50 protein-coding genes are annotated in these 50,930 nt (G+C 62.3%); 19 read left to right on the top strand and 31 right to left on the bottom strand.

Features of this window, described 5'->3' with window-relative positions; genetic code table 11:
• Positions 1–20 precede the first annotated feature (20 nt).
• On the bottom strand, positions 21–503 hold the full coding sequence (locus tag N5D53_RS22340; RefSeq protein WP_064492967.1) for a hypothetical protein: 483 nt from the start codon (positions 501–503) through the stop codon (positions 21–23).
• A 366-nt stretch (positions 504–869) separates the two neighbouring features.
• Between N5D53_RS22340 and N5D53_RS22335 the strand changes: the two genes are divergently transcribed.
• On the top strand, positions 870–1,493 hold the full coding sequence (locus N5D53_RS22335) for a response regulator transcription factor (RefSeq protein WP_003254939.1): 624 nt from the start codon (positions 870–872) through the stop codon (positions 1,491–1,493).
• Between the two features lie 70 nt (positions 1,494–1,563).
• Here the strand turns inward: N5D53_RS22335 and N5D53_RS22330 are convergent, their stop codons facing one another.
• The 7 genes from N5D53_RS22330 to metG form a co-directional block, all read right to left on the bottom strand.
• Positions 1,564–1,740, bottom strand: coding sequence for a hypothetical protein (locus tag N5D53_RS22330; protein ID WP_010952256.1), 177 nt, complete (start codon positions 1,738–1,740; stop codon positions 1,564–1,566).
• A 104-nt stretch (positions 1,741–1,844) separates the two neighbouring features.
• Positions 1,845–2,483, bottom strand: coding sequence for an endonuclease III (gene nth / locus N5D53_RS22325; RefSeq protein ID WP_020193232.1), 639 nt, complete (start codon positions 2,481–2,483; stop codon positions 1,845–1,847).
• A gap of 4 nt (positions 2,484–2,487) precedes the next feature.
• Positions 2,488–3,012: an NADH:quinone oxidoreductase gene (locus N5D53_RS22320; protein ID WP_104960920.1), complete on the bottom strand. Its 525-nt coding sequence runs from the start codon at positions 3,010–3,012 to the stop codon at positions 2,488–2,490.
• Entirely contained in the window at positions 3,005–3,607 is a 603-nt protein-coding gene (locus tag N5D53_RS22315) for an RnfABCDGE type electron transport complex subunit G (RefSeq protein ID WP_104960921.1), read from the bottom strand. The genes N5D53_RS22320 and N5D53_RS22315 overlap by 8 nt, the downstream gene beginning before the upstream one ends.
• The gene (locus tag N5D53_RS22310; protein ID WP_266024995.1) at positions 3,604–4,575 is read right to left on the bottom strand and encodes an RnfABCDGE type electron transport complex subunit D; all 972 of its coding nucleotides are present in this window, start codon (positions 4,573–4,575) and stop codon (positions 3,604–3,606) included. Before N5D53_RS22310 ends, N5D53_RS22315 begins: the two co-directional genes overlap by 4 nt.
• Positions 4,572–5,120, bottom strand: coding sequence for an Rnf-Nqr domain containing protein (locus N5D53_RS22305; RefSeq protein ID WP_064492962.1), 549 nt, complete (start codon positions 5,118–5,120; stop codon positions 4,572–4,574). The genes N5D53_RS22310 and N5D53_RS22305 overlap by 4 nt, the downstream gene beginning before the upstream one ends.
• 106 nt (positions 5,121–5,226) lie before the next feature.
• The gene (gene metG, locus N5D53_RS22300; RefSeq protein WP_003254925.1) at positions 5,227–7,266 is read right to left on the bottom strand and encodes a methionine--tRNA ligase; all 2,040 of its coding nucleotides are present in this window, start codon (positions 7,264–7,266) and stop codon (positions 5,227–5,229) included.
• A gap of 158 nt (positions 7,267–7,424) precedes the next feature.
• Between metG and apbC the strand changes: the two genes are divergently transcribed.
• Positions 7,425–8,519 carry an iron-sulfur cluster carrier protein ApbC gene (gene apbC / locus N5D53_RS22295; RefSeq protein ID WP_003254924.1) on the top strand — a complete coding sequence of 365 codons (1,095 nt, stop codon included), beginning with the start codon at positions 7,425–7,427 and terminating at the stop codon, positions 8,517–8,519.
• 167 nt (positions 8,520–8,686) lie between these two features.
• Here the strand turns inward: apbC and N5D53_RS22290 are convergent, their stop codons facing one another.
• Positions 8,687–8,896 carry a cold-shock protein gene (locus N5D53_RS22290; RefSeq protein WP_003254922.1) on the bottom strand — a complete coding sequence of 70 codons (210 nt, stop codon included), beginning with the start codon at positions 8,894–8,896 and terminating at the stop codon, positions 8,687–8,689.
• 327 nt (positions 8,897–9,223) lie between these two features.
• On the opposite strand from N5D53_RS22290, the gene dcd reads away from it, so the two are divergent.
• Both dcd and N5D53_RS22280 read left to right on the top strand, forming a co-directional pair.
• Complete coding sequence (dcd, locus tag N5D53_RS22285) at positions 9,224–9,790, top strand: dCTP deaminase (protein WP_003254920.1); 567 nt, start codon at positions 9,224–9,226, stop codon at positions 9,788–9,790.
• Positions 9,791–9,884: 94 nt separating this feature from the next.
• Positions 9,885–10,112: a hypothetical protein gene (locus tag N5D53_RS22280; RefSeq protein ID WP_003254918.1), complete on the top strand. Its 228-nt coding sequence runs from the start codon at positions 9,885–9,887 to the stop codon at positions 10,110–10,112.
• A 6-nt stretch (positions 10,113–10,118) separates the two neighbouring features.
• Here the strand turns inward: N5D53_RS22280 and pdeM are convergent, their stop codons facing one another.
• The 7 genes from pdeM to N5D53_RS22245 form a co-directional block, all read right to left on the bottom strand.
• A complete protein-coding gene (gene pdeM, locus N5D53_RS22275; RefSeq protein ID WP_104886604.1) occupies positions 10,119–10,769 on the bottom strand; it encodes a ligase-associated DNA damage response endonuclease PdeM in 651 nt (216 codons plus the stop codon).
• The gene (locus tag N5D53_RS22270) at positions 10,766–13,216 is read right to left on the bottom strand and encodes a ligase-associated DNA damage response DEXH box helicase (RefSeq protein WP_279840835.1); all 2,451 of its coding nucleotides are present in this window, start codon (positions 13,214–13,216) and stop codon (positions 10,766–10,768) included. The genes pdeM and N5D53_RS22270 overlap by 4 nt, the downstream gene beginning before the upstream one ends.
• Positions 13,217–13,283: 67 nt before the next feature.
• Entirely contained in the window at positions 13,284–14,399 is a 1,116-nt protein-coding gene (locus tag N5D53_RS22265; RefSeq protein WP_020191303.1) for a succinylglutamate desuccinylase/aspartoacylase family protein, read from the bottom strand.
• Between the two features lie 113 nt (positions 14,400–14,512).
• Complete coding sequence (locus N5D53_RS22260) at positions 14,513–16,171, bottom strand: ATP-dependent DNA ligase (RefSeq protein ID WP_064492958.1); 1,659 nt, start codon at positions 16,169–16,171, stop codon at positions 14,513–14,515.
• Positions 16,168–17,184: a ligase-associated DNA damage response exonuclease gene (locus N5D53_RS22255; protein WP_020191305.1), complete on the bottom strand. Its 1,017-nt coding sequence runs from the start codon at positions 17,182–17,184 to the stop codon at positions 16,168–16,170. The genes N5D53_RS22260 and N5D53_RS22255 overlap by 4 nt, the downstream gene beginning before the upstream one ends.
• A gap of 126 nt (positions 17,185–17,310) precedes the next feature.
• A complete protein-coding gene (locus N5D53_RS22250; RefSeq protein ID WP_279840833.1) occupies positions 17,311–19,761 on the bottom strand; it encodes a penicillin acylase family protein in 2,451 nt (816 codons plus the stop codon).
• Positions 19,762–19,846: 85 nt separating this feature from the next.
• Positions 19,847–21,205: a PLP-dependent aminotransferase family protein gene (locus N5D53_RS22245; RefSeq protein ID WP_064492956.1), complete on the bottom strand. Its 1,359-nt coding sequence runs from the start codon at positions 21,203–21,205 to the stop codon at positions 19,847–19,849.
• Positions 21,206–21,377: 172 nt separating this feature from the next.
• On the opposite strand from N5D53_RS22245, the gene N5D53_RS22240 reads away from it, so the two are divergent.
• The 4 genes from N5D53_RS22240 to N5D53_RS22225 are packed head-to-tail and all read left to right on the top strand — an operon-like array spanning position 21,378 to position 24,983.
• Complete coding sequence (locus tag N5D53_RS22240; RefSeq protein ID WP_177409993.1) at positions 21,378–22,091, top strand: serine O-acetyltransferase; 714 nt, start codon at positions 21,378–21,380, stop codon at positions 22,089–22,091.
• The gene (locus tag N5D53_RS22235) at positions 22,088–22,876 is read left to right on the top strand and encodes an alanyl-tRNA editing protein (protein ID WP_010952274.1); all 789 of its coding nucleotides are present in this window, start codon (positions 22,088–22,090) and stop codon (positions 22,874–22,876) included. Before N5D53_RS22240 ends, N5D53_RS22235 begins: the two co-directional genes overlap by 4 nt.
• Positions 22,873–24,084, top strand: a complete 1,212-nt coding sequence (locus N5D53_RS22230) for an MFS transporter (protein ID WP_014589932.1) — start codon at positions 22,873–22,875, stop codon at positions 24,082–24,084. Before N5D53_RS22235 ends, N5D53_RS22230 begins: the two co-directional genes overlap by 4 nt.
• The gene (locus N5D53_RS22225) at positions 24,081–24,983 is read left to right on the top strand and encodes a pyridoxal-phosphate dependent enzyme (protein WP_014589933.1); all 903 of its coding nucleotides are present in this window, start codon (positions 24,081–24,083) and stop codon (positions 24,981–24,983) included. Before N5D53_RS22230 ends, N5D53_RS22225 begins: the two co-directional genes overlap by 4 nt.
• A gap of 167 nt (positions 24,984–25,150) precedes the next feature.
• Here N5D53_RS22225 and N5D53_RS22220 read toward each other — a convergent pair whose 3' ends face one another.
• Genes N5D53_RS22220 through N5D53_RS22205 form a run of 4 tightly spaced genes read right to left on the bottom strand, consistent with a single transcriptional unit; the run spans position 25,151 to position 26,805 of the window.
• A complete protein-coding gene (locus tag N5D53_RS22220; RefSeq protein WP_003254900.1) occupies positions 25,151–25,348 on the bottom strand; it encodes an SEC-C metal-binding domain-containing protein in 198 nt (65 codons plus the stop codon).
• A gap of 7 nt (positions 25,349–25,355) precedes the next feature.
• Entirely contained in the window at positions 25,356–25,829 is a 474-nt protein-coding gene (locus N5D53_RS22215) for an LEA type 2 family protein (protein ID WP_104960928.1), read from the bottom strand.
• 2 nt (positions 25,830–25,831) lie between these two features.
• Entirely contained in the window at positions 25,832–26,308 is a 477-nt protein-coding gene (locus tag N5D53_RS22210; RefSeq protein ID WP_029615445.1) for a YchJ family protein, read from the bottom strand.
• Positions 26,309–26,310: 2 nt separating this feature from the next.
• Complete coding sequence (locus N5D53_RS22205; protein ID WP_020191311.1) at positions 26,311–26,805, bottom strand: DUF6231 family protein; 495 nt, start codon at positions 26,803–26,805, stop codon at positions 26,311–26,313.
• A gap of 159 nt (positions 26,806–26,964) precedes the next feature.
• Here N5D53_RS22205 and N5D53_RS22200 point away from each other — a divergent pair, with 159 nt between their 5' ends.
• The 3 genes from N5D53_RS22200 (at position 26,965) to N5D53_RS22190 (ending at position 28,840) form a co-directional block, all read left to right on the top strand.
• Positions 26,965–27,657, top strand: coding sequence for an OmpA family protein (locus N5D53_RS22200; RefSeq protein WP_010952284.1), 693 nt, complete (start codon positions 26,965–26,967; stop codon positions 27,655–27,657).
• An 89-nt stretch (positions 27,658–27,746) separates the two neighbouring features.
• Complete coding sequence (locus tag N5D53_RS22195; protein ID WP_104960929.1) at positions 27,747–28,466, top strand: OmpA family protein; 720 nt, start codon at positions 27,747–27,749, stop codon at positions 28,464–28,466.
• Between the two features lie 98 nt (positions 28,467–28,564).
• On the top strand, positions 28,565–28,840 hold the full coding sequence (locus tag N5D53_RS22190; RefSeq protein WP_003254892.1) for a DUF1145 domain-containing protein: 276 nt from the start codon (positions 28,565–28,567) through the stop codon (positions 28,838–28,840).
• A gap of 119 nt (positions 28,841–28,959) precedes the next feature.
• On the opposite strand, the gene N5D53_RS22185 is transcribed toward N5D53_RS22190, so the two are convergent.
• The gene (locus N5D53_RS22185; protein ID WP_021785832.1) at positions 28,960–29,424 is read right to left on the bottom strand and encodes a CopD family protein; all 465 of its coding nucleotides are present in this window, start codon (positions 29,422–29,424) and stop codon (positions 28,960–28,962) included.
• 98 nt (positions 29,425–29,522) lie between these two features.
• Here N5D53_RS22185 and dinG point away from each other — a divergent pair, with 98 nt between their 5' ends.
• The 5 genes from dinG (at position 29,523) to pdxH (ending at position 37,004) form a co-directional block, all read left to right on the top strand.
• Positions 29,523–31,667, top strand: coding sequence for an ATP-dependent DNA helicase DinG (dinG, locus tag N5D53_RS22180; protein ID WP_003254889.1), 2,145 nt, complete (start codon positions 29,523–29,525; stop codon positions 31,665–31,667).
• A gap of 79 nt (positions 31,668–31,746) precedes the next feature.
• Positions 31,747–33,981: a beta-galactosidase gene (locus tag N5D53_RS22175; protein WP_190869649.1), complete on the top strand. Its 2,235-nt coding sequence runs from the start codon at positions 31,747–31,749 to the stop codon at positions 33,979–33,981.
• Positions 33,982–34,114: 133 nt separating this feature from the next.
• Positions 34,115–35,260 (top strand): EstA family serine hydrolase, encoded by a 1,146-nt coding sequence (locus tag N5D53_RS22170; protein WP_004576208.1) that lies wholly within the window; start codon positions 34,115–34,117, stop codon positions 35,258–35,260.
• Positions 35,261–35,359: 99 nt separating this feature from the next.
• Complete coding sequence (locus N5D53_RS22165) at positions 35,360–36,337, top strand: OmpA family protein (protein WP_190869648.1); 978 nt, start codon at positions 35,360–35,362, stop codon at positions 36,335–36,337.
• A 19-nt stretch (positions 36,338–36,356) separates the two neighbouring features.
• Positions 36,357–37,004, top strand: coding sequence for a pyridoxamine 5'-phosphate oxidase (gene pdxH, locus N5D53_RS22160; protein ID WP_064492950.1), 648 nt, complete (start codon positions 36,357–36,359; stop codon positions 37,002–37,004).
• A gap of 39 nt (positions 37,005–37,043) precedes the next feature.
• Here pdxH and N5D53_RS22155 read toward each other — a convergent pair whose 3' ends face one another.
• A complete protein-coding gene (locus tag N5D53_RS22155; RefSeq protein ID WP_020193747.1) occupies positions 37,044–37,277 on the bottom strand; it encodes a hypothetical protein in 234 nt (77 codons plus the stop codon).
• Between the two features lie 147 nt (positions 37,278–37,424).
• Here N5D53_RS22155 and N5D53_RS22150 point away from each other — a divergent pair, with 147 nt between their 5' ends.
• On the top strand, positions 37,425–37,889 hold the full coding sequence (locus N5D53_RS22150) for a glycine zipper 2TM domain-containing protein (RefSeq protein WP_009684613.1): 465 nt from the start codon (positions 37,425–37,427) through the stop codon (positions 37,887–37,889).
• Between the two features lie 69 nt (positions 37,890–37,958).
• On the opposite strand, the gene nhaA is transcribed toward N5D53_RS22150, so the two are convergent.
• The 8 genes from nhaA to N5D53_RS22110 form a co-directional block, all read right to left on the bottom strand.
• The gene (gene nhaA / locus N5D53_RS22145; protein WP_177413599.1) at positions 37,959–39,152 is read right to left on the bottom strand and encodes a Na+/H+ antiporter NhaA; all 1,194 of its coding nucleotides are present in this window, start codon (positions 39,150–39,152) and stop codon (positions 37,959–37,961) included.
• A gap of 276 nt (positions 39,153–39,428) precedes the next feature.
• Positions 39,429–41,036: an NAD(P)/FAD-dependent oxidoreductase gene (locus N5D53_RS22140; RefSeq protein ID WP_019750617.1), complete on the bottom strand. Its 1,608-nt coding sequence runs from the start codon at positions 41,034–41,036 to the stop codon at positions 39,429–39,431.
• 103 nt (positions 41,037–41,139) lie between these two features.
• A complete protein-coding gene (locus tag N5D53_RS22135) occupies positions 41,140–41,814 on the bottom strand; it encodes a membrane protein (RefSeq protein WP_014589946.1) in 675 nt (224 codons plus the stop codon).
• Positions 41,815–41,902: 88 nt separating this feature from the next.
• Positions 41,903–42,604, bottom strand: coding sequence for an ABC transporter ATP-binding protein (locus N5D53_RS22130; RefSeq protein ID WP_003254879.1), 702 nt, complete (start codon positions 42,602–42,604; stop codon positions 41,903–41,905).
• Positions 42,605–43,372: a high-affinity branched-chain amino acid ABC transporter ATP-binding protein LivG gene (livG, locus tag N5D53_RS22125; RefSeq protein ID WP_020192376.1), complete on the bottom strand. Its 768-nt coding sequence runs from the start codon at positions 43,370–43,372 to the stop codon at positions 42,605–42,607.
• Entirely contained in the window at positions 43,369–44,625 is a 1,257-nt protein-coding gene (locus tag N5D53_RS22120) for a high-affinity branched-chain amino acid ABC transporter permease LivM (protein WP_104960934.1), read from the bottom strand. Before N5D53_RS22120 ends, livG begins: the two co-directional genes overlap by 4 nt.
• Complete coding sequence (gene livH, locus N5D53_RS22115) at positions 44,622–45,545, bottom strand: high-affinity branched-chain amino acid ABC transporter permease LivH (RefSeq protein WP_008097482.1); 924 nt, start codon at positions 45,543–45,545, stop codon at positions 44,622–44,624. Before livH ends, N5D53_RS22120 begins: the two co-directional genes overlap by 4 nt.
• A gap of 185 nt (positions 45,546–45,730) precedes the next feature.
• Complete coding sequence (locus tag N5D53_RS22110) at positions 45,731–46,846, bottom strand: branched-chain amino acid ABC transporter substrate-binding protein (RefSeq protein ID WP_104960935.1); 1,116 nt, start codon at positions 46,844–46,846, stop codon at positions 45,731–45,733.
• A gap of 359 nt (positions 46,847–47,205) precedes the next feature.
• Here N5D53_RS22110 and N5D53_RS22105 point away from each other — a divergent pair, with 359 nt between their 5' ends.
• Together N5D53_RS22105 and N5D53_RS22100 are read left to right on the top strand one after the other, a co-directional pair.
• Positions 47,206–47,517, top strand: coding sequence for a DUF2288 domain-containing protein (locus tag N5D53_RS22105; RefSeq protein ID WP_012051427.1), 312 nt, complete (start codon positions 47,206–47,208; stop codon positions 47,515–47,517).
• A 192-nt stretch (positions 47,518–47,709) separates the two neighbouring features.
• Entirely contained in the window at positions 47,710–48,597 is an 888-nt protein-coding gene (locus N5D53_RS22100; protein ID WP_190869647.1) for an NAD(P)-dependent oxidoreductase, read from the top strand.
• Here N5D53_RS22100 and N5D53_RS22095 read toward each other — a convergent pair.
• On the bottom strand, positions 48,497–50,761 hold the full coding sequence (locus N5D53_RS22095) for an EAL domain-containing protein (RefSeq protein WP_190869646.1): 2,265 nt from the start codon (positions 50,759–50,761) through the stop codon (positions 48,497–48,499). The genes N5D53_RS22100 and N5D53_RS22095 overlap by 101 nt on opposite strands.
• Positions 50,762–50,930: the final 169 nt, after the last annotated feature.

Genomic DNA, 50,930 nt, shown 5'->3' with positions numbered 1-50,930 from the left:
CCCGCGCAAAGGCGGGTCGTTCAACTTCGATGGCTCACATCATCGCCCTCGAGTGCGCTGATCGAAAGCTGCGCACATTGACGTCTGTCCAGATTACAAAAGCGCCAGACGCGCGCTGGCTCGGGCGGTTGGGCAAGTGCGTGCAAGAGTTGTTGTTCCATCATGCGACAGGCGTCGGGGCCGGAGAACATGAAAGTGACAGGTTCGCCCTGTACCGCCTCGGGGGCATCATTGGCAATTGCGGGTGTGGCCACACTGCTCAGTGCTGGCGTGTTGTCGTGTGCTGTGTTGTTGGGAAGCGGGCTATAGAACGACTTGTAATTGAAGTTGAGTGTCAGAAAAAACAGTGCCGTCAGAAAGAATGGAAAGCCTACCAGGAACCAGGTGTAGAGCTTTTGGCTGGACTCGCCGAGAAATGGCAGTGTGGCAAGGGCGGAGGCTTCGATGATCCCCGCGAAGATGGCAATGATCGTCAGCGGGGCGACAGGTTGTGCTTGGGTCATATGGGCCGTCTCCAGCGGTTTTGTCCATCTTTACCTTACTGCTGTACTCAACTAAAGGCTGGATTGTTTCCCGGGGGAGGAATGATCGTCAGAGAACCTCGTTGTGTTGCTTTTTCGACGTGTTTGAGTCGGAAGTTTTCCTTTGCTGAAGATCAGTATTCAACTGGTACGTTTATGTCAGTGGGTGGTACCTTTTTTCGGTAATAAGTAATTTATTTGTTACAACCATAGTCATTGTGTGTAGGAAGTTTCTGTAAGTTCTGTAGGCTTTGTCTGTCCATGGCTTTCGCTGGTAAATCGCCGCGCCAGCAAGCGTCCTGTCGGTTATCGTGGCGTGCCAAAGCAACAACAATGTATGGATATCGCATGAATAAAGTGCTTATCGTGGATGATCATCCGGTCATACGCCTGGCCGTACGCATGCTGATGGAGCGGCATGGGTATGACGTTGTGGCGGAGACTGACAATGGGGTAGCTGCGTTGCAGCTGACACGGCAACACCTGCCGGATATTGTGGTGCTGGATATCGGTATCCCGAAACTGGATGGCCTGGAGGTGATCGCCCGCATGGCGACATTCAGCCCGGGTAGCAAGGTACTGGTGCTGACGTCACAGGCCCCCGGCAACTTTTCGATGCGCTGCATGCAGGCAGGGGCGGCGGGTTACGTGTGCAAGCAGCAGGAGCTTACCGAACTGCTCAGCGCTATCAAGGCTGTGTTGTCGGGTTACAGCTACTTCCCCAACCAGGCCTTGCATGCGTCACGTGGCAGGGGGGCGGGCAGCGAGACGGATATGGTGAATCGCCTTTCTGCGCGAGAAATGACGGTGCTGCAACAACTGGCGCGAGGGCGTTCGAACAAGGAGATTGCCGACAGCATGTACCTCAGTAACAAGACGGTCAGTACCTACAAGTCGCGGCTGTTGCTAAAGCTCAATGCACGGTCACTGGTTGACCTGATCGAGCTGGCGCAACGGCAAGGTCTGAACTGATCGCCAAGCCTTGAAGCCTCCAGCCAGGAGGCTTTGCCAAGGCTATCGGTCCCTGACTACGGGACCCGCACTACAGGTCGTAATCGAAATCGGCCAACTGCTTTTGCAGGCGCCGTTCTTCCAGCATGTTGTCGATGGTGCGACGTTTGCTCAGGTTGGTCTTTGCGATTTCAACCTGTGGCTCCGCGTCATCGTCTGCGGCAACAAAATCATCATCGATCGACAGGTCGTCTTTATCGGTACTCATGAGTCGCTCCAAGCCAAGGGGCCATTGGCCGTCCTTATAACCAGAAAGCAGACGCTGGTAAAAAAGATTTTTTCAATCGATGTGAGTGGTTTTTGGCTATCGGCTCAATCGTCGGAGGTTTTGTGCTTGTACTCGCACAAATCTTCGATCCTGCAGCTGCCGCACCTTGGCTTGCGCGCCTGGCACACGTAGCGCCCGTGCAGGATCAGCCAGTGGTGGGCGTCGAGCAGGTAGTCCTTGGGTACAAACTTGAGCAGTTTCTTTTCCACTTCCAGCACCGTTTTGCCTGGCGCGATGCCTGTGCGGTTACTCACCCGGAAGATATGGGTATCCACGGCCATGGCCGGTTGGCGAAACGCCGTGTTTAGCACCACGTTGGCGGTTTTGCGGCCGACGCCGGGTAGCGCCTCCAGCGCTTCGCGGGTTTGCGGTACCTGGCTGTCGTGGCGCTCGATCAGTAGCCGGCACGTTTCGATGACATTCTTGGCCTTGCTGTTGTAAAGCCCGATGGTCTTGATGTATTCGCTGAGGCCTTCAACGCCCAGGGCATAGATGGCCTCGGGGGTGTTGGCGACGGGGAACAGGCGGGCAGTGGCCTTGTTGACGCCGACGTCGGTGGATTGCGCGGACAGTGTCACGGCGACCAGCAGTTCAAACGGGGTCGTGTAGGCCAGTTCGGTCTTTGGGTCGGGGTTGTCTTCGTGCAGCCTGCGAAAAATCTCCAGGCGTTTGGCGGCATTCATGAAATCAGGGCTTTCCTTGACGAGGTGGGTGGGCAGGGTCCGGAAGCAGGCGATTGTACAAGGCCAACAGCAGACCCAGCAGCAGTAGCGCACCGGGTGCGAGGCTGGCCAGGTGCAGCTCGGCATGGTCAGCCAGCCATTGGCGGCTGGCGCCCAGCAGCAGGCAAATGGCAAAGACAGCGCCGAGGTGCTTTGCGAGCAGGCGCCAGCGGCGTTGGTCAGGTAGCAGGTGGTCACTGGCCAGGCATTGCAGGCACAACAATGCGGGATAGTGGCCCAGGGCAATGGCCAGTGGTAGCAGCCAGGCCCGCAGGGCCAACTGCAGGCAACTGGCCAAGGCTGCCAGCAGCAACAGGCTAGCCAGTACATAGGCCCAGCTGGCCATGTGTTTACGCAGTGGCGCCAGCAACAGTTGGTGCAGGCACCCCATCAGTACTGCGCACAGGCCGATGGCCGCGCCTTCAGCCAGCGTTCGGGTGGCACCCAGCAGTGGCGCCAGGCTCATGGCCAGCAGGCAGAACCTATTCATGGGTGGCGCCCTCCAGCAATACACTACGCTGCTCGTCGAAATAGCTCAGCGCATCCTGCAATGCGGCGATCACCGCGCGCGAGGTCACGGTTGCGCCGGCCAATTGGTCAAAGTCACCCTGGTCCCGCTTCAGCGCCCAGTGATCGCCCTGATCGCGGTTGTTGAACTGACTCAGCCAGTGCAATCGCGGATCCCCCAGGCGATCGCCCAGCCCGGGGCTTTCCTGTTGTTCGACAACCTGGCTGCCGATCAGCTGGCCGTCCGTGGTGATGGCGACGCTCAGCACGATCGGCCCGGCATACCCCTGGGCCTGTGTGATCAGGATAATGGCGCTTGGCTTACCTGCCACAGTGGCACGGTAAGCCGCCAGGATACGGCTGTTGGGCCTCTGTGCGGCGGGCCTTGGCAGCGGGCTTTCCAGGGGCTGGTTGTCATAGCTACCGTCGGGCAGCACGGCCAGCCGCTGGCGGCTTTGCAGCTGCTTTTCAGCGCCGGCGATGGCCGGACCGGTCCACTGCCGCCAGGCCAGGGTGGCTGACACTGCCAATACTCCAGTCAGCAGCAACAGGCCCACATCCCGAACCCCGCGCTTCATCGGGCTGCCTGCTGACGCTGCGCAGCCATGCGCTCGAGTGCCGGTGCGAAAAGGTTCATCAGCAGGACGGCGAACGCGGTGCCATCCGGATAGCTGCCCCAGGTACGAATCAGGTAGATGAGCACTCCTGTTCCCACGCCGAAGCACAGCTTGGCCCAGTCGTCTCTGGGGCCGGACACTGGCTCGGTCGCAATGAAGAAGGCTGCCAGCATGGTCGAGCCGGAAAACAGGTGCAGCAAAGGCGAGCCATTGGAGTCCGACCCCGAACCGTTCCAGCCCAACAAGCTGAATACCAATAGCCCTGCCAGCAAACCTGCCGGTGCATGCCAACTGATCACCTTGCGCTGCAACAAGAACAGGCCACCAAGCAGGAATGCCAGGTTGACCCATTCGCTGCCTGCCCCGCCAATGTTGCCAAAGCCTGGATGGCTGGCAAACAGTTCGTCGATGGTCAGGCTGGGGTTGTGGCGCAAGCCGTCGAGCAATGTCGGACGGGCCCAGGCATCGATCTGTTCGCCCCCAGCGAACACCTGCTGCACGCTGTCGAGCAGGCCTGGGGCCTGCCCAGGCCAATGGTTCATCTGCAACGGGAAGCTGAGCAGCACGAAGGCATAACCCACCATGGCCGGATTGAACAGATTTCGCCCGACCCCACCGTAGGCCTGCTTGCCGATTCCGATCGCGACACTTGCCGCGATGACCGGCAGCCACCATGGCGCCAAGGTGGGCAGGGCGGCCGCCAGCAGTACGGCGGTCACCAGTGCGCTGCCGTCGGTTAGCGCCTGGCTCAGTGATTGGCTGCGCAGTGCCAGCAGCAATGCCTCGCACAGCAGCGCGGCACTGGCGCACAGCAACAGGTTCAGCATCATGCCCCAGCCATGCAGCCACAACAGCGCCAGCAGTCCAGGCGTGCAGGCTAGCAAGACCAGGCCCATGCTGGTGCGTAGGCGCGGATCGGGACTGCTCATTGGCCAAACATTCCGTTGAAACCGGAAAACGCCATAGCCATCACCCCGGCACCGATCAACTCGATGGGCAGGCCGCGCAGTGCGTTGGGGATATCGGCGTGGGCGCTGCGCTGGCGCAGGTCGGCGAACACCATCAGCGCCAGCCAGAAGCCGCCACCCGTCAGCAAGCCTTGGAGCAGCATGGTTGGCCAGGTGCTGCCGTCGCTTGTCTGCTGCAGGGCCAGCCCAAGCGCTGCTGCATTGCTCAACAGCAGCGCTGGCAACCCCACTACAGGCCAGGCCGGGCGCCACTTGGCCAAAAGCCAGGGCAGGCCCCAGGCGAGCAAAGCCAGCCAGGGCAATAGCAGAAACAGGGCAAGATCGTGGATGTGCAACGGGGCAAGTACCGCGTGCACCAGCAGCTGCGCGCCGATTACGCCCAGGGCGATGCACAGGGCGCAGGCCAGGCCGTGCACCTGAAGTTGCAGCCCGGAGAGTGGCTGTCGGAGCAGGCACAGGTGATTGATCAGTGCGGCGCTGATCAGGACCAGGATGTAGTCATTCATGAGATGACGATAGCCGGGAATCGGTGCGATTGTCCGGGTTTGGCATGAAGGGGCCTGCGTAATTGTGGGAGCGGGCAGGCCGCTCCCACAATGGCCCGCAGGGCGGTTACTTGATGCGCTGGCCTGGCTTGGCGCCGCTGTCCGGGCTCAGCAGGTAGATTTCTTCACCGCCAGGGCCGGCAGCCATGACCATGCCTTCGGACACGCCAAAGCGCATCTTCCGGGGTTTGAGGTTGGCTACCATCATGGTCAGGCGGCCTTCCAGCTTGGATGGGTCTGGGTAGGCCGACTTGATGCCGGAGAACACGTTGCGGCGCTCGTCACCAATGTCCAGGGTCAGTTGCAGCAACTTGTCGGCACCCGCCACGGCTTCAGCCTTGACGATCAGCGCCACACGCAGGTCGACGGCAGCGAAGGTATCGAACTCGATCTCTGCCGACAGCGGGTCCTTGGCCAGCTCGCCATTGCCCGCCGGGGCCTTGGCTTCGGCAGCCAGCAGGTCTTCCTTGCTGGCAGCGACCATGGCTTCGACCTTGGCCGGCTCGATACGGCTCATCAAGGCCTTGAACGGGTTAAGCGCGTGGTTTTCCAGGCGTGTCAGGTGGTCGTTCCAGGTCAGCGGGGCCACGTTGAGGAAAGCCTCGGCGTCAGCGGCCAGCACCGGCAGTACCGGTTTGAGGAAGATCACCAGCTGGCGGAACAGGTTGATGCCTTGGGCGCAGATGGCCTGGACTTCATCCTGCTTGCCTTCCTGCTTGGCCAGTGACCACGGCGCCTTGTCGGCGATCCAGGCGTTGGCGCGGTCGGCCAGTGCCATGATTTCGCGCATGGCGCGGCCAAAATCACGGGCCTCATAGGCTTCGGCGATGGAAGGTGCGGCAGCCAGGAAGGCTTCGGTCAGCTCAGGCGCGGCATCACCGCTTACCATCACACCCTCGTTGCCCTTGTGGATGAAACCGGCGCAGCGGCTGGCAATGTTGACGACCTTGCCGACCAGGTCGGAGTTGACCTTCTGCACGAAGTCTTCCAGGTTCAGGTCCAGGTCGTCGACGCCACGGCCCAGCTTGGCCGCATAGTAGTAACGCAGGTATTCCGGCTGCAGGTGGTCCAGGTAGGTGCGGGCCTTGATGAAGGTGCCGCGCGACTTGGACATCTTGGCGCCGTTGACCGTCAGGTAGCCGTGCACGTTGACCGCGGTCGGCTTGCGGAAGCCGGCGCCTTCGAGCATGGCTGGCCAGAACAGGGCGTGGAAGTTGACGATGTCCTTGCCGATGAAGTGGTACAGCTCGGCCTTGGAGCCTTCGTTCCAGAAGGCGTCGAAGTCCAGCTCCGGGCGGCGTGCGCAGAGGTTCTTGAAGCTGGCCATGTAGCCGATTGGTGCATCCAGCCATACGTAGAAGTATTTGCCAGGCTCACCCGGGATCTCGAAGCCGAAGTACGGCGCGTCGCGGGAGATATCCCACTCCTGCAGGCCGGAGTCCAGCCATTCCGCCAGTTTGTTGGCTACCGCATCCTGCAGGGTGCCGCTTCGGGTCCACTGCTGCAGCATGGCCTGGAAGTCTGGCAGCTTGAAGAAGAAATGCTGGGAATCACGCAGTACCGGGGTGGCACCGGAGATCGCTGACTTGGGGTTCTTCAGCTCGGTGGGTGCGTAGGTGGCGCCGCATTTTTCGCAGTTGTCGCCGTACTGGTCTTCGGCCGCGCACTTCGGGCAGGTGCCCTTGATGAAGCGGTCGGCGAGGAACATGCCTTTTTCCGGGTCGAAGTACTGGGTCACCGAACGGGTGGCGATGTGCCCGGCTTCACGCAGGCGCGAGTAGATCAGGCTCGACAGCTCGCGGTTCTCTTCGCTGTGGGTGGAGTGGAAGTTGTCGAAGTCCACCAGGAAGTCGGCGAAATCGCTGCTGTGCTCGGCCTGGACGTTGGCGATCAGCTGTTCCGGGGTGATGCCTTCCTTTTCGGCGCGCAGCATGATGGCCGAACCGTGGGCGTCGTCGGCGCAGACATAGATGCACTGGTTGCCGCGCAGCTTCTGGAAGCGCACCCACATGTCCGTCTGGATGTACTCCAGCATATGGCCGAGATGGATCGATCCATTGGCATAGGGCAGGGCGCTGGTGACGAGAATCTGGCGTGGCTCGGACATGGTGGCTCGGCTACTTATCTGGCTACGGGGTAAAAATGAGGATGATCGGCCACTATAAAGGGCTGGCGAAGATATTTCACCCCGCAAGCGCATCTGCTGACGATTGACGGGTTAGGATAGGCGGCTGTTTTACATTCAGTTTGCCAATGGGAGTCTCCATGAGTGCCGTCACCCGTGCCGCCGTTGAAGGCGTGCTTCGCCAGTACACCGACCCCTACCTGAACCAGGATCCGGTCAGCGCCGGCTGCGTGCGCGCCATCGATATCCAGGGCGGGCAGGTCAGCGTGCAGTTGCAGTTGGGTTATGCCGCAGGGCTGTTCAAGAACGGCTGGGCCCAGGTGCTGCAGACCGCCATTGGCAGCCTTGAGGGGGTCACTGGCGCTCAGGTTTCGATCGATTGCGTGGTGGCCGCGCACAAGGCCCAGGCCCAGGTGCCAGCCATGGCCAACGTCAAGAACATCATCGCCGTGGCCTCGGGCAAGGGCGGTGTGGGCAAGTCGACCACCGCGGCCAACCTGGCCTTGGCCCTCGCACGCGAAGGCGCACGGGTAGGTATTCTCGATGCCGATATCTACGGCCCCAGTCAGGGGGTGATGTTCGGCATCGCCGAGGGCACCCGTCCACAGATTCGCGAGCAGAAGTGGTTCGTGCCGATCAAGGCCCACGGCGTGGAAGTCATGTCCATGGCCTTCCTCACCGACGACAACACGCCGATGGTATGGCGTGGCCCAATGGTGTCTGGCGCGCTGCTGCAACTGGTCACCCAGACCGCCTGGGATGACCTGGATTACCTGGTGATCGATATGCCACCGGGTACCGGTGACATCCAGCTGACCCTGGCACAAAAGGTACCGGTGGTCGGTTCGGTGATCGTCACCACGCCGCAGGACCTGGCGCTGCTGGATGCCAAGAAGGGCGTGGAAATGTTCCGCAAGGTCAACATTCCGGTGCTGGGCGTGGTCGAGAACATGGCCGTGCATATCTGCTCGAATTGCGGCCATGCCGAACACCTGTTCGGTGAAGGTGGCGGCGAGAAGCTGGCCAGCCAGTATGGCGTCGACCTGCTGGCGTCGCTGCCGTTGTCGATGCTGATACGTGAGCAGGCCGACAGCGGCAAGCCCACGGCGATCGCCGAGCCGGAAAGCCAGATTGCCATGGTTTACCAGGAGCTGGCTCGCCAGGTAGGCGCGCGGATCGTGCTGCAGGAAGCTGCGGCGCCGGCAATGCCCAGCATTACCATCAGCGAAGACTGACCTGCCATACCGAGTTTGCCCGCACACAGCGACTGCGCCGTACTTGAAGCCTGTGCAGTCCCTGTGGGAGCGGGCGAGCCCGCGAAGAGGCCAGCGCCTATTTCGAGCAGGCATAAAAAAACCCGCCAGAAGGCGGGTTTTTTTGAAAGCTAGGAAGCTAGATCGACTTAGGCGATCTGAACTTCTTCAGCCTGCATGCCTTTCTGGCCGCGGGTAGCGACGAAAGTAACAGCCTGGCCTTCTTTCAGGGTTTTGAAGCCGTCAGCTTGGATGGCTTTGAAGTGCACGAACAGGTCGTCGCCCGACTGAGGGGTGATGAAGCCGTAGCCTTTCTCATCGTTGAACCACTTAACAACACCGGATTGACGGTTGGACATTTTTCTGTCTCCTTGGACAATTTGATAACGGTCAGGAAAAACCCTGCCCGGGACTGAGCGCAAAGAGAGCAGAAAATTCAGCGATGGGCCGATCAGGATCGTGCATCAAACTAGAGATTCTCGGTGTCACGTGCAGCACAGTGGCAACACCTTACCCCACTTTCCGCAACCTGCCAATGGTCAGAAGACGCTTTAGGCAAATTCGGATCGGCGGCGGCTGCAGCCCCCACCCGGCGCGGGATGAGGGATGGAACTTTAACCTGGGCGCCGGGACCGGTAATATGCGCGTCACGATTTTCACCTCGCAACTCTTCAGGACACCCCGCCATGAGCATCAAATCGGACAAGTGGATTCGCCGCATGGCGCAGGAACACGGCATGATCGAGCCGTTCGTCGAGCGCCAGGTGCGCGGCGAGCAGGACAACCGCGTGATCTCCTTCGGCGTCTCCAGCTATGGGTACGACGTACGCTGCGCCGACGAATTCAAGGTGTTCACCAACATCAACTCGGCCACCGTCGACCCGAAAAATTTCGATGCTGGCAGCTTCGTCGATATCAAGAGCGACGTGTGCATCATCCCGCCAAACTCTTTCGCCCTGGCGCGCACTGTCGAATATTTCCGCATTCCTCGTGACGTGCTGACCATTTGCCTGGGCAAGAGCACCTACGCCCGTTGCGGCATCATCGTCAACGTCACGCCGCTCGAGCCCGAATGGGAAGGCCACGTGACGTTGGAGTTCTCCAACACCACCACGCTGCCGGCGAAGATCTACGCCAACGAAGGCGTGGCGCAGATGCTGTTCTTGCAGTCCGACGAAGAGTGCGAAGTGTCGTACAAGGACCGTGGCGGCAAATACCAGGGCCAACGCGGCGTCACTCTGCCGCGTACCTGAGCCGACAAGCGCGGGGAATTACCCGCGCCTTTGGCACTCCAACGAAGTAACGCCGGTGTGCATGATGTGCATCGGCTTTCGTCAGGAGCAGCCAATGAAACTCCATCCCGCAATCAGTGCCAAGCTGGCAGGCCTGCAGCCCAATCACGTAGGGTTGTTGCCCTGGTCACTGCTGGCGCACCCGCTGCCCATGCAGGCGGGGGGCGTGCCCCATCAGCCTGACCCCGATACCCCGCAACCGCCGGAACCCGGTGAGACGCCTCCCATGGAGCCGGGTGAGCCGACCTTGCCGGACGAGCCGCCTCCCGCCCCTGTGGCCTGAGCGTCGCTAAAGCGGCCAGACGCGTTCAGCGCCAGCCAGGTACAGCCGGCTGGCGCTGGCGGGGGTGATTTCCCACCCCCCGGTGAACTCACCGAATGCAGGTAGCAGGCTGACTTGCTCATCGATCACGAAGCAAGGCAGGCGCAAGCGCTGACGGGCCTTGCCGCGCAGGACGAAGACCGGGTGTACATGGCCCGCCAGTACCGGGTGTGTGCGGTGGGGCTGCGGCTCGTGCTGCAGGGCAAAGGGCTCCAGAACCCAAGGCTCGTCCACGACCTGAATATCGAGCGAGGCAGGTGGATCGCCGGCGTTGCGATCATGATTGCCGCGTATGAGCACCACTTTCAGATTTTTGTGCCGCTTGCGCCAATCCTCCACCTTGGCCAGCGTTGCCGGGGCGCGGGCCGTGCGGGCATGCAGAAAGTCGCCCAGGATGATCAGTTGTTCGCAGTCATGCTCGGCCAGCAGGCGATCGAGCCTGTCGAGTGTCGCCTCAGTCGTTCCACGTGGCACCGGTTGATGCAGGGCGCGGTAGCTGGCGGCCTTTCCGATGTGCACGTCGGCCACCAGCAAGGCGCGGCGGGCGGGCCAGTAGATGGCTTTGTCGGCAAGCAGCCAGAGCGCCTGCCCCCGGTGTTCGATGGGTTGGTAATTCATCCCGCGTCCGCCGCTTGTTCCAGTTCCGCCACCATCCGCGCAATGCGGTCTGCCAGCTTCTCGGTGCTCAATGTCTCGCGCATGCCTTCCACCAACAAGGCAAACGCCAGGGGCCCTGGCCGCTTCAACGCCCGCAGGTCCAGTTGCAACTTACTCATTTTCAGCAGTTGCCGATGCAGCCGTTCGATTTCCAGCTCTTCGCTCAATACTTCATCCCGCGCCTGGCCAAGCAGCAAATTCCCCGCGTCGTGCTTGCGAAACACCTCATAGAACAGCCCGCTGGAGGCCTGGATTTGCCGCGTGCTCTTCTGCGCGGCGGGATAACCGCCAAACACCAGCCCGGCAATCTGGGCAATTTCACGAAAGCGCCGCAGTGCCATTTCCCCGGCATTCAGGCTGGCCAGCACATCTTCCAGCAGGTCCGCGGTGTCGAGTGCTTGCGGCAGGTGACTGGCCCAGTCCACCTGGGCAGGGCTGAGGAGTTCGAATCCGTAATCGTTGACGGCAATCGACACCGACAGCGGCTGTGCGCGGCTGACCCGCCAGGCAATCAGATTGGCCAAGCCCAGGTTGGCCATGCGCCCGGCAAAGGGATACAGGAACAGGTGCCAGCCCTGGCGGGACTTGAAGGTCTCGGCCAGCAGTGTGCCTGTGGTGGGCAAGGCTGACCACTGCGCCTGGAGCGCAAGCAGCGGGCGTACTGCGCGCATTTCCGGCCCGTCAAAGCGTTCATGGGCGGCAGCATCGAGCTGCTCGACCAGCGCCTCGGCCAGTTCGCTCGAGAGCGGCATGCGCCCGCCGTTCCAGCGCGCTACCGCAGCCTTGCGCGCCGTGCTGCGACGCACATAGGCCGTCATGTTTTCCACGCGCACCAGCTCCAGTACCCGCCCGGCAAACACCAGCGTATCGCCGGGGCGCAGGCGGGCGATGAACGCTTCTTCAACACTGCCCAGCGTTTTCCCGCCGCCGCCCTTGCTCCAGTATTTCAGTTGCAGGTTGGCATCGCTGACGATGGTGCCGATGCCCATGCGGTGGCGCCGCGCCAGGCGTTCGCTGGTAACCCGGTAAACACCGTCGGCCTGGCGCTCGACGCGCTGGTAGTCCGGGTAGGCGGTCAGTGAGCTGCCGCCGTGGCAGACGAAGTCCAGCGCCCATTGCCATTGGCTGTCGCGCAACTGGCGAAAAGCCCAGGTGCTGCGCACTTCGGCGAGCAGTTGCTCCGGGCGAAAACCGCTGCCCAAGGCCATGCTGACCAGATGCTGTACCAGCACGTCCATGCACAGGCGCGGTGAAAAGCGGGCTTCCATGTGGCCGGCTATCAGCGCCTGCCGGGCCGCCGCCGCTTCCACCAGTTCCAGGCTATGGGTGGGCACCAGGGTGACCCTGGAGTGCCGCCCGGGCGCGTGTCCTGAGCGACCCGCCCGCTGCATCAGGCGGGCGATGCCCTTGGCCGAGCCGATTTGCAGCACCCGTTCCACGGGCAGAAAGTCCACGCCCAGGTCCAGGCTGGACGTGCAGATCACCGCCTTGAGGCTGCCTTGCTTGAGGCTGCGCTCCACCCAGTCGCGCGTATCACGGGCCAGCGAGGCGTGGTGCAGGGCGATCAGCCCGGCCCAGTCCGGGCGGGCCTCAAGCAGGGCCTGATACCAGATTTCTGCCTGGGCGCGGGTGTTGGTGAACACCAGGCTACTGGCACTGACATCGATCTCGTGACAGACCTGGTCGAGCATCTTCAGGCCCATGTGTCCAGCCCAAGGGAAGCGCTCGATCGCTGTTGGCAGCAGGGTGTCGACTTGCAGTGCCTTGTCTTGCCGGCCTTGCACCAGCAGGCCGCCCTGGGGCAGCAAGACATCCCGTGCGTGTTGCAGGTTGCCGAGGGTTGCCGACAAGCCCCAGGTCGGTAGGCCCGGGTGCCAATGCCGCAGGCGCGCCAAGGCCAGCTGCAGTTGTACCCCGCGCTTGTTGCCAAGCAGCTCGTGCCATTCATCCACCACCACCAGCTGCAGCGTGGCGAAATCCTCACGGGCCTGTGCCCGGGTCAGCAGCAGGGTCAGGCTTTCAGGGGTGGTGATCAACACACTGGGTAGCCGCCGGGCCTGTCGGGCGCGCTCGGCGCTGTTGGTGTCGCCGCTGCGCACCCCTACGCTCCAAGGCAGCTGGAGTTCATCAAGCGGCGCTTGCAACGCACGTGCGGTGTCGGCGGCAAGGGCACGCATGGGCGTCACCCACAGCACCTGTATGGGGGCCAAGTGGCGGCCCTGGGGCCTGGGCTTGAACGCACGCAGCGCCGCGAGCCAGACCGCGTAGGTCTTGCCGGCACCGGTACTGGCATGCAGCAAACCGGACTCGCCCCGTTCGACGGCAGCCCATACGCGCCGCTGGAAGGCGAAGGGCTTCCAGCCGCGCTTGGCAAACCAGGCATTGGCGAGGTCGGTAGCAGCAGGCATGAGGCAGGCGGTCCTTCGAAGGCTGTGCTTCTACAGACCACTTGCCGGCTGCAATGGTTTTACCGGATCAATTGGCCAACAGGTAGCCGCTGCGGCATACCTGTTCGCCGGCCACATGGGCGATGACCATGCCAGCGGTGGCCATGCGCCGGACGCTACGCGCATACAGCAGCCCCGGCTGGCTGTTGCGAAGGGGGGTGACTCGGTCACTGAGTGGGTCGATGACTTCGGCGATCAGTTGGCCGGCCTCCAGGTGCTGGCCCGGTTTGGCGTGGTAAACCAGCAACCCACCCAGTGGCGTTGCCACAGGTTCCACCGCGGCCAACGGCGTGGCGTGGCGTAACAGCGCGGGCAGGGGGGCGCTGGTGCCTTCGATGACACCTGCGTGGGTCAGGAAGTCGAGGATCGCCTGGCAGTCCTTGCTGGCCAGATCATGGCTGACATCCGCCTGGCCACGAAGCTCCACGGTAACCGAGCAGCAGCCCAGCGGAATCGGGAAGCGTTTGCCGAAACGTTGCTGCAATTGCCACCAGACCAGGCTGAAACATTCATCGAACGACTGCCCGCCCGAGTCGGTTGCCAGCAGGCTGGCCTGGGCGCCCAGGTAACGGGCCAAGGGTTCGATCTGGGGCCAGGCATCGGGTGTGGTGTACAGGTGCTCGACTGCTTCGAAGTCGCAGTGCAGGTCCAGCACCATATCGGCATCGCAGGCCAGGCGCTGCAGTATCAGGCGCTGGGCTTGCAGGGGTGTGCGGACCGGGTGTGCGTCCAGGCCACGGCGCAGGTATTCGCGGATCAGTGCAAGGTTGTGCGTCGGGTCCTGGGTAAGGTGTTCTTCGATCTGGTCGCCGATGCTGTCCGACAGGTCGACGAAGTTGCGATTGAAGTTCTCGCCGCTTTGCAGTTCAAAACGCCCCAATGGTGCATCCAGCAGCACTTGCTCCAAACCCACCGGGTTGGCCACCGGCACCAGTATGATCTCGCGCTGCAGTCGGCCTTGCTGTTCCAGCTCGGCCAAGCGGCGCTTGAGGTGCCAGGCTACCAGCATGCCCGGCAGCTCGTCGGCGTGCAGTGAGGCCTGGATATAGACTTTGCCACCACTGCGGGGGCCGAAGTGGAAGCTGTGCAGTTGGCGGGTGATCCCCGGTACGGGGGAGAGCAGGTCGTGGGTTGAATGGTGCATGTTGGTCCTGGCTGCGTGGCGAAAACGGTCTGCGACACGGGTCGGCTCAAAAATAGAAGCATAGTTTCAGCGAATGCGCCTCATCCTGCAGCAGTCGGGCATCGCAAACTTTTTCAGGCCAGTAGTGCCTGCAAGGTGGCCAGGTCATCTGCTTCTTCCACTGGCTTGTCCAGCCGCCAGCGCAGCATGCGCGGAAAGCGCACGGCAATACCGCTTTTGTGGCGCCGGGACAGGGCGATGCCTTCGAAGCCCAGCTCGAACACTAACGTGGGAGTGACACTGCGCACCGGGCCGAACGTTTCCACCGTGGTCTTGCGGATGATGGCGTCGACCTTGCGCATTTCTTCGTCGCTGAGCCCTGAATAGGCCTTGGCAAAGGGCACCAACGCCCGACCAGGGGTACCTGCCGGTGCATCCCATACGGCAAAGGTGTAGTCGCTGTACAGACTGGCCCTGCGACCGTGGCCGCGTTGGGCATAGATCAGCACCGCATCGACGCTGAAAGGGTCGATCTTCCACTTCCACCAGATGCCCATGTCCTTGGTGCGCCCCACGCCGTACAGGGCCTCGCGCTGCTTCAGCATCAGCCCTTCCACGCCCAGGCTGCGTGACTGTTCGCGCTGGCGGGCAAGGTCGGCCCAGTCCGGGCCTTGCAGCAGAGGCGACAACAGCACGGGGGCAAGTGGGTGTTCATCCACCAGGTGTTCCAGCTGGCTTCGGCGTTCGTGTTGCGGTCGGCTGCGCCAGTCCTCGCCCTGCCACTCCAGCAGGTCGTAGGCTTGCAGCACCACCGGCGCATCGTTCAGCAGTTTTTTGCCCAGCGTTTTGCGACCGATACGCTGTTGCAGCAAGGCAAACGGCTGCACGGCCAGTTCAGCCTCGGTTTCACCAGGTTTCCAGACCAGGATCTCGCCGTCGAGCACCACGCCATCGGGCAACGTCTGTGCCAGACCATGCAGTTCGGGGAAACGCTCGGTAACCAGTTCTTCGCCGCGTGACCACACCCACAGCTGGCCATCGCGCTTCACCACTTGCGCCCGAATGCCGTCCCACTTCCATTCGATTTGCCAATCGCTTGGTGGTCCGAGCAGGGTATCGAACTGATCGCTGGACACTTGCAGCGGATGGGCCAGGAAGAATGGGTAGGGCTGGCCGCCACGCTGGTTGTGTTCATCGGCGGACTCTGGGGCGATCAGCCTCTGGTAACTGGCTGCAGTCGGGCGATGGCCTATATCGGTGTAGCCGACCAGGCGCTGGGCCACGCGTTTGGCGTCCAGCCCGGCCAGTTGCGCCAGGGCGCGGGTGACCAACAGCTTTGACACGCCCACGCGAAAGCTGCCAGTGATCAGCTTCAGGCATAGCATCAGGCTGGCACGGTCCAACCGGGCCCAGAGCGGCGGCAGGCGCTGGCGGACTTGCTCAGGCGTCAGCCCGCGCAGGGGCAGCAAGTGCTGTTCCACCCAGGTGGCCAGGCCTTCGTCGTTGCCATCGGCGTGCAGCGGCAGCAGCAGCGAAATGGTCTCGGCCAGGTCGCCCACGGCCTGATAGCTTTCTTCGAAAAGCCAGTCCGGCAGGCCAGCCAGCGTCGTCGCCAGTTCGCGTAGAAGGCGGGTGGGCACCAGCTGGCGTGGGCGCCCGCCGGCCAGGAAATACACCGCCCAGGCAGCATCGTCGGCGGGCGCCATGTCGAAGTAGTCGCGCAGTGCCTCGAGCTTGGCATTGCTGGAGGTGGTCGCGTCCAGACGCAGGAACAGCGTAGCGAAGGCTTTCATGGCGAGGGGGCGGTGTTGGGCACATCGTCTTCGTCGCCATACTCGGTGACGAAGGCGCGGGCATCCAGGCCTTGTTCGGTGAGGTAGCGCACCAGTACCTCGACCGAGCCGTGGGTGACCATCACCCGTTGGGCACCGGTCTGGCCAATGGCCCAGAGCAGGCCAGGCCAGTCGGCGTGGTCGGACAGCACAAAGCCCCGGTCCACGCCGCGCCGCCGGCGGGCGCCGCGTAGCAGCATCCAGCCGCTGGCGAAGGCATCACTGTAATCGCCAAAGCGGCGCATCCAGCTACTGCCGCCGGCTGACGGGGGCGCCAGGACCAGTGCCTGGCGCAGCAGTGGGTCGTTGCGCGGAATATCGCCTGCGTAGCGGGTTTCCGGCAGGCGGATGCCGGCATCCCGGTACACCCGGTTGAGCGGCTCCATGGCGCCATGCACGAGGATCGGGCCGATGCTGGCATCCAGCCCATGCAGAATCCGCTGGGCCTTTCCGAAGGCATAGCAGAACAGCACGCTGGCCTTGCCCTGTTCACTGTTGGCCCGCCACCAGGCATTGATGCTGGCGAAGATCTCGCTTTGGCTTGGCCAGCGGTAGATCGGCAGGCCGAAGGTCGACTCGGTGATGAAGGTGTGGCACGCCACCGGTTCGAAGGGCGTACAGGTGCCATCGGGTTCTACCTTGTAGTCACCGGATGCAACCCAGACTTCACCTCGATACTCCAGGCGCACCTGTGCCGAACCCAGCACGTGCCCGGCCGGGTGCAGGCTCAACGTCACGCCGTGGTGCAGCAGGCGCTCACCGTAGGGCAGGGTCTGCAGATTGATGTCCTGGCCCAGGCGGCTGCGCAGAATGCCGGCACCGGGGCTGGCGGTCAGATAATGGCCATTGCCGGTGCGTGCGTGGTCGCCGTGGCCATGGGTAATGACAGCCCTGTCCACGGGCCGCCAGGGGTCGATGTAGAAATCTCCGGGCGGGCAGTACAGGCCTTCGGGGCGGGCGATGACGAGGTCCATGGCACGGGCACTGGTTCTGGGGTTACCCGTTAAGAGGCATGGTGCTGGACGTTAGTTCGGATGGATTTGGGAGGGAGCTGCTGAAAAACTTCATCAAGCCCCCTCATGCGCCCCTGAAGAACGCCCTTACCGCCCCGGCACCAACGTAAGCCGCTGGTTGCCATACGCCCTGCCGAAGTTCTGCTGTTGCAGTGGCAGGCTCATGAAGCGCCCTTTGAACCAGGCATCCAGCCCATCGCGGTAATGCGCGCTGGCCGGGTTGCCGGACTGGCCGCTGCTGGTCAGTATCTGCAACGGTTCGGCCTGGCCGAAGTCGACGATCATCCGTGCCGAGGCTGGCAGACGCGTGTCGAAGTCGCTGCCCCAGGCGAATGGTGTGAGGGCCAGGGTAGTGAAGTCGCCGCCTGCGGCAAGCGGCGAACGGCTGATCGCATCACCCAGGCCATGGTAGGCCGGTGCCGGCCAGCGGTACTGGTGCAGCTTGCCCCACTGCCAGGTGCGTCGGTCGGCCCCCAGCTGTGCGATACCGGCCTCCATTGCGCCCGCCAGGCTGCGGGCGAGGATGGCGGGCTTGTCTTCTTTTTGCGGCGTGTTGCGGTCATCCCAGAAGGGGCTGTCATCGCGGCCCAGCAGATGATCGGCCTGCGCCGAGAATGACAAACGTGCATTGCCGACGAATGCCTGCCAGGCCGGGCCGGACTCCGGGCCCAGGTCATCAAGGAAGGTCTGTCGAGCGACCTCCTGCAAGAACAACTCGTACAGCGCGGCATCTGCCGACACCGGGCTCAGGCGGCCATCGAAGGCCTTGAGCCGGGCGAGCGTGTCGCGGGCCTTGTCGCGCTGCCCGGCGGGGAGGGCGTCGATTGCCTGCTTCAGTGGCTGGGCCATGCCGGGTGCGTCGAACATCTGCTTGAGCTTGTTGGCCAGCAAGGTCACCTGGTCGTTCTGCAGGGCCATCAGGCTGCGACTGTCGTGGCGACCGTTGCCGGCCAGCTGTGCCAGGCGTTCGGCACGCTCGGGGTAGTACCAGGTGCTGGACAGCTGCATGCCATAGCCGCGCGGCAGGCTGCGCTGGTTGGCATGGCCGATCCAGCCCGCGGGTGGGTCCTGGTCGTACGGGTGCAGCATCGGGTCGGCATAGCCGTCCCAGTCATAACGCCCGTCCCAGCCCGGCGAGGGCAGCAGGCCCTGGCCTTCGCGGCGATTGGGGTAGCGGCCACTGACTTGCCAGCCGATGTGCTCAGGCTCGGCGAAAACGAAGTTGACGGCAGCAGCAGTCACCTCACGTGTGCTGTCGAAGGCCCGCTCCACGTTCTTGGCCCGCGTCAGGTCGAACAGGGCATCCAGGCTGCGATCACCTTTGAACTGTGGCAGGTTCAGCGCCAGGCCCAGGCTGGCATTTTCTGGCTGGGCCAGCAGGGTGCCGTGGCGGGTGTCGTACATCACTTCGCGCACGGGGCGTTGGCCACGTACAAAGTAGGTTTCGCTGCGGGCGCGGGCCGGCAGCCATTTACCATCGGCCAGGTAGCTCAGCTGATTGCCTTGGCGGCGCAGCTGCTCGAGGAACAGGTCCTGATTGTCGGCCATGACCGCGCTGCTGCTCCAGGCCAGCTTGCCATTGTAGCCGGCCAGCACAATTGGCAGGCCCGGCAAGGACAGGCCGGCAACCTGGTACTTGCTGGTATTGATTTGTACCGGGCTCAAGGCCCAGGCGGCGCGGCTGTCGCTGGCCAGCAGGCTCTTGCCGCTGCGGCTGCGCTGCGGGCCCAGGGCCAGGTTGGCCGACCCCGGGCTACCGAGCAGGTCGAGGTCGGCGAGCTTCTGGCTGGCAGCCGCCAGGGCTGCCAGCCCCGGCAATTGGCTGGCCAGGTTCAGGCCCTTGAGCTTGTCCACTTCCATTTCGGCCAACGGCTCGTCCGGGGCCCCGGGCAGCAACCAGGCCAGCTTGTCGCTACCGGCTTTCTGCGCCAGGGTCAGGGCGCTGAGTTCCTCTTGCAGGTTGACCGACTGGCTGAACGCGTACAGGCAGAAGATCAGCGCCGAGTCTTCAGGCTTCCAGTATTCGGGGCGATAGCCACTACTGGCCAGGCCTGCTGGCAGCTTGTCGCGGTAGCGGAACAGGTAGGCGTTGACCCCGCGTGCGTACACTTCGAAGAAGCGCTTGAGCCGTGGCGATGCGTCGGCGTATTGCTGGGCGGCACTCTGCTTGAGGTTGGCGGCGCGCATGAGGCGGTCGATATCCAGCGCCTCGCTGCCGGCCAGTTCGGCCAGGCGGCCCTGGGCGAGCAGGCGCATGGCGACCATCTGTTCGATGCGGTCACCGGCGTGCACATAGCCCAGGCTGAACAGCGCATCATGGAAGTTGCTGCTTTCGATCAGCGGCGCACCCATGGCATTGCGCCGTACCGAAACATTCTGTGCCAGGCCTTTGAGCGGCTGCACGCCGCTGGTCGGTGGCACGCTGTCCTGATAGCCGCCCGTCTGGCAGCCGGCCAGCCCGAGCATGCCGAGCATGCCGAGCAGGGTGGCAGCGGTTGCGAACCGCAGGCGGAAGGGAGGAAAGGCGGGGGCGGCCATGGCAAGGGCTCCTGCAAGGCGAGGCTGGTTTGGAAAGGCGCTAAGGTAGTAAGCGCGCAGGCGCCGTGCAAGGTCCCAGGTCGGTTTATTTGATTGCGCCGGGTCCAACGTCGAAGTGCTCGGCCAAGGCGTCGGAAAAATGCGTGCAATTGATGCGCGTGTAGCGTTGGTAGTCACGGCTCACCGCGAATGCAGAGCCGGGCATCAGCAGGATCTTGTGTTGCTCCAGTTTACGCACGAAAGGTTGCAGGTCGGGCAGGTCCGGGTGGTATACCCAGAGGAACATACCCCCTTGCGGTGCGATGTCGAACTGCCAGCCGCGCTCGAGCAGCAAGCGTTGGGTTTGCACTTGCTGGCGGATCAGGCGCTGCTGCACGTCTTTCATGTGCCGGGCATAAGTGCCATCCGACAATATGGTGTTGACGAAGCGTTCGCAAAACGCGGGGACAGCGACGCAGGTCAGCAGTTTAAGGCGTGTGAGCGGCTCGATCAGGTCTTGCGAGCAGGCAATGAACCCTACGCGCAGCGAGGCCGACAGGCATTTGGAGAAGCTGCCGATGTAGATAACCCGGTCAAGGTTGTCCAGCTCGGCAAAGGTCTGGCGCACAGCAGGGCTGAAGTCCCCGTAAACGTCGTCCTCGACCACGAAGAACTCGTGCTCCACCGCCAGGCGCAGGACGCTGAAGGCGTTGTGCGGGCTGATGTTGCTGCCGGTCGGGTTGTGGAAGGTGCTGTTGCAGAAAAACGCCTTGACCTTGTGCCTGGCCAGGTGGCTTCTCATTTCTTCCACGTCCGGCCCGTCCTGGGTCCGCCGAATGCCGACGACGTGTCCGCCAGCCAGTTGGATCAGCTTGATCAGGTTGCCGTTGCCCGGCTCGTCGACGAACACGTGGTCGCCCGGTTTGATCAGCAACCGTGCAACCAGGTCCAGGCCTTGCGTGGCCCCCAGTGTGGTCAGCAACTGGTTGGGGCGGACTTCGACACGGGTTAGCCGTTTCATGTGCACGCAGAGCTGTTTGCGCATGGGCAGGTACCCCTGGATGTCGCCGTACTCTGCCAGCGAGCTCTGCTCCAGCCGCGCCGTGCGACGAATCGCCTTGGCCAGCAGTTCGGTGTCGCGCCACGCTGGGGGCAGCCAGCCGCTGCCCAGCTTGGTGAAGTGCTGGCCGCCCTGCAGCAGCCGGAACAGCGGGTCGCCGGCCATGCATTCGGGTTCGTGGATCACGCTGGTTTGCCGGGCGCGGTTTGCCACGAAGTAGCCTCGCCCGGGTGATGCCGTCAACACACCTTCGCTGACCAGCTGGGCGTAGGCCGACACGACGTCGTGGTAACTGAAGTCCACTGCAGCGGTCAGCTTGCGGATGGAGGGCATGCGTTGCCCGGGCAACCACTCGCCTGCATCCAGGCGTTGTTTCAAAAGGTGATGAAGGCTGCAGGGGATCATGGCAGGTCCGAAACCGTTAGAAAAAAAAGCCTAACAGTTAACGGAAATGCTTGTCGACTGTTCGTTTGCAAATGGCCAGCACATGCCAATATCCCTGTGTCGGAACTTTCGGCTGCCAACAAAGGCGGCACTTTTAGCGTCTGTGCAGACCAGACAACTGGATATCAAGCCCATGCACCCTATGGACATGCAATCAGCCGTCATTGCCAGGCTTCCTGTCCCTGACGAACTGGAGTCATTCAAAGTTGTAAAGAATCTTGTGACCTCGGCGTTATTGGAGTGTTGTTCAGTCGTCGAGTTCGAAGCACTGAAAGAAACAATGGTCATAGAACATGTGACTGAACAGGCACATGCCGATTTACAGGCATTTGCCATGAAGGATCCGGCTGCCGGCCGCGACCTGGTATTCATTGCAAAAACCTACACCTCTTATTCTGCGGTTTTGCATTATCGGCTTGCCCATTGGATCTACAACAATAGCGCCGCGACCTACGGCGCCGGCGGTCAATGCCTGGCCGCCATGATCTCCAGGCGCGGAAAAATGCTTTCGGGGGCGGAGATCCATTTCCGCAGCCGCATTGGTGCGCGCTTCATCATCGATCACGGCATGGGCACCGTCATTGGTGAAACGTCGACCATTGGTGACGATTGCTACGTGCTTGGCGGCGTAACCCTGGGCGCCCGCGGTATCAGTGACAACCCCTCGAGCCCCAGGCATCCGACGTTGGGCAACCGGGTGCAGATCGGCGCTTTCGCCAGTGTGCTGGGCGCAATTCATGTCGGTGACGGTGCGTTTATCGGGCCGGGCTGCATTGTTACCAAAGACGTCCCGGCCGCTGCCCGGGTACAGGTTAAAACATCATTGCAGGTGGTATTGGAATCATGAACGCTCTGAACTATGAAGTTTTAAGAAATACCGAGAAACTGTATTACAAAGACCAGTATTTGGCGGGCGCGAATACGCAAGTAGCGCGGGTGCACAGTGACGGCATCGAGTTGCTGAGTACGGTGGCCTATCCAGAAGGGGGCGGCCAGGAAGCTGACTTCGGCACCATTGAATTACCGGTGGGTACCGTGCGATTCGTCTGGGTTAAAAAACTCTACGGTAGCCCTATTCGCCTGGAAGGTTTCAAAGGTGGAAAACTGGGCGGCATCATTATTCACAGCCTGCACCCTGATGATTTGCACTTGCTGGATGAAGTCACGGTAGGCATGCCGGCCCGCGTCACTATCGATATCGAACGGCGCGAACGGCTGACGTTGTCTCACAGTGCCAGCCACTTCCTGTATGCCGCCGCCATCGGGCTGCGTGAAGAATTGAAGCAATGGACTATCGGCTGCCATATCAAGGAGGACACGGCACGTTTCGACTTCCTGGTCGAGGACGCGTTCACGGCTGAAGACGTACTTGAAATAGAACGACGGGCGAATGAACTGATCGGCTGCGATGCGCCCATCGAGCACTACGCGGTTCAAGGCCTGGAAGACGCGCGTTTGTGGACCTACAACGGCATCGAAATCCCGTGCGGTGGCACGCACCTCGATTCGCCTCGGCGCATCGGGCGCCTTGGCGTCAAGCGCAAACGCCTGGGTAAAGGCAAGGAACGGCTGATCTGCGTGTTCCCCGAGGCCGAAATCGACCTGTCCACTTATCACGAGCACGCATTATGAACAGCACGTTACCGCGGCGCACGTACCTGTACTTCACGGCACAGTCGATCAACCTGACGACTGCCGTGATGTCGGTGACGATGGCGGCCATTGTCGGGGCTGCGCTGGCGCCTGATGCCGCATGGTCCACGGTGCCGTACGGGTTCCAGTTTCTGTGCCTGATGCTGGCAACTTATCCAGTCTCCAGGCTGATGAGCCGTATCGGCCGTAAAAAGGCGTTCATGCTGGGCGCGATTCCCCTGGCGCTGTCTGGCGTCAGCGGCTTTCTGGCGGTGGAGCACCAGCATTTTCCAACGCTGGTCCTCAGCCACTCTGCATTGGGTGTGTACATCGCGTTCGCCAACTTCAACCGGTTCGCGGCAACCGACAATCTTTCCCAGGCCTTGAAGCCCAAGGCGCTTTCGCTGGTCGTGGCGGGCGGGGTCATCGCGGCTGTCGTCGGGCCGACGCTTACCGAGTGGCTGCGTGACGTGGGTGGCTATCCACTGTTTTCGCTGTGTTATGCCGCGTTTGTCGGCCTGGCGTTGCTTTCATTGTTGATTGCGCTGTGCCTGCCCAACGATGCCGGTATGGCCAGCGCGGTCAACAGCGCAGCAAAGCCGGCCAGTGTCCGTGCCGAGCCGGCAGGCCCGAGCGTGGTTGTGGCAATGGCTGTCGCTGCCCTGGGCTACGGGATCATGAACCTGCTGATGATCCAGGCCTCGATGCATATGAAACACATGCACGAGGACTTCACTGACGTCCGTCTGGCGATCCAGTGGCATGTGATTGCCATGTTTGCCCCGTCGTTCTTCACCGGCGCCATCATCCAGCGGCTGGGTATCAAGACCACCATTTGCGCGGGCCTGGCCCTGTTGATCGGTTGCTCGGCGATGAATATCTGGTCGCACAGCTACGCCATGATGACCCTGGCACTGATTGCCCTCGGGCTGGGCTGGAACCTCACTTACGTAGGCGGAGGCGCCTTGCTGGCCCAGTCACTGCAGAACAGCCCGGCAGCGATGCAGATGCAGGGTAAAAACGACCTGGCCATTGCCATTTTTGCCACCCTCGGCGCATTCAGCCCTTCGCTGTTGCTCAGCTCGGTCGGCTGGGACGGTACCAACGCCATCTGCATGGTCCTCTGCCTGGGGCTGCTGGTTGCCACTGCCGGCCTGCTGCAGAACAAGGTCGGCCTGCAAACTTCAATGGAAGGTAGCCGCAAATGAGCGAGCTCATCAGTGTCAGCGATCGTATCTACACCAAGCTGGAAATGAACAATCCGGGCGGTAGCCACAAATATCGGGCGGCGCGGCGGATCGTCGAACATGCCGTGCGCAAGGGTGAGATCATTCCCGGGGTGACGACCGTCATCGAAAAAACCGGTGGCAGCTTCGGTTTTGGCTTGCTGGCGGCCTGCCACAAGTACCAGGTCGCCGTAGAGCTGGCGGTCGGGCTGAGCTTCAGCCAGACCAAGCGGGATCTGCTGGAGTGTTTCGGTGCCCGACTGATCGGCAAGGAAATGCTGATGGCCGGTGCCACACCCAAGGACGTGGTAATGCATCACCTGGATAACCAGGCCGCGCTGGGCAAGTCATACTTCTACACCGACCAGTTCAACAACCCGGTGGGCATCGAAGCCCATCGTTATCAGACCGCCAGTGAACTGGCCGTGCAACTGACCAACGCCGGGGCAGGGCGGCAGATCCTGTTCGTGGGCTGTGCGGGTACTGGCGCCAGTTTCACGGGTATCACCCTGGGGCTGAAGGACCATGGCTTCGAGGTGTCGACGGTGTTGGTCGACCCCAATGGCTGTGATTCGAGGGCTGGCGTGTTCGCCGATCATCGTTTTGAAGGCATGGCCGTGGGCGTTTGCCCGCCGTTCATGGACTGGTCGCTGGTGGACGAGCGGGCCCAGGTGCAACATGCAGAAATGCTGGCCGCACAGCGCTGGTTCTACATGCAGAGTGGCATTTTCGTCGGTAATACAGCCGCTGCCTGCCTGGCGGTTGCCCAGCGCATGGCCCAGCATCCGCGGTATGTCGAGACCACCCTGGTGACCATCGCCTATGATGCCGGCCTCTGGTACCAGGACCTGTTGGGGGCAAACCGGCGAAAGGCCGCGTAGCCTCCTGTGTCAGGCTCATGATCCAGAGGCTGGCACGCTACCTGTGGAAGCGGGCAAGCCCGCGAAGCAGGCGGCGCAGTGGATGGCACGGGCTTCGCCCGTGTTCGCGGGCGCGCCCGCTCCCACAGTGTTCGAGCCATCTCTCAGATTTTTATCGCGTCAGTCGATCAGGCGCCGTGGCACTTCTTGTACTTCTTCTCGCTACCGCACGGGCACGGGTCGTTACGGCCAACGTCCTTCAGGGCGTTGCGTACCGGCTCCTGGTGGCCGTGGTTGCAGTGCGGGCCGTGTACATGGCCGTGGTCGTGGTGGTGATCATGGTCATGGTTGCAGTCAGGGCCATGAACGTGGGGTTGTTGGGACATTGCAGGGTTACTCCGGTATGTAATCGTCGGGGATTATCTCACCACTGCGCGAGATGTGCAGGTCCCGATGGATGAGCAACCCGGTCGCCAGTTCGCCCTGCAGGGTGTAATGCAGCGGCTGCTTGCTTCTGAGCAGCTTGGCCAGTGGCTTCAGGTGCTGCCACAGGTTGGTTCGTGCGGTGATCTTGAAAGTGCGCCGTGCATGCCCGCCCACGCTGCGCCATACGCTGGCTTCATCCTGCACCAGTAGCAGGTCATTGAGGCGTATTGCATACGACACGTTGCGAATGAACAGGCGGCTGTCATTGGGGTTGTCGACCCGCAGGTGCAACACGAACTCCTGTTCCAGCAACCTGGCCTTGACCGTTTCGACCTCGACCAGATGCACTTCGGGCTCGCGCCAGTCCTCGCCCCAACTGGCACAGCCCGTCAGCCATGCCAGCAGCGCACCGAGCAGTAGCAGACGGGTGCGCTTGATCATGTTCAGCTCCCTACGTAGCTGGCGCAGCATTTCTTGAATTTGTGCCCGCTGGCGCAGGGGCAGGGGTCGTTGCGCCCGGCCTTCAGCCCGACCGTTGGGTCGATGAAGTACCAGCGACCGGCATGCTGGACGAAGGCCGAGCGTTCGCGGTGCTGATGATCGCCGTCTTGGTCGTGCCAGCGCGCGGTGAAGGTGACGAAGCTGTGCTCGGGTTGGCCGCCCAGCACTTCTGCGCTTTCCACCTCCAGGCCCAGCCAGGTGCTCTGTGCACTCCAGTCGGCCATGGCAGCACGGTCCAGGCCGGCTTGCTGGGCCGGTAGGGTGGTGGCTACCAGGTAGTCGACCAGGCCCAGCACGTAGGCACTGTAGCGTGAGCGCATCAGGGCTTGGGCATCCGGTGCCGGGGTACCGGCATGGTAATGCCCGCAGCAGGCGTCAAGCAGGTTGCCACTGCCACAAGGGCAGACCGAGACACTCATCATCACCACCAGTACTTGCCGAAGTTTTCAGGGTTGGCCCAGAACCTGGCATTGAGCCAGTCCGGGACCTGCTTATAGTCATGTAGATCATAGGTGAACAGGCTCAAAACCTGTTGGTCACGGCAGAATTTCTCGCTGGCCGACATGGCCAGGGCGAAAAAGTCGGTGTCCTGCCAGCCGCAGGCAGCCAGGTCGGCCAGCACTGCAACCCGGCTGGCATTGAGGTTGCGAATGCCGCCGAGCAGCTCCAGGCCGGTGCGCTTGGGCAAGTGTTCCAGGCAGTCCACCAGTACCGCCAGGTCAAAGCGCTTGGCGGCCAGTTCGGCTGGCAGCGGGCCTGGGGCGGCGGTGTCGATGGTGACCTGGGGGTGTGCCTGGGCGAAGGCGTCCAGCGCCGGAAAGCGCGTACCTACCAGCAGCAGCCGTTGTGGAGTGAAGCGCTCGAGCAGGGCTGCCAGGGCCTGTTGCGGGGTGCGTTTGGAGAAACCTTCGGTCATTGCCATTCCTCGTTCAAGTCATCCAAGACTAGCGGGCTGCGGCGTGCGGGCAAAGAGGCATGTGACCGTGTCGTAGCTTATTGCTGGCAGGGTTGGAATGCGCGGTCTTTACTCCCAGAGATCGGCCTTATGCCGATTCCCCCTAGGAGAAGCAATGAAATGAGCATAGTACGCACAGCGTTACCCCTGGTACTGCTCACCAGTGTGTTGACTGGTTGTGCAGGTTTGCAAAAAACCGACTGGCCGAAATGTGCCGCCGTCGGGGGTGTAGGCGGCGCCGCCCTGGGCGCCATCGAAAGCTCCAGCTGGGCTGGCTGGGGTGCGTTGCTGGGCGGTGGCCTGGCGGCGGGCTATTGCTGGGCCCATGGCGATGGCGACGAGGATGGCGACGGCGTGCCAGACAGCCGTGACAAGTGCCCTGGCACCCCGCGTGGTGTGCAGGTCGATGCCAACGGATGCCCGCCTGAGCCGGTTGCGGTGGTCGAAGAAGTGGTGGTGCAGAAGGAAGAAGTCATTGTCATCCGCGACGTGCACTTCGAGTTCGATTCTGCGCGCCTGACTGCCAGTGACAAAGAGCGCCTCAATACCATTGCCACGCGCCTGAAGCAGGAAGCGCCCTCTGCCCGCCTTAGCGTCAGCGGCCATACCGACAGCGTCGGTTCCGACAGCTACAACCAGAAACTGTCCGAGCGCCGTGCCCATTCGGTGACCGATTACCTGGTCGAGAGCGGTGTACCGCGCAGCAGCTTCGTTTCGGTGGTCGGCGCGGGTGAAACCCAGCCGGTGGCAGACAACGCCACGGCCGAAGGGCGTGCCATGAACCGTCGTACCGAGATCAAGATCCAGCGGTAAGACGGCAGGCGCCCGTGCCTTGAGCAGTGGCACGGGCGCGTCTTCATGCCGGCCAGCCGTTTGTGGCCAATGACACAGGAGCATTCAGCATGAGTGTGACGTCGAAGGCGGCTTTGCCGCTGTTGGTGGCTGCCAGCCTGCTCACGGGCTGCGCTACGCACAGCGATGGCAGCGCGCCCCTCAATCAAAGGACCTGGCCCATCTGCAGCCTGCTGGGCGGCTTGGTCGGTGGTGGCCTTGGTGCCATCGAGAGTTCTTCCTGGGCTGCCGGTGGTGGCGCCTTGGGCGCCATCGCCGGCGGGCTGATTTGTTACGCCCAGGACGGTGACGAAGATGGTGACGGCATTTTCGACCGGCGCGATCACTGCCCCGAGACCCCGGCCAACACGGCGGTCGACCACATGGGTTGCCCACTGAAACAGTACCCGGCCGCGCCACCTGCCAGTGCACCCGAATCCTCGCCAGAGGTGATCACCCTCGATGACAACGGCGCGGTGATGTTCGCCTTCGACTCCGCCGAACTGACGCCGGCGGCCCAGCAACGCCTGCAAGGCCTCGTGGAGAAGCTCAATTCACCGACGGTGGCCAAGGTTCGTGTGATCGGGCACACCGACAGTGTGGGCTCCGACAGCTACAACCAGGCACTTTCCGAACGCCGCGCCAGCAGCGTTGCCGAGTACCTGATCGGCCAGGGTCTGGAGATGGGCAAGGTCACCAGCCAGGGCCGTGGGGAAAGCGAGCCGGTTACCGACAACGAAACCGAGGAGGGCCGTGCGCGCAACCGACGGGTGGAGCTGCACCTCAACTGAGTGGTGCTGGCGCCTGCCTCGGCATTGCCGTTAATGTTGTTCGCACAGTTTGCTCGATCAGGCCACCTCGACATGACAACCATCTATAGGGGCGTGGTATGAAGTTCATCCTGGGCCTGGGCAAGGTCCTGACGGTCGCTTTCTGGGGGGTGGTGCTGTTCAATCAGCTGATGCCACAACCCTTGCCCTTCAATCTGCTGATCAATGCCGCAGGCATCGTCTTGTTTGGCCTGCACCTACTTGAAGTGCTGTTCTTCAATCGCAGCCTGCGCGGGCGCAGTCACCGTTGGTTTGACCGTTTGCAAATCCTGTTGACGGGAATCTTCCATGTCATGTCCATTCCCCGTCCGCGGGAGGCGCCGCGGGTGAACTGATCTTGCAGCGTACTAATTCTCGCTGCTCCCTTGCAGGAGTGGGCTTGCCCGCGAACACTGGCAACGCCGGTGCCATCCATCGTGGCACCTGCTTCACTGCTGTTTGCACGCAGCGCCTGTCAGATCACCAGCCGCGAACTGGCCACCGCAACCACGGCCAGCCCCAGCAGCAGATTGATACCCACCATCCTCCGAATGCGCCCGAGTACCGCCGCCCCCGTCGGCCAGTCCTCGGCCTGCACCGCTGCCTTCAATTCCGGCAGCAGCAACGCCTGAATGCGCATGAACAAGGCAAGCATGGCGATCCCGCCACCGATCATCACGTGCACGTACCTGGGCGCCGTCTCGAAACCGCTGAAGCGCATGTGCAACATGCCGATACCACTTATCGCCAAAATCGCCACCGCCAGCCAGACCCAGCCGAAGAAGCGTCGGAAAACTTCCACCCACAAGCGCAGGCGGGCAGGCCCTTCAAGGGCTGCAACCGTTGCCGGGCGCAGCACCAGCCAAGCGAAGAACATGCCGCCGACCCATACGAGTGCGGCCAGAACATGCAGTGTGTAGGGCAGGGCAAAGGCGAGCATTCGGATCTCCATGCGGCAGAAAGGGCAATAGCGGGGTATGATAGCCGCCCAATGTGAAACACTGAAAATATATCCAGCCCTTCGGGCGCCTGCAGACCATGATCAGCAACGAACTCAAAGCCACTATCCAGGGCGCCTATTCGCGTTTTCTCGAAGCCAAGAGCCTCAAGCCGCGCTATGGCCAGCGCCTGATGATCGCCGAAGTGGCCAAGGTGCTTGGCGACATTGCCTGCGACGATGAAGGCCGCCGCGCTGGCGAGCCTGCCGTGGTGGCCGTGGAAGCGGGCACCGGTACCGGCAAGACTGTAGCCTACAGCCTGGCTGCCATCCCGGCGGCCAAGGCCGCCGGCAAACGCCTGGTGATCGCCACGGCCACCGTGGCCCTGCAGGAACAGATCGTCTTCAAGGACCTGCCCGACCTGATGCGCAGCAGCGGCCTCAACTTCAGCTTCGCCCTGGCCAAGGGCCGTGGCCGCTATCTGTGCCTGTCCAAGCTCGACATCCTGTTGCAGGAAGGCCACGCCCAGTCAGCCACGGCTCAGTTGTTCGAGGAAGAAGGCTTCCGCATCGAAGTCGACGAGCGCAGCCAGAAGCTGTTCAACAGCATGATCGAGAAGCTTGCCGGCAACCGCTGGGACGGTGACCGTGACAGCTGGCCAGAGGCCCTGGAAGACCAGGACTGGGCACGGCTGACCACCGACCACAGCCAGTGCACCGGCCGCCACTGCCCCAACTTCCAGCAGTGCGTGTTCTACAAGGCCCGCGAAGGCATGGGCAAGGTCGATGTGATCGTCACCAACCACGACATGGTCCTGGCCGACCTGGCCCTGGGTGGCGGTGCGGTGTTACCCGACCCGCGCGATACCATGTACGTGTTCGACGAAGGCCATCATCTGCCAGACAAGGCGATCGGCCATTTCGCCCATTATTCGCGGCTGCGTTCCACCGCCGACTGGCTGGAGCAGACCGCCAAGAACCTGACCAAATTGCTGGCCCAGCATCCGCTGCCCGGCGACCTGGGCAAGTACATCGAGCAGGTGCCGGAGCTGGCGCGAGAAGTACGCACCCAGCAGCAGTTCATGTTCACCCTTTGTGAACAGGTGGCTGACTTCCGTCCCAGCGAGGACACCGAAGGCCGTGAGCGCCCGCGTTACCGTTTCGAGGGTGGGGTGGTGCCGGAGCAGATTCGTGAAGTGGGCATCGAACTGAAAAAGGGCTTTGCCCGCCTCAACGATCTGTTCACCCGCCTGGCTGACCTGCTCAAGGAAGGCATGGACGGCGAGGTCAATATCGGCATCGCCAGCCACCAGGCCGAAGAGTGGTATCCGCTGTTCGGCAGCCTGGTCACCCGTGCCCAGGGCAACTGGGAGCTGTGGACGGCCTTCACCGCCGAAGACCCGGAAGACAGCCCGCCCATGGCGCGCTGGCTGACCTTGGCCGAAAGTGGCGCGCTGTTCGACATCGAAGTCAACGCCAGCCCCATCCTCGCCGCCGATATGCTGCGGCGCAGCCTGTGGAGCGTGGCCCACGGCGCGCTGGTGACCTCGGCGACATTGACCGCGCTAGGCAAGTTCGACCGTTTCCGCATGCGTTCGGGGTTGCCGCGCGACGCAGTCACCTGCGTGGTGCCCAGCCCGTTCGTGCATGGCGATGCCGGCCTGTTGCGGGTCCCCGACCTGCAGGCCGACCCACGCGATGCAGCAGCGCACACCGCGGCGATCATCCGCGAACTGCCGAACATCGTCGAAGATGCCCGTGGTGCGCTGGTGTTGTTCTCGTCACGCAAGCAGATGCAGGATGTGTTTGACGGTCTGGACCGTGACTGGCGCAAGCTGGTGCTCATCCAGGGCAACCTTTCAAAGCAGGAAACACTGAACAAGCACAAGGCGCGGGTCGACGATGGCCAGCACAGCGTGCTGTTCGGCCTGGCCAGCTTTGCCGAGGGTGTCGACCTGCCGGGCGCGTATTGCGAGCACGTGGTCATCGCCAAGATTCCCTTTGCTGTGCCCGACGACCCGGTCGAAGCTGCGCTGGCCGAGTGGATCGAGGCACGTGGCGGCAACCCGTTCATGGAAATTGCCGTGCCTGACGCCTCGTTGAAGCTGATCCAGGCCTGCGGCCGCCTTCTGCGTACCGAGCAGGATCGCGGCGTTATCACCTTGCTTGACCGGCGCTTGGTCACGCAGCGCTACGGCAAGGCTATTCTCAATGCGCTGCCGCCGTTCCGGCGGGAAATTTCCTGACCGCCGGAGCACTTGCGCCGGCGCATTGTCCATTACTCGTCTTGGGCCCATCAGGGTCCTGAAGGAGAGCCTCAGCCTTATGATCCGCCGCACCCTGCCCGCCGTATTCGCCTTGTTGTGCAGTTCGCCCTTGCTGGCCGGGCAGCAAACGCTGTTCAGCTTCGTGCGCCCGGCTTCGGTGGTCAATGTGGCGACGGTGGATGCCGGCATGCCGCAGTACAACGCGGAGCAAACGGCCGAGGGCGAGGTGTTGCGGCGTGTGGTGTTCAACCCGGCCCAGCAGCCGACCCTGCGCCTGAGCCCGCAGAGCGGGGTGTGGGACTGGTCCGCCGGGCAGTTCCTGACCTTGCGCCTGCAAAGTGCCATGGATTGGGCATTGACCGTGGATGTCACAGTGCAAGGCAGCGATGGCCGCGTCTTGACCAGCCGTATCGACCTCCCCGCTGGCCCCGCGCAAACCGTAATGGTGCCCCTGACGGCCAGTTCGCCGCTGGACCAGGGCATGCGCGCCGGCCCGCCGATGCCCTGGAACCATGGTGGTCAGCGCCTCCTTTTGACCAGCAGCGCCGGTGCAGTCGACCTCAAGCAGGTGACCTCGGTCAGCCTGAGCATCCCCAGCCCCAAGGTGGCGCAGAGCCTGCTGATCGAGCGTGTCGGTATCCAGGATGACGACCAGGCGTACAGGGCGGCCTACCACGAGCTGATTGATGCTTATGGCCAGTCGACTCGCGGTAACTGGCCCGAGAAGGTATCCAGTGACGAGCAGCTCAAGGCGGCCGATACCCGTGAACAGCAACAGCTCAAGGGCTGGTTGGCAGAGCGCGGCAAGCAGCAGCTGGACGCTTACGGTGGCCTGGTGGGCGGTCCGGCCTTTGCAGCCAAGGGCTTCTTTCGCACTGAAAAGCGTGATGGCCGCTGGTACCTGGTAACGCCGGATGGGCACCCGTTCTATTCTCTGGGGGTGAACGCCGTGGCGGCAGACGGCGGGCGTACCTATGTCGCCGGGCGCGAAGGCATGTTCAAGGCCTTGCCCGCTGAGGGCGATGCACTGGCCGCGTTCTATGGCGAAAGCAACAACGACGATGGCAATGCCTCGTCGCAAGGGCGCAATTTCAAGCAGGGGCGCTGGTTCGACTTCTACGCCGCCAACCTGCAGCGTACCTATGGCAAACCCTGCCGGCCCGCAGTGGAGGGCCAGCCAGCCGATTGCGTGCCGTCGGTGCTGGATGCCGACCGCTGGCAGGCGCATGCGCTTGATCGCCTTCAGGCCTGGGGGTTCAACACTGTTGGCAACTGGAGCGAGCCGACGCTTGGCCAAGCCAGACGCATGCCGTATACCTTGCCGCTGTCGATCGTAGGCGACTACGCCAGCATCAGCACTGGCATGGACTGGTGGGGCCGCATGCCCGACCCGTTCGACCCGCGTTTTGCCATGGCCACCGAACGTGCCGTGGCCATCGCCGCTCGTGATCACCGTGACGACCCTTGGCTCATCGGCTACTTCGCCGATAACGAACTGGCATGGGCCGCCCCTGGAAGCGACCCCAAGAGCCGTTATGGCCTGGCCTACGGCACCTTGCGCCTGACCACCGATGTGCCAGCCAAACGCGCATTCCTCAAGCAGTTGCGCGACAAGTATCGCAACCAGGAAGGGTTGTCCAAGGCCTGGGGCATCGAACTGACCGCCTGGGAACTCATGGAAGATCCTGGCTTCGAGGCGCCGTTGCCTGACCCGGAGCACCCGGAAATCGAACGTGACTACCAGCACTTCCAGCGGGTATTTGCCGAGACCTACTTCAAGACCATTTCCGATTCGTTGAAATGGCATGCGCCCAATCACATGCTCCTGGGTGGCCGCTATGCAGTTAGTACGCCGGAAGCGGTCAAGGCCTGTGCCGAGTTCTGCGATGTACTGAGCTTCAACTTCTATACCCTCAAGCCACAGGACGGCTACGACTTTGCCCGCCTGGCAGAGCTGGACAAGCCGGTGCTGGTGTCCGAGTTCCAGTTCGGCTCGCGTGATCGCGGGCCGTTCTGGCCGGGGCCATTGGAGCTGGCGCGGGAAGAGGATCGCGGCCCGGCCTATGCAAACTTCCTCAAGGCAGCCATGGCGCAGCCGATGATCGTTGGCGCGCACTGGTTCCAGTACCTCGACCAACCGGCCAGCGGTCGCCTGCTCGATGGTGAGAACGGCCACCTGGGGCTGGTGGCGATTACCGATATGCCCTATCCAGGGTTTGTCGATGCCGTGCGCAAAAGCAATCTGCAAACCATGAACCAACTGCGTGCCGAGCTGGAAAAACCGGCCCCCTGAGATCAGGCAGATGCAGTCAACCCAGGTGAGAGCGGCCTTGTGTCGCGACCACTTGGCCCAAGCCAGTTTGCAAAACACCCAACTACTGAAACAATGCACACCTTTTTGGATATGGTCGTACGGAGAGCAGCGGGTGCAGATCCAGGGTCACTATGAGCTGAAGTTCGAAGCTGTGCGCGAAGCTTTTGCCGCACTGTTCGATGATCCCCAGGAGCGTGGCGCCGCGCTGTGCATCCAGGTGGGTGGCGAAACCGTCGTTGACCTGTGGGCCGGCAGTGCCGACAAGGACGGCCAGCAGGCCTGGCACAGCGATACCATCGCCAACCTGTTCTCCTGCACCAAGACCTTTGCGGCCGTTACCGCCCTGCAGCTGGTCGGCGAGGGCAAGCTGGCCCTCGATGCCCCGGTGGCCAACTACTGGCCCGAGTTCGCCCAGGCGGGTAAGCAGTCGATCACCTTGCGTCAGCTACTCAGCCACCGTGCCGGCTTACCGGCCATACGCAAGCTGTTGCCGGCTGAAGCCTTGTATGACTGGCAGTTCATGGTCGATGCCCTGGCAGCCGAGACACCGTGGTGGACGCCAGGCACAGAACACGGCTATGCCGCCATCACCTATGGCTGGCTGATCGGCGAGCTGATTCGCCGTGCCGACGGCCGTGGCCCTGGCGACTCGATCGTGGCCCGCACCGCCCGCCCATTGGGGCTGGATTTCCATGTTGGCCTGGCCGACGAGGAGTTCCACCGCGTGGCGCATATCGCCCGTGGCAAGGGCAATGCTGGAGACAGCGCAGCGCAACGCTTGCTGCAGGTGACCATGCGCGAGCCTGAGGCGCTGTCGACCCGTGCCTTTACCAACCCACCCGCGATACTGACCAGCACCAACAAACCGGAATGGCGACGCATGCAGCAGCCAGCGGCCAATGGCCATGGCAACGCACGCAGCCTGGCGGGGTTCTATGCCGGGCTGCTGGACGGCAGCCTGCTTGAATCCGAACTGCTCGATGAGCTGACTCGCGAGCATAGCCTTGGCCAGGACCGTACCTTGCTCACCCAGACCCGTTTCGGCCTGGGTTGCATGCTCGACCAGCCCGATGTGGCCAATGCCACCTTTGGTCTCGGCGCCCGCGCCTTTGGCCACCCTGGTGCCGGTGGTTCGGTCGGTTTTGCCGACCCGGAGTACGATGTGGCCTTCGGTTTTGTGGTCAATACCCTCGGCCCTTATGTGCTGATGGACCCACGCGCCCAGAAACTGGTACGCGTCCTTGCCAGTTGCCTTTGATCGGGTAATGCGGGTATTGCCACCCCCCTTTGACTATTCTCAATGCCAACGCCTGAAGTTCGTAGGCAAAATATCTTTCTATTTCATGGTGTATCGCTGATGTCTTCACATAAAACCTTAGCACTCGCCCTGTGCCTGACCGCCGTTACCGGCTGCGCCAGCCACTCCCCGTACGGCTCCAAGGAAGGTGGCTCCAGCTGGTGGCCTTTCGGTTCGGACAAGGTTGCCGAGCAGGAAGTGAAGTCAGCCGTCACTGAAAACGTGGCCAAAGCCGATGCCAAATCCGAAAGCTCCAGCCGCTGGTGGTGGCCGTTTGGCGGTGACGACAAGCAAGCCAAGGGGCCGGTGGTACCGAAGATCGATCAGAAGGCCACGCAGGCCTGGCTGGACGAATACGAGCCCAAGCTGCGCGAAGCGATCAAGGACAGCAAGCTGGAGCTGGAGCGTCGTGACAACGTGCTGGCGGTAACCCTGCCGGTGGACAGCTCGTACAATCCTGATCGCCCGAACATGTTGCTGCCCATGTCCCTGGGCCCGATTACCCGCGTTGCCAAGACTGTCGAAGGCGACCCCAAGACTGCCGTGCTGGTACTGGGCCATGCCGACAGCAGCGGCGCCGCCGTTGCCAACCAGAAGCTCAGCCTGGAGCGCGCCGCTTCGGTATCGGCCATCTTCCGCCTCAGCGGCCTGCAGCGTGACCGCCTGACCCTCAAGGGCATGGGTTCGGTGATGCCGCGCGCTGCCAACGACAGTGCCGAGGGGCGCGCCCTGAACCGCCGCGTGGAAATGTTGCTGACTCCGCAAAACACCATGGTCGCGCTGCTGGCCAAGTACCAGCAGGCCGCCCCGGCACCCGCCCCGGCCTCGATGGTGGCGGTGCAGGATGCCAAGGCACCAGCCGCCAAGGCCGCTGGCAGCAAACCGGCCGTCAAGGCTGCGGCGAAGAAACCGGTAGCCAAGGCCAAAACGCCTGCGAAGACTGCAGCCAAGAAAAAAGCTGCGCCGGCCAAGCCTGCAGCCAAGAAAGCTGCCGTTGACAAGAAAGTAGCTGCCAACAGCCCTGCGAAGACCAACTGATCGTCAAGGAACCGCAGTAATGACCCAATCCCTGGCCGATATGCGCCGCGATTACACCCGTGATGGCCTGGCCGAAGCCCAGGCACCAGGGGAGCCGTTCGCCCTGTTCCACCAGTGGTTCGCCGATGCGGTGAAAACCGAGCAGGTACCGGTGGAAGCCAACGCCATGACCTTGGCCACCGTGGACGGCGAAGGTCGCCCGCATTGCCGTGTATTGCTGTTGAAGGGGCTCGACGAGCAGGGTTTCACCTTCTTCACCAACTACGACAGCGCCAAGGGTCAGCAACTGCAAGCCAACCCCTTTGCGGCAATGACCTTCTTCTGGCCTGCGCTGGAGCGTCAGGTGCGCATCGAGGGTCGGGTGCAGAAGGTCACGGCGCAGGAGTCGGATGCCTACTACCAGGTGCGCCCGCTGGGCAGTCGCCTGGGGGCCTGGGCTTCGCCACAGAGCCGCGTGATTGCCGGGCGCGAAGAGTTGGAGAGCCTGGTAAAGGCCACCGAAGCGCGTTTCTCCGACACCCAGCCGCACTGCCCTGAGCATTGGGGGGGGTACCGGTTGTTGCCCGAGCGCATCGAGTTCTGGCAGGGGCGGCCAAGCCGCCTGCATGACCGGTTGAACTATCGACTGGTGGATGGGCAGTGGCTGAGAGAGCGGCTGGCGCCCTGAGCAACCGGGGCCGCCAAGCGGCCCCAGCCATTGATCAAGCTACCCCGTATAACCTGCTGCCTCGCGCTCCAACCACCCCGCCAGTTGCTTACGCCCCACCTTCTCCTGGCGTGCCTGCGCCAACCTTTCCAGCATGAAGGCGCGTTTTTCAGGATCGGCCCCTGCCAGCGACAACGCCAGGTCGCGGTCCATCCAGCGGCGCATGCGCACATACAGCCACCAGTGGAAATACAGTCCCGTAACGGTGGTGACCACGACGATGAAGTAATCCATGGCTATTCTTGGTCTCACTTGAAAGGCCTTCGACACAGCCCGGCAGGCTGTACCCCGGCTGAATGAAAACAATTTTATTACGTTTGTACCGTGACAGCCGTCAATGTGCAGCGTCTAATGAGCACCTGACTTATGGAGACTTTACCCATGCGTAAATCCGCTTTGCTGGTGGCGACCTTTACCACCATGTCGCTGCTGCTGGGGGGCTGTGCCTCGAGCCTGACCGGTGACAGCTACTCTCGTGACGAAGCCCGCCGCGTGCAAACCGTGCGTATGGGTACCATCGAATCCCTGCGTCCGGTCAAGATCGAGGGCACCAAGACCCCGATTGGCGGTGGTGCCGGTGCCATCGTGGGTGGCGTAGCCGGCAGCGCCGTGGGCGGTGGCCGTGGCAGCATCGTGGCTGCCGTGATCGGTGCCGTGGCCGGTGGCTTGGCCGGCTCCGCAGCAGAAGAAGGCCTGACCCGTACCCAAGGTGTCGAAATTACCGTTCGTGAAGATGATGGCAGCATGCGCGCTTATGTGCAGGCCGTGCAGGAGAACGAAATCTTCCGCGTTGGCGACCGCGTGCGCATCATGACAGTTGACGGTACCAGCCGCGTTTCGCACTGACCGTAGCGCAGTCAAACAAAACCCCGACATGGCTGATGCCAGTCGGGGTTTTTTCATGCCTCAGCCAAGTCAGGCAATGCTGGTTTTGCGGCTGGCCATTGCGGTGACGGCGTAGCCGATCACCGCGGCAAAGAACGAACCAGTAAGAATGCCCATGCGGTCCATGCCGGCGTACTCACTGCTACCCGGGGCGAAGGCGAGCGAGCCTACGAACAGGCTCATGGTAAAGCCAATGCCGCAGAGTATCGCCACCCCCAGAATTTGCCCCCAACCAGCGCCCGCAGGCAGCGCGGCCAGGCGCAGCTTGACCGCCACCCAGGTCAGGCCGAAAACCCCCACTGTCTTGCCCAGCAACAGGCCGATCGTGATGCCCATCGGCACGGGGTGGGTGAAGCTGTCTACGGTCATGCCTGCCAGCGAAACGCCGGCATTGGCAAAGGCGAAAATTGGCAGGATGGCATAGGCCACCCAGGGCTGCAGGGCGTGTTCCAGCGCCAGCAGCGGCGACGATTCAGCATTGCGTGTACGCAGCGGGATGCAAAAGGCCAGGGCGACACCAGCCAAGGTGGCATGCACGCCACTCTTGAGCACGCAGACCCACAGGATCAGGCCAACGATCATATACGGGCCAAGCTTGATCACACCAAGCCGGTTCATCGCCACCAGCACCAGCAGACAGGCCGCAGCCAGCAGCAGCGATACACTCGACAGGGTGCCGGAGTAGAACAGGGCGATGACAATGATCGCACCCAGGTCGTCGATGATCGCCAGGGTCATCAGGAACAACTTCAGTGACACCGGTACGCGTTTGCCGAGCAGGGCCAGGACACCGAGGGCGAAGGCGATGTCGGTGGCGGTAGGGATCGCCCAACCGGCCACGGCCGCAGGATTGTCACGGTTGATGAACCAGTAGATCAGCGCTGGCACCACCATGCCGCCCACGGCTGCGGTGGCAGGCAGAATCACTTGTGAGGGCTTGGACAGGTGACCGTCGACCACCTCGCGTTTGACCTCCAGGCCGATGAGCAGGAAGAACAGGGCCATCAGGCCGTCGTTGATCCACAGCAGCAATGGCTTGGCGATGTTCAGCGCGCCGACCTGGATGGCGACGGGTACCTCGAGCAAGCCGCCGTACAGGTCGGACAGTGGCGAGTTGTTGATGATCAGGGCCAGAACGGCGGCGGCGATCAGCAGCAGGCCGCTGGCGGCTTCGAGCTGGAAGAAACGGGTAAACAGGCTACGCACGGGCTGTAGGCCCTCCATGAGCAGTTTACGCAGGGTGCGGGCGTACACCCTAGCCTGTAGAGATATGCTTTCAAACAAAAGACATATTCGTTTTTGTTATATGTTGTTGCTGACAGGCCTGGGGCAAGCCTAGATGGATTTGGGGAAGGATGGGGAGAGGAAGTCTGGAGTAGGTGCTGGAATAGTCTGATGCCGGACCGGGCCCTTTCGCGGGTAAACCCGCTCCTACAGGGGATCATTGTTCCGTGTAGGAGCGGGTTTACCCGCGAAGAGGCCCTGTCAGTCGATAAAGCATCAGAGGCCGAGCATATCCCGCGCCACTGCCTCGGCGATGCGAATGCCATCCACACCGGCTGACAGGATCCCGCCCGCGTACCCGGCCCCTTCACCCGCTGGGAACAGCCCTTTGAGGTTCAGGCTCTGGTAATCCTCACCGCGGGTAATCCGCAGTGGCGAAGAGGTACGCGTCTCGATCCCGGTCAACACTGCATCATGCAGGTTATAGCCCTTGATCTGCCGGTCGAACGCCGGCAGTGCTTCACGGATCGCCTCAATGGCGAAGTCCGGCAGGCTCGGCGCCAGGTCACCCAAGGTCACGCCCGGCTTGTAGGACGGCTCGACACTGCCCAGTGCGGTCGAGGGCCGGCCGGCGACAAAATCACCCACCAGCTGTGCCGGGGCCTGGTAGTTGCTGCCGCCCATTACATAGGCGTGCGCCTCCAGGCGCTCCTGCAGTTCGATACCGGCCAACGGGCCACCCGGGTAGTCGCGCTCGGGGTCGATGCCGACGACGATGCCGGAGTTGGCGTTGCGCTCGTTACGCGAATACTGGCTCATGCCGTTGGTGACGACTCGCCCTGGCTCGCTGGTGGCCGCGACCACGGTGCCACCCGGACACATGCAGAAGCTGTATACCGAGCGGCCATTCTTGGCGTGGTACACCAGCTTGTAGTCGGCGGCACCCAGTTTCGGGTGGCCGGCATACTTGCCCAGGCGTGCCTTGTCGATCAGCGTTTGCGGGTGCTCGATACGGAAGCCCACCGAGAACGGTTTGGCTTCCATGTAGACACCTTTGGCGTGCAGCATGCGGAAGGTGTCGCGGGCGCTGTGGCCCAGGGCCAATACCACATGGCGCGAGTGCAACTGCTCGCCGCTTTCAAGCACTACACCGGTCAGTTGGCCATCTTCGATCAACAGGTCGGTGACCTTCTCCTGGAAGCGCACTTCGGCCCCCAGGGCGATCATGTCCTGGCGCATCTGTTCGACCATGCCGGTGAGGCGGAAGGTGCCGATGTGCGGCTTGTTGATGTACAGGATTTCGTCTGGCGCACCGGCCTTGACGAATTCTTCCAGCACTTTGCGGCCGTGGTGTTGCGGGTCCTTGATCTGGCTATACAGCTTGCCGTCCGAGAAGGTACCGGCGCCGCCTTCACCGAACTGCACGTTGGACTCGGGGTTGAGCACGCTCTTGCGCCACAGGCCCCAGGTGTCCTTGGTGCGCTGGCGCACTTCCTTGCCACGTTCGAGGATGATCGGCTTGAAGCCCATTTGTGCCAGCAACAGGCCGGCAAAGATGCCGCACGGGCCGAAACCGACCACGATCGGGCGCTCCTGCAGGCCTGCCGGGGCCTGGCCGACGAACTTGTAGGTGACGTCTGGAGCCGGGCCGATGTTGCGATCATCGGCGAACTTGCTGAGCAGCTCGGCCTCGTTGCTGGCTTCCAGATCGATGGTGTAGATGAACAGCAGTTCGCTGTTCTTCTTGCGCGCATCGTAGCTGCGCTTGAACAGGTTGAAGCTGAGCAGTTGCTCGTCGCGGATGCCCAGGCGCTGGACGATGGCTTCGCGCAGCGCTTCGTCGGGATGGTCCAGGGGCAGCTTCAGTTCGGTGATTCGTAGCATGGCAGGGTCCAGTATCCCGGCCATGGGCGGCCGGCGGCTTTACACAAACCGCCAAGTATAAGCTGTTAGCCGCCCCGACTGGCAGGATAAAAGCGCCCGGCGATCAGTTGTCGCGCGCACCACCGTAGTAACCGCAGCCGCGCAGGGTCTGGCCGTCGATGCGCAGTTCGGCGCGCAAGTGGCGTACGGCGCCGGTGGCGCTGTCGACGCAGCGTTGCGGGGCGACCCACAGTTCCACGTGCTGGCCGTTGGCTTCGCTGGTCAGGGTCAGGCCGCCGCCGGGCACTTCTTCTTCGAGGAATGGCAGGGGCAGCGGGTCTTTGCCGATGCGGTTAAGCACCATGCCCTTGCCGCTGGCCTTGATGTCCCAATCCGGTTCATGGCCATTGGCGCGCAGGGTCAGCTGCTTGAAGTTGGGGTCGTCGCAAGCGCGGGTGGAGGGTTCCAGGCGGTACAGGCGGCTGACTTCCAGCTGGCCGTCGTTGTCGGCCTGCTTGGCGCCAGTGAGGCGACCGCGCACGTCGGCGAACAACTTGGCGTTGGCGTCCTTGGCCAGGTTGGCGGACTCCTGCAGGATGCCGGTGCCGGCAACGTCGTTGATCACGAAGCGGCGTGCTTCGCTGCAGGGCTTGAACAACAGGCGGCCGCCGTTGGCGCTCAGTTCGCCCTGCATGCGCGTGGTGCCGATGTTCGGGTCACGGGGCTGCTCGGCCAGTAACTGGCAGCCAGCGAACAGGGGCAGCAGGGCACTGAGCAGCAGGGTAGGGGTGAGACGCATGAGCGGGCTCCGGGGGAATCTTTGCCAAAGAGCTGGCCACGATACACGTCCTGCGGGCAGAAAAAAGGGCCCGAAGGCCCTTTTTCATTCAACCTCCGAGGTAGGCATCGCGTACCTTCGGGTCGGTCAGCAGTGCCTCACCGGTGCCCTGCATCACCACCCGACCGTTCTCCAGCACGTACGCCCGGTCAGCGATCTTCAACGCCTGGTTGGCGTTCTGCTCCACCAGGAACACCGTCACGCCATCGCGGCGCAGCTGTTCGATGATGTCGAAGATCTGCTGGATGATGATCGGCGCCAGGCCCAGCGAAGGCTCGTCGAGCAGTAGCAGCTTGGGCTTGCTCATCAGCGCCCGGCCGATGGCCAGCATCTGTTGCTCGCCACCGGACATGGTGCCGCCGCGCTGGATGTAACGCTCTTTCAGGCGCGGGAACAGTTGCAGGACCTTGTCCAGTTGTTCCTGATAGTCGCCCTTGTCGGTGAAGAAACCGCCCATGGCCAGGTTTTCCTCGACAGTCAGGCGAGCGAACACGCGGCGGCCTTCCGGCACTACCGCGATGCTCTTGCGCATGATGTGCGAGGACGGCTGGCCGACCAGCTCTTCGCCCAGGTACTTGATGCTGCCGCTGTGCGCCTGCGGCGAACCGCACAGGGTCATCAGCAAGGTCGACTTGCCGGCACCGTTGGCGCCGATCAGGGTGACGATCTCGCCCTGGTTGATCTCTACGTTGACGCTGTGCAGCGCCTGGATCTTGCCGTAGAAAGTGGAAACGTTTTCAAACTTCAGCATTTACGCTTCCCCCAGGTAGGCTTTGATCACGTCAGGGTTGTCGCGGATCTCTTCCGGCGTGCCGTCGGCCAGGGGGGTACCCTGGTTGATCACCACGATATGGTCGGAAATGCTCATCACCAGCTTCATGTCGTGCTCGATCAGCAGCACGGTGACGTTGTGCGACTCACGCAGGTAGGCGATCAGAGCCTTGAGGTCTTCGGTTTCCTTCGGGTTCAGGCCGGCCGCCGGTTCATCGAGCATGATGATGCGTGGCTGGGTCATCATGCAGCGGGCGATTTCCAGGCGGCGTTGCTGCCCGTAGGCGAGGGTGCCGGCGGTACGGTTGGCGAACTCGGTCAGGTTGACCTTCTCCAGCCAGTACTGCGCACGCTCCAAGGCTTCCTTCTCGCTGCGGCGGAAACTCGGGGTCTTGAACAGGCCGGCGAAGAAGTTGGTGTTGAGGTGGCGGTGCTGGGCAATCAGCAGGTTTTCCAGTGCGGTCATTTCCTTGAACAGGCGCACGTTCTGGAAGGTCCGCACCACGCCCTTGCGGGCGATCTGGTGGCCGGCCAGGCCCTGGATCGGCTGGCCATCGAGCAGGATGGTGCCGTCGCTGGGTTTGTAGAAGCCGGTCAGGCAGTTGAACACGGTGGTCTTGCCGGCGCCGTTCGGGCCGATCAGCGCCACTACCTGTTTCTCCTTGACGGTCAGGCCCACGCCGTTGACCGCCAACAAGCCGCCAAAGCGCATGCTCAGGCCGCTGACTTGCAGAATTTCGCGGCTCATCGGGGCAGCTCCATCTGTGGACGTTGCATAGGCAGCAGGCCTTGCGGACGCCAGATCATCATCAACACCATCAGCGCACCGAACATCAGCATCCGGTATTCGCTGAACTCACGCATCAGCTCAGGCAGCAGGATCATCACGATGGCCGCGAGAATCACGCCCAGTTGTGAGCCCATGCCACCCAGCACGACGATGGCGAGGATGATTGCCGACTCGATGAAGGTGAACGACTCCGGCGTCACCAGACCTTGGCGCGCGGCGAAGAAGCTGCCGGCGAAACCGGCGAAGCAGGCACCCAGGGTGAATGCCGAGAGCTTGATCACGGTCGGGTTCAGGCCCAGAGCACGGCAGGCGATCTCGTCTTCACGCAGGGCTTCCCAGGCACGGCCGATCGGCATGCGCAGCAGGCGGTTGATCACGAACAACGCCAGCAGGGCCAGCAGCAGGGCCACCAGGTACAGGAAGATGACCTTGTTGATCGAGTTGTATTGCAGCCCGAAGAACTCGTGGAAGGTCTGCATGCCCTCGGCCGCACGGCGTTCGAAGGTCAGGCCGAAGAACTCCGGCTTGGGGATGTTGCTGATGCCGTTGGGGCCGCCGGTCCAATCGGTGAGGTTACGCAGGAACAGGCGGATGATCTCACCGAAACCGAGGGTCACGATCGCCAGGTAGTCACCACGCAGGCGCAGCACCGGGAAGCCGAGCAGGAAGCCGAACGTGGCAGCCATCAGGCCGGCAATCGGCAGGCACACCCAGAAGCTCCAGCCCAGGTAATGCGAGAGCATGGCGTAGCTGTAGGCACCGACGGCATAGAAGCCCACGTAGCCGAGGTCGAGCAGGCCCGCCAGGCCGACCACGATGTTCAGGCCCAGGCCCAGCAACACGTAGATCAGGATCAGCGTGGCGATGTCGACCGCACCGCGAGAGCCGAAGAACGGCCATACCAGTGCCATCACGATCAACCCGATGATGACATAGCGCTGGGTCTTGGGCAGGGTGAGGTAGTTGCTGACTGCCGGGGGGATCAGCTTGCGATCCGATCGGCGGCCCATCACCGAACTCCACTGCTTGTCGAACAGCACGCGCAGGAACATCAGCACCGAACAGACGGCGATGATGCTGATGGTGAACGAGCCCTGACTGTGCACGACCAGGCTGATGCCGTCGATGCTCAGTTTCAGGCCCAGTACCGGGAAGGCCACGGCCCAGACCAGCAAGGCGCTGAAGAACGCCTGTTTGAGATTTCTGTTCATACTTTTTCAACCTCCGGGCGGCCCAGGATGCCGGTCGGCCGGAATAGCAGGACAAGAACCAACAAGCCGAATGCCACCACGTCCTTGTACTGGTCGCCGAAGATATCGGCACCGAACGCTTCGGCCACGCCCAGCACCAGCCCGCCGAGCATGGCGCCCGGGATGCTGCCGATGCCACCCAGTACCGCCGCGGTGAAAGCCTTCAGGCCCACCAGGAAACCGGCGTTGGGGTTGATCACCCCGTACTGCATGCTCAGCAGCACGGCCGCCACGGCAGCCAGGGCGGCACCGATGACGAAGGTGAGGGCGATGATGTTGTTGGTGTTGATGCCCAGCAGGTTGGCCATCTTGATGTCCTCGGCACAGGCGCGGCAGGCGCGGCCCAGGCGGGAACGAGAGATGAACAGGGTGAGCAGGGTCATGGCCACCAGGGTGACGACGAACACCAGGATTTGCATGTAGCTGATCAGTACTTCTTCAGCACCGCCTGGCCCGAAGGAGAAACTCCCGGGGATCAGGTTGGGGATGGACTTGTCCTTGGAGTCCTGCGAAAGCAAGACCGTGTTTTGCAGGAAGATCGACATGCCGATGGCAGAAATCAGCGGGATCAGACGGTTGCTGTTGCGCAGGGGGCGGTAGGCAACCCGTTCGATACTGTAGCCATAGGCACTGGTGACGAAGATCGTCGCGACGAAGGCGACGGTCATCAGGATCGGCAGCGAATGGATACCCATCATGGCCAGGCCCGCCAGGGCGATGAAGGCCACGTAGGAACCGATCATGTACACCTCGCCGTGGGCGAAGTTGATCATGCCAATGATGCCGTACACCATCGTGTAGCCGATGGCGATCAAGGCATAGGTGCTGCCGATGGTCAATCCATTAACCAGTTGTTGGAAGAAATGGTAGATCTCAGGCATTACAGCGCTCCTAAAAACCTGATTTGCATTTCACTGGCAGGGGTACGGCCAGGAAACCGCGGGTGACGGTTTTAAGATTTTCAGGTGAGCCTGCCCCCGGATCGCGGGGATCGGGCCCATGAACCTCATAAAACGAAGCCCACTGCTCGCACAGTGGGCTCGTAGGTCAGCTATTAGTCACGCAGTTACTGAGGGGAGACTTCGGTCTTCGGCTTGCCGAAGTGCCATTCGTAGACCACGAACTTGAAGTCTTTCAGGTCGCCTTTGTCGTCGAACGACAGGTCGCCGGTCGGGGTCTTGAAGGTGCCTTCGTGGATGGCCTTGGCCACCTTGTCGGTATCATCGGAACCGGCTTTCTTGATGCCTTGAGCGATCAGCTCGACAGCCGAGTAGGCAGGGAATACGAACGGGCCACTTGGGTCCTTGCCGTCAGCCTTGATGGCGTCGACGATCTTCTTGTTCGCCGGGTCTGCGTCGAACGACTTCGGCAGGGTGACCAGCAGGCCTTCGGAGGCGTTCTGGGCGATCTGCGAAATGGAGTCGTTACCCACGCCTTCCGGACCCATGAACTTGGCTTTCAGGCCCTTCTCTTGAGCCTGGCGCAGGATTAGGCCCAGCTCTGGGTGGTAGCCGCCGTAGTAGACGAAGTCGACGTTGTTCTGCTTGAGCTTCTGGATGATCGAGGAGAAGTCCTTGTCACCCGCGTTCAGGCCTTCGAACACGGCAACCTTGGTGCCTTTGCTTTCCAGGGTTTGCTTGACGGCGGTGGCGATGCCTTCACCGTACTGCTGCTTGTCGTGCAGGACGGCAACGACCTTCGGCTTGACGTGGTCGGCGATGTAGTTGCCGGCAGCCGGGCCCTGGGCGCTGTCCAGGCCGATGGTGCGGAAGATCAGCTTGTAGCCACGGGCGGTGATTTCCGGCGAGGTGGCGGCCGGGGTGATCATGATCACGCCTTCGTCCTCGTAGATGTCGGACGCTGGCTGGGTGGAGCTGGAGCACAGGTGGCCGACCACGAACTTGACGCCGTCGTTGACCACTTTGTTGGCGACTGCCACGGCCTGTTTAGGGTCGCAGGCGTCGTCGTATTCCTTGGCTTCGAGCATCTTGCCATCCACGCCGCCCGCGGCGTTGATATCCTTGATGGCTTGCTTGGCGCCGATGAACTGCATGTCGCCGTACTGGGTCACGGGACCCGTCTTGGGACCGGCGATGCCGACTTTGATGGTATCGGCGGCAAACGAATGGCTGGCTACCCCGGCCAGTACCATTGCGGCGAACAGCTTGGAAATCTTGATCATAGTGCTCCACTCATTCTGTTGTAATTCTTATAGTCCTGGCGGCCAGGGCTACAGACCGGGCGGGATTTGCGGCGTGGCCATGCCAACGCGCTAGCCCACCTTCCCCCGGAACATGTCCCGGAACTGTACCGGTACAGTGTAGAGCGCTGTTCGAGCGCTTGAAAAGCGGTCGAAAAGTGCGTCTTTCCTGCGTTGTCGCTTGATCGACAGAAAGATACAGAAAGGCGCCATCAAACTGCCTGCATCTGCGACCCCGTCCCACAACTTCGGGGCCAATCGACCAAATTACATATTTGAAACCGGGTTTTTCTGCAAAAATGCCGGCCTTTTTATTGACCGATTTTTTGCGGATACCACCCATGACTGATCAAACAAGCACCCTCTATGCCAAATTGCTTGGCGAGACGGCAATCATCGAGTGGAAAGCGCTGGAGCGTTTTTGGGCCAAGGGTGACCTGATTTGGGTCGACCCCAGCCTTGACCTGATCGCCGTTGCCGAGGCGATGGCCGAGAATCGCAGCGAGATCTTCGCCAAGTGGCGTAGTGATGGCACTGTTGGGCCGGTGTCGGCCGAGCAGGCATTGGACCTGCAAAGCCGCGACCCAGAGATCTGGGCGGTGGTGGTTTCACCGTTCATCGTGATTCAGGTGAAGGGCCAGGAAGAGGCGTGATCTTTTTTAGTGCGCAAAAATACGCATCAGCGCCGTTTTGGTGCTTGAAAGCAATCAAGACGGGTAGAGGGAAGTAACAATTCGGCGTGGCGGTAACAGTTTACGGGATGCGTAATGTGGCCATCGTTCTGCCAGGCGCCACCGGGACCGTCGCCAGCCTGGGAAATGTTCGAATCAGTCAGGAGTTTATCGATGAGCACTGCACTACCTTCGCTTGGATTCGCCGGCATCGGCCTGATGGGCCTGCCCATGTGCCGCCGCCTGCTGGCAGCGGGTTATCCGCTGACGGTATGGAACCGCAGCCCGGACAAGTGCGCCGCGCTGGTCGCTGCTGGTGCGCGCCTGGCCAGCAGCCCGGCCGAATTGTGCCGTGACAGCGACATGGTGCTACTGTGCCTCGCCGACACGGCGGTGGTGCGTGAAGTGGTGTTCGGCGAGCAAGGCGTTGCCCAGGGCGGGCGCAGCGGCCAGTTGCTGATCGATTTCTCCAGCCTGGAACCCACCGCCACCCGTGAAATGGCTGCCGAACTGGCCGCACTGTGCGGCATGGCCTGGCTGGATGCACCGGTATCTGGCGGTACGCCCGGTGCCGAAGCGGGCACGCTGGCGATCATGGTTGGCGGTGAAGCGGCCGATCTGCAGCGTGCACGCCCGGTGCTGCAGGTGCTTGGTCAGCGCGTGACGCATATGGGCGCGGTAGGCGCGGGCCAGGTGACCAAGGCTTGCAACCAGATGATCGTAGCGTGCAATGCCCTGGTAATTGCAGAAGTGGTGGCACTGGCCGAACAGTCGGGCGTGGACGCGACGCTGATCGCTGAAGCGCTGGCGGGGGGCTTTGCCGATTCCAAGCCATTGCAGATTCTTGCACCGCAAATGGCCGAGAGCCGCTTCGAGCCAATCAAGTGGCACGTACGCACGCTGCTCAAGGACCTCGATGGCGCGGTCAAGTTTTCCCGCGAGCAAGGCTCTGCGACGCCGCTCAGTGGCCTTGCCGCGCAACTGATGCGCTTGCACGGTAGCCAGGGTTACCTGCAAAAAGATCCGGCGACCCTGGTAGAGCTGTACCGCAACAAGGTGTGATCCGGCCGTTCTGGCGCTGCAACCGCTCCAGCAGTGGGCGCAACTCGGCCAGCGGTACGGGGCGCCCCAACAGGTAGCCCTGCAGGTAGTCGCAACCATGGCTTTCGAGGAACGCCTGCTGTTCGGCGGTTTCCACGCCCTCGCTGACTACCCGCAGGTGCAGGGTATGCGCCATGGCGATGATCGCCTGGACAATTTCCCGGTCTTTCTGGCTGCCCGGTACATCCTGCAGGAAGGTGCGGTCGATCTTCAGCACATCCAGCGGCAGGCGCTTGAGGTAGGCCAGTGACGAGTAGCCGGTACCAAAATCATCGATCGAAAGTGCCACCCCCAAAGCCCTGACGCGTTTGAGCAGGCTGACCGTGCGCTGGATATCGCCCACCAGGGCGTTCTCGGTCACCTCCAGCTCCAGGTGGCGCGGCGCAAGGCCGGCGTGGAACAGCGCCTTTTCTACTTCGTTAGGCAGTTCGTCGTGGCTGAGGGTGACTGCCGAGCAATTGACCGTGACCTGGACCTCGCCGTAGCCGTGGCGCTGCAAGTGGGCCAGGTCGGCACAGGCATGGCGCAGCACCCACAGGTCAAGGTCGATGATCAGGCCGTTGGCTTCGGCAATGCCGACAAAACGGTCGGGCCCGAGCAGGCCGTGTTGAGGATGCTGCCAGCGTACCAGCGCTTCCAGTTTGGCCATTTGCCCGCTGCGCAGGTCGAAGATCGGCTGGTAGTGCACACACAGCCCGCGCTCTTCGAGCAGCGCCAGGCGCAGCTCTTCTTCCAGTTGCAAGGCGATCGACGCGCGAGCCTTCAGGCTGTCATTGAAGAAATTCAGGCTGTTGCGCCCGTTGTCCTTGGATTGGTAGAGGGCCAGGTCGGCATGCTTGAGCAGCTCTTCGGCTGTGCTGCCATCGTCCGGGAAGATACTTATACCAATGCTGGTGGTCATGACCATGCGCCGCCCGCCCAGGTCGATGGGGTCTTTCATCCGTTGCATGATGCGCTGGGCCAGGTGGCGGGCTTCGTCGCGGCTGTTCAGGCTGGTGACTACACAGAACTCGTCGCCACCAAAGCGCGCAACCAGGTCGTGGTTGCGGGTAGCGGCCTTGATGTGGTTGGCGATCACCTTGAGCAGCTCGTCACCGGCATCGTGGCCAAGGCTGTCGTTGATACGCTTGAAATGGTCGATGTCGAGGAACATGACGGCCAGGCGGTTTTCGCTGGCCTGATGTTCGACCAGGCGCTCGGCGAATACCTGGTTGAATCCACGGCGGTTGAGCAGGTTGGTCAGGGCATCATAATGCGCCGCCTGCTGCAGCGAAGCGCGGGCCTGGTCCAGTTGGCTGAGCAGTACGCTGACCCGGCGCAGGTCGTGCTCCTTGCTTTGCAGCTTCTTGTCGGCCAGTGCGGCGCTGATGCTGGCGCCACTGATCAGCAGGGTGATGAAGCCGATGCCCAGTCCCAGTTGCAGGCTGTTGTCGCCCGAGGGCAGGCGCAGTGCGGTATCGGCAGGGATGACCAAGGTCATGGCCGACATCGCGGTGAAATGAGTGGCGACGATGCCGCCGGCCATCAGCAGGCTGGCGCCGTACTTCATGGCCTGGTACAGGGTGCCGCTGCCATTGCGCAAGTAGCGGGCCAGGTACAGCGCGGTCAGGGCGGTGAGCAGGGCAATGGCGGCAGAGGCAAGTAGCAAGCCGGTTTGGTAGTACTGGCGGGCACCCGTTTCCATCGCGGCCATGCCGACAAAATGCATGAGGATGATGCCCAGGCCGATCAGCCCTGCGCTCGGCACGAAATGGTGCGCGCGCATGTTGCTGCGTTCGAGGCTGTGCATGGCCAACCAGGCCACGCCCAGTGCGATGAGCAGTGAAAGAATGGTCAGGGATACGTCGTAGTGCACGTCCACCGGGGCCCGAAAGGCCAGCATGCTGATGAAGTGCATGGCCCATATGCCGCCGGCCAGGCAGCAGGCTCCAAGCATGTTCCATTGCCGGTGGGCGGTGGGGTCGTCGCTGTGGGACTGACGCTCGGCCATGTCGAGCGTGGCGAAACAGGCCGCGCAAGCAACGAAATAGGCGAGCAGAACCAAGAGCGGTTCATGACGGCAGTCGATGACGATGCGCCCGGTTGCGGGAAGATCGGCGAACAGTTGCAGCCCCAGCCATTCCATGGAATGCCTCTTGATCGAGTCTTCACTCGTCTGCGCTACAACCCTGTGCAGACTGTCCAGAGGCAGTATAGGAAGGAGTACTTAAGCCTTCCTGACTAATGGCACAATGATTTCTACGATTTGGTTATAACTCCAATCGCAGTGAGGAATAAATTTGGGGCCCTAATGC

It is taken from the genome of Pseudomonas sp. GD03862 (genome assembly GCF_029840855.1).
GTDB lineage: Bacteria > Pseudomonadota > Gammaproteobacteria > Pseudomonadales > Pseudomonadaceae > Aquipseudomonas > Aquipseudomonas alloputida.
The sequence above is the reverse complement of the archived record's forward strand: the minus strand, read 5'-3'. Positions and strand labels throughout refer to the sequence as shown.

What these genes read in the sequence shown, in the direction of transcription:
- N5D53_RS22230 (WP_014589932.1), top strand. Translation starts at nt 22,873, where the DNA reads ATGAACAGCACGTTACCGCGGCGCACGTACCTGTACTTCACGGCACAG.
- metG (WP_003254925.1), bottom strand. Translation starts at nt 7,266, where the DNA reads ATGTCCGAGCCACGCCAGATTCTCGTCACCAGCGCCCTGCCCTATGCC.
- N5D53_RS22240 (WP_177409993.1), top strand. Translation starts at nt 21,378, where the DNA reads ATGCACCCTATGGACATGCAATCAGCCGTCATTGCCAGGCTTCCTGTC.
- N5D53_RS22095 (WP_190869646.1), bottom strand. Translation starts at nt 50,761, where the DNA reads ATGGAATGGCTGGGGCTGCAACTGTTCGCCGATCTTCCCGCAACCGGG.
- dcd (WP_003254920.1), top strand. Translation starts at nt 9,224, where the DNA reads ATGAGCATCAAATCGGACAAGTGGATTCGCCGCATGGCGCAGGAACAC.
- N5D53_RS22155 (WP_020193747.1), bottom strand. Translation starts at nt 37,277, where the DNA reads ATGGATTACTTCATCGTCGTGGTCACCACCGTTACGGGACTGTATTTC.
- N5D53_RS22305 (WP_064492962.1), bottom strand. Translation starts at nt 5,120, where the DNA reads ATGAATGACTACATCCTGGTCCTGATCAGCGCCGCACTGATCAATCAC.
- N5D53_RS22185 (WP_021785832.1), bottom strand. Translation starts at nt 29,424, where the DNA reads ATGCTCGCCTTTGCCCTGCCCTACACACTGCATGTTCTGGCCGCACTC.
- N5D53_RS22220 (WP_003254900.1), bottom strand. Translation starts at nt 25,348, where the DNA reads ATGTCCCAACAACCCCACGTTCATGGCCCTGACTGCAACCATGACCAT.
- N5D53_RS22235 (WP_010952274.1), top strand. Translation starts at nt 22,088, where the DNA reads ATGAACGCTCTGAACTATGAAGTTTTAAGAAATACCGAGAAACTGTAT.
- N5D53_RS22270 (WP_279840835.1), bottom strand. Translation starts at nt 13,216, where the DNA reads ATGCCTGCTGCTACCGACCTCGCCAATGCCTGGTTTGCCAAGCGCGGC.
- pdeM (WP_104886604.1), bottom strand. Translation starts at nt 10,769, where the DNA reads ATGAATTACCAACCCATCGAACACCGGGGGCAGGCGCTCTGGCTGCTT.
- N5D53_RS22135 (WP_014589946.1), bottom strand. Translation starts at nt 41,814, where the DNA reads ATGCGTCTCACCCCTACCCTGCTGCTCAGTGCCCTGCTGCCCCTGTTC.
- N5D53_RS22150 (WP_009684613.1), top strand. Translation starts at nt 37,425, where the DNA reads ATGCGTAAATCCGCTTTGCTGGTGGCGACCTTTACCACCATGTCGCTG.
- N5D53_RS22110 (WP_104960935.1), bottom strand. Translation starts at nt 46,846, where the DNA reads ATGATCAAGATTTCCAAGCTGTTCGCCGCAATGGTACTGGCCGGGGTA.
- N5D53_RS22335 (WP_003254939.1), top strand. Translation starts at nt 870, where the DNA reads ATGAATAAAGTGCTTATCGTGGATGATCATCCGGTCATACGCCTGGCC.
- N5D53_RS22250 (WP_279840833.1), bottom strand. Translation starts at nt 19,761, where the DNA reads ATGGCCGCCCCCGCCTTTCCTCCCTTCCGCCTGCGGTTCGCAACCGCT.
- N5D53_RS22140 (WP_019750617.1), bottom strand. Translation starts at nt 41,036, where the DNA reads ATGCTACGAATCACCGAACTGAAGCTGCCCCTGGACCATCCCGACGAA.
- N5D53_RS22315 (WP_104960921.1), bottom strand. Translation starts at nt 3,607, where the DNA reads ATGAAGCGCGGGGTTCGGGATGTGGGCCTGTTGCTGCTGACTGGAGTA.
- N5D53_RS22265 (WP_020191303.1), bottom strand. Translation starts at nt 14,399, where the DNA reads ATGCACCATTCAACCCACGACCTGCTCTCCCCCGTACCGGGGATCACC.
- apbC (WP_003254924.1), top strand. Translation starts at nt 7,425, where the DNA reads ATGAGTGCCGTCACCCGTGCCGCCGTTGAAGGCGTGCTTCGCCAGTAC.
- N5D53_RS22200 (WP_010952284.1), top strand. Translation starts at nt 26,965, where the DNA reads ATGAGCATAGTACGCACAGCGTTACCCCTGGTACTGCTCACCAGTGTG.
- N5D53_RS22310 (WP_266024995.1), bottom strand. Translation starts at nt 4,575, where the DNA reads ATGAGCAGTCCCGATCCGCGCCTACGCACCAGCATGGGCCTGGTCTTG.
- N5D53_RS22260 (WP_064492958.1), bottom strand. Translation starts at nt 16,171, where the DNA reads ATGAAAGCCTTCGCTACGCTGTTCCTGCGTCTGGACGCGACCACCTCC.
- pdxH (WP_064492950.1), top strand. Translation starts at nt 36,357, where the DNA reads ATGACCCAATCCCTGGCCGATATGCGCCGCGATTACACCCGTGATGGC.
- N5D53_RS22210 (WP_029615445.1), bottom strand. Translation starts at nt 26,308, where the DNA reads ATGAGTGTCTCGGTCTGCCCTTGTGGCAGTGGCAACCTGCTTGACGCC.
- nth (WP_020193232.1), bottom strand. Translation starts at nt 2,483, where the DNA reads ATGAATGCCGCCAAACGCCTGGAGATTTTTCGCAGGCTGCACGAAGAC.
- N5D53_RS22190 (WP_003254892.1), top strand. Translation starts at nt 28,565, where the DNA reads ATGAAGTTCATCCTGGGCCTGGGCAAGGTCCTGACGGTCGCTTTCTGG.
- N5D53_RS22330 (WP_010952256.1), bottom strand. Translation starts at nt 1,740, where the DNA reads ATGAGTACCGATAAAGACGACCTGTCGATCGATGATGATTTTGTTGCC.
- N5D53_RS22120 (WP_104960934.1), bottom strand. Translation starts at nt 44,625, where the DNA reads ATGAACAGAAATCTCAAACAGGCGTTCTTCAGCGCCTTGCTGGTCTGG.
- nhaA (WP_177413599.1), bottom strand. Translation starts at nt 39,152, where the DNA reads ATGGAGGGCCTACAGCCCGTGCGTAGCCTGTTTACCCGTTTCTTCCAG.
- N5D53_RS22280 (WP_003254918.1), top strand. Translation starts at nt 9,885, where the DNA reads ATGAAACTCCATCCCGCAATCAGTGCCAAGCTGGCAGGCCTGCAGCCC.
- livH (WP_008097482.1), bottom strand. Translation starts at nt 45,545, where the DNA reads ATGCCTGAGATCTACCATTTCTTCCAACAACTGGTTAATGGATTGACC.
- N5D53_RS22105 (WP_012051427.1), top strand. Translation starts at nt 47,206, where the DNA reads ATGACTGATCAAACAAGCACCCTCTATGCCAAATTGCTTGGCGAGACG.
- N5D53_RS22215 (WP_104960928.1), bottom strand. Translation starts at nt 25,829, where the DNA reads ATGATCAAGCGCACCCGTCTGCTACTGCTCGGTGCGCTGCTGGCATGG.
- N5D53_RS22320 (WP_104960920.1), bottom strand. Translation starts at nt 3,012, where the DNA reads ATGAATAGGTTCTGCCTGCTGGCCATGAGCCTGGCGCCACTGCTGGGT.
- livG (WP_020192376.1), bottom strand. Translation starts at nt 43,372, where the DNA reads ATGAGCCGCGAAATTCTGCAAGTCAGCGGCCTGAGCATGCGCTTTGGC.
- N5D53_RS22225 (WP_014589933.1), top strand. Translation starts at nt 24,081, where the DNA reads ATGAGCGAGCTCATCAGTGTCAGCGATCGTATCTACACCAAGCTGGAA.
- N5D53_RS22245 (WP_064492956.1), bottom strand. Translation starts at nt 21,205, where the DNA reads ATGATCCCCTGCAGCCTTCATCACCTTTTGAAACAACGCCTGGATGCA.
- dinG (WP_003254889.1), top strand. Translation starts at nt 29,523, where the DNA reads ATGATCAGCAACGAACTCAAAGCCACTATCCAGGGCGCCTATTCGCGT.
- N5D53_RS22175 (WP_190869649.1), top strand. Translation starts at nt 31,747, where the DNA reads ATGATCCGCCGCACCCTGCCCGCCGTATTCGCCTTGTTGTGCAGTTCG.
- N5D53_RS22205 (WP_020191311.1), bottom strand. Translation starts at nt 26,805, where the DNA reads ATGACCGAAGGTTTCTCCAAACGCACCCCGCAACAGGCCCTGGCAGCC.
- N5D53_RS22195 (WP_104960929.1), top strand. Translation starts at nt 27,747, where the DNA reads ATGAGTGTGACGTCGAAGGCGGCTTTGCCGCTGTTGGTGGCTGCCAGC.
- N5D53_RS22290 (WP_003254922.1), bottom strand. Translation starts at nt 8,896, where the DNA reads ATGTCCAACCGTCAATCCGGTGTTGTTAAGTGGTTCAACGATGAGAAA.
- N5D53_RS22165 (WP_190869648.1), top strand. Translation starts at nt 35,360, where the DNA reads ATGTCTTCACATAAAACCTTAGCACTCGCCCTGTGCCTGACCGCCGTT.
- N5D53_RS22130 (WP_003254879.1), bottom strand. Translation starts at nt 42,604, where the DNA reads ATGCTGAAGTTTGAAAACGTTTCCACTTTCTACGGCAAGATCCAGGCG.
- N5D53_RS22255 (WP_020191305.1), bottom strand. Translation starts at nt 17,184, where the DNA reads ATGGACCTCGTCATCGCCCGCCCCGAAGGCCTGTACTGCCCGCCCGGA.
- N5D53_RS22340 (WP_064492967.1), bottom strand. Translation starts at nt 503, where the DNA reads ATGACCCAAGCACAACCTGTCGCCCCGCTGACGATCATTGCCATCTTC.
- N5D53_RS22100 (WP_190869647.1), top strand. Translation starts at nt 47,710, where the DNA reads ATGAGCACTGCACTACCTTCGCTTGGATTCGCCGGCATCGGCCTGATG.